The 55,967-nt window shown below is 73.5% G+C and carries 55 protein-coding genes (2 of these 55 running past the window's edge); 25 read left to right on the top strand and 30 right to left on the bottom strand.

What is annotated here, in order from left to right:
* Nucleotides 1-2,326: the 3' portion of a molybdopterin-dependent oxidoreductase gene (locus tag FS825_RS13050; RefSeq protein ID WP_144713677.1), read on the top strand. It extends 458 nt beyond the left edge of the window; the window shows 2,326 of its 2,784 coding nt (coding positions 459-2,784); the start codon falls outside the window, past its left edge; the stop codon is at nt 2,324-2,326.
* Complete coding sequence (locus tag FS825_RS13045; RefSeq protein ID WP_144713675.1) at nt 2,326-3,363, top strand: XdhC family protein; 1,038 nt, start codon at nt 2,326-2,328, stop codon at nt 3,361-3,363. The genes FS825_RS13050 and FS825_RS13045 overlap by 1 nt, the downstream gene beginning before the upstream one ends.
* Here FS825_RS13045 and FS825_RS13040 read toward each other — a convergent pair.
* From FS825_RS13040 to FS825_RS12980, 13 genes are all read right to left on the bottom strand, one after another.
* Nucleotides 3,330-4,163, bottom strand: a complete 834-nt coding sequence (locus FS825_RS13040) for a MurR/RpiR family transcriptional regulator (protein WP_144713673.1) — start codon at nt 4,161-4,163, stop codon at nt 3,330-3,332. The genes FS825_RS13045 and FS825_RS13040 overlap by 34 nt on opposite strands.
* Nucleotides 4,160-5,491 (bottom strand): allantoate amidohydrolase, encoded by a 1,332-nt coding sequence (locus FS825_RS13035; RefSeq protein WP_144713671.1) that lies wholly within the window; start codon nt 5,489-5,491, stop codon nt 4,160-4,162. Before FS825_RS13035 ends, FS825_RS13040 begins: the two co-directional genes overlap by 4 nt.
* Nucleotides 5,488-6,759: a pyridoxal-phosphate-dependent aminotransferase family protein gene (locus FS825_RS13030; protein ID WP_144713669.1), complete on the bottom strand. Its 1,272-nt coding sequence runs from the start codon at nt 6,757-6,759 to the stop codon at nt 5,488-5,490. The genes FS825_RS13035 and FS825_RS13030 overlap by 4 nt, the downstream gene beginning before the upstream one ends.
* A gap of 20 nt (nt 6,760-6,779) precedes the next feature.
* Nucleotides 6,780-8,345, bottom strand: a complete 1,566-nt coding sequence (locus tag FS825_RS13025; RefSeq protein ID WP_144713668.1) for an AtzH-like domain-containing protein — start codon at nt 8,343-8,345, stop codon at nt 6,780-6,782.
* On the bottom strand, nt 8,342-9,406 hold the full coding sequence (locus FS825_RS13020) for an acetamidase/formamidase family protein (RefSeq protein WP_260981164.1): 1,065 nt from the start codon (nt 9,404-9,406) through the stop codon (nt 8,342-8,344). The genes FS825_RS13025 and FS825_RS13020 overlap by 4 nt, the downstream gene beginning before the upstream one ends.
* Nucleotides 9,399-10,736, bottom strand: coding sequence for an allantoinase AllB (allB, locus tag FS825_RS13015; protein WP_395886199.1), 1,338 nt, complete (start codon nt 10,734-10,736; stop codon nt 9,399-9,401). Before allB ends, FS825_RS13020 begins: the two co-directional genes overlap by 8 nt.
* A 318-nt stretch (nt 10,737-11,054) precedes the next feature.
* Nucleotides 11,055-11,669, bottom strand: a complete 615-nt coding sequence (locus FS825_RS13010; RefSeq protein WP_144713663.1) for a pyridoxine/pyridoxamine 5'-phosphate oxidase — start codon at nt 11,667-11,669, stop codon at nt 11,055-11,057.
* On the bottom strand, nt 11,666-12,457 hold the full coding sequence (locus FS825_RS13005; RefSeq protein WP_144713661.1) for a creatininase family protein: 792 nt from the start codon (nt 12,455-12,457) through the stop codon (nt 11,666-11,668). The genes FS825_RS13010 and FS825_RS13005 overlap by 4 nt, the downstream gene beginning before the upstream one ends.
* Nucleotides 12,454-13,830: an FAD-binding oxidoreductase gene (locus FS825_RS13000; RefSeq protein WP_144713659.1), complete on the bottom strand. Its 1,377-nt coding sequence runs from the start codon at nt 13,828-13,830 to the stop codon at nt 12,454-12,456. The genes FS825_RS13005 and FS825_RS13000 overlap by 4 nt, the downstream gene beginning before the upstream one ends.
* 91 nt (nt 13,831-13,921) lie before the next feature.
* On the bottom strand, nt 13,922-15,112 hold the full coding sequence (locus FS825_RS12995) for a substrate-binding domain-containing protein (protein ID WP_144713657.1): 1,191 nt from the start codon (nt 15,110-15,112) through the stop codon (nt 13,922-13,924).
* Between the two features lie 95 nt (nt 15,113-15,207).
* Nucleotides 15,208-16,071, bottom strand: a complete 864-nt coding sequence (locus FS825_RS12990) for an ABC transporter permease (RefSeq protein ID WP_144713656.1) — start codon at nt 16,069-16,071, stop codon at nt 15,208-15,210.
* Nucleotides 16,071-16,838, bottom strand: coding sequence for an ABC transporter ATP-binding protein (locus FS825_RS12985; RefSeq protein WP_260981163.1), 768 nt, complete (start codon nt 16,836-16,838; stop codon nt 16,071-16,073). Before FS825_RS12985 ends, FS825_RS12990 begins: the two co-directional genes overlap by 1 nt.
* 33 nt (nt 16,839-16,871) lie before the next feature.
* Nucleotides 16,872-18,134: an amidohydrolase family protein gene (locus FS825_RS12980; RefSeq protein ID WP_144713654.1), complete on the bottom strand. Its 1,263-nt coding sequence runs from the start codon at nt 18,132-18,134 to the stop codon at nt 16,872-16,874.
* Nucleotides 18,135-18,289: 155 nt separating this feature from the next.
* On the opposite strand from FS825_RS12980, the gene FS825_RS12975 reads away from it, so the two are divergent.
* The gene (locus tag FS825_RS12975) at nt 18,290-18,904 is read left to right on the top strand and encodes a helix-turn-helix domain-containing protein (RefSeq protein WP_144713652.1); all 615 of its coding nucleotides are present in this window, start codon (nt 18,290-18,292) and stop codon (nt 18,902-18,904) included.
* Nucleotides 18,901-19,854 (top strand): PDR/VanB family oxidoreductase, encoded by a 954-nt coding sequence (locus tag FS825_RS12970; RefSeq protein WP_260981162.1) that lies wholly within the window; start codon nt 18,901-18,903, stop codon nt 19,852-19,854. Before FS825_RS12975 ends, FS825_RS12970 begins: the two co-directional genes overlap by 4 nt.
* 36 nt (nt 19,855-19,890) lie before the next feature.
* On the opposite strand, the gene FS825_RS12965 is transcribed toward FS825_RS12970, so the two are convergent.
* Nucleotides 19,891-21,288, bottom strand: coding sequence for an amidohydrolase family protein (locus tag FS825_RS12965; RefSeq protein ID WP_144713650.1), 1,398 nt, complete (start codon nt 21,286-21,288; stop codon nt 19,891-19,893).
* A 121-nt stretch (nt 21,289-21,409) separates the two neighbouring features.
* On the opposite strand from FS825_RS12965, the gene FS825_RS12960 reads away from it, so the two are divergent.
* The 6 genes from FS825_RS12960 (at nt 21,410) to FS825_RS12935 (ending at nt 25,800) form a co-directional block, all read left to right on the top strand.
* Entirely contained in the window at nt 21,410-22,708 is a 1,299-nt protein-coding gene (locus FS825_RS12960; protein WP_144713648.1) for an amidohydrolase family protein, read from the top strand.
* 201 nt (nt 22,709-22,909) lie between these two features.
* Nucleotides 22,910-23,404, top strand: a complete 495-nt coding sequence (gene uraD / locus FS825_RS12955) for a 2-oxo-4-hydroxy-4-carboxy-5-ureidoimidazoline decarboxylase (protein WP_144713646.1) — start codon at nt 22,910-22,912, stop codon at nt 23,402-23,404.
* The gene (gene uraH / locus FS825_RS12950) at nt 23,401-23,733 is read left to right on the top strand and encodes a hydroxyisourate hydrolase (protein ID WP_144713644.1); all 333 of its coding nucleotides are present in this window, start codon (nt 23,401-23,403) and stop codon (nt 23,731-23,733) included. Before uraD ends, uraH begins: the two co-directional genes overlap by 4 nt.
* A gap of 4 nt (nt 23,734-23,737) precedes the next feature.
* Complete coding sequence (pucL, locus tag FS825_RS12945) at nt 23,738-24,676, top strand: factor-independent urate hydroxylase (protein ID WP_144713642.1); 939 nt, start codon at nt 23,738-23,740, stop codon at nt 24,674-24,676.
* A gap of 108 nt (nt 24,677-24,784) precedes the next feature.
* Nucleotides 24,785-25,360: a hypothetical protein gene (locus FS825_RS12940; RefSeq protein ID WP_144713640.1), complete on the top strand. Its 576-nt coding sequence runs from the start codon at nt 24,785-24,787 to the stop codon at nt 25,358-25,360.
* Complete coding sequence (locus tag FS825_RS12935) at nt 25,339-25,800, top strand: hypothetical protein (protein ID WP_144713638.1); 462 nt, start codon at nt 25,339-25,341, stop codon at nt 25,798-25,800. The genes FS825_RS12940 and FS825_RS12935 overlap by 22 nt, the downstream gene beginning before the upstream one ends.
* Here the strand turns inward: FS825_RS12935 and FS825_RS12930 are convergent.
* The 3 genes from FS825_RS12930 to FS825_RS12920 all read right to left on the bottom strand — a co-directional run bounded on the left by FS825_RS12930 (nt 25,754) and on the right by FS825_RS12920 (nt 29,671).
* Nucleotides 25,754-26,200 (bottom strand): VOC family protein, encoded by a 447-nt coding sequence (locus tag FS825_RS12930; RefSeq protein ID WP_144713636.1) that lies wholly within the window; start codon nt 26,198-26,200, stop codon nt 25,754-25,756. The genes FS825_RS12935 and FS825_RS12930 overlap by 47 nt on opposite strands.
* Before the next feature lie 10 nt (nt 26,201-26,210).
* A complete protein-coding gene (locus tag FS825_RS12925; RefSeq protein ID WP_144713634.1) occupies nt 26,211-26,978 on the bottom strand; it encodes an SDR family NAD(P)-dependent oxidoreductase in 768 nt (255 codons plus the stop codon).
* A 296-nt stretch (nt 26,979-27,274) separates the two neighbouring features.
* Nucleotides 27,275-29,671 carry an ATP-binding cassette domain-containing protein gene (locus FS825_RS12920; protein ID WP_186377230.1) on the bottom strand — a complete coding sequence of 799 codons (2,397 nt, stop codon included), beginning with the start codon at nt 29,669-29,671 and terminating at the stop codon, nt 27,275-27,277.
* A 140-nt stretch (nt 29,672-29,811) separates the two neighbouring features.
* Between FS825_RS12920 and FS825_RS12915 the strand changes: the two genes are divergently transcribed.
* Nucleotides 29,812-30,231, top strand: a complete 420-nt coding sequence (locus tag FS825_RS12915) for a VOC family protein (RefSeq protein WP_144713632.1) — start codon at nt 29,812-29,814, stop codon at nt 30,229-30,231.
* On the opposite strand, the gene FS825_RS12910 is transcribed toward FS825_RS12915, so the two are convergent.
* The 3 genes from FS825_RS12910 to FS825_RS12905 form a co-directional block, all read right to left on the bottom strand.
* Nucleotides 30,212-31,159: a methyltransferase family protein gene (locus FS825_RS12910; RefSeq protein WP_144713630.1), complete on the bottom strand. Its 948-nt coding sequence runs from the start codon at nt 31,157-31,159 to the stop codon at nt 30,212-30,214. The genes FS825_RS12915 and FS825_RS12910 overlap by 20 nt on opposite strands.
* Before the next feature lie 95 nt (nt 31,160-31,254).
* Nucleotides 31,255-31,392, bottom strand: coding sequence for a hypothetical protein (locus FS825_RS18675; protein WP_186377229.1), 138 nt, complete (start codon nt 31,390-31,392; stop codon nt 31,255-31,257).
* A gap of 65 nt (nt 31,393-31,457) precedes the next feature.
* Entirely contained in the window at nt 31,458-32,357 is a 900-nt protein-coding gene (locus FS825_RS12905; protein ID WP_144713629.1) for an SDR family oxidoreductase, read from the bottom strand.
* A 92-nt stretch (nt 32,358-32,449) separates the two neighbouring features.
* Between FS825_RS12905 and FS825_RS12900 the strand changes: the two genes are divergently transcribed.
* The 3 genes from FS825_RS12900 to FS825_RS12890 are packed head-to-tail and all read left to right on the top strand — an operon-like array spanning nt 32,450 to nt 33,302.
* Nucleotides 32,450-32,785, top strand: a complete 336-nt coding sequence (locus FS825_RS12900; protein ID WP_144713627.1) for a DUF3140 domain-containing protein — start codon at nt 32,450-32,452, stop codon at nt 32,783-32,785.
* A 2-nt stretch (nt 32,786-32,787) separates the two neighbouring features.
* Nucleotides 32,788-33,042, top strand: a complete 255-nt coding sequence (locus FS825_RS12895; RefSeq protein WP_144713625.1) for a DUF7218 family protein — start codon at nt 32,788-32,790, stop codon at nt 33,040-33,042.
* 41 nt (nt 33,043-33,083) lie between these two features.
* Complete coding sequence (locus tag FS825_RS12890; protein WP_144713623.1) at nt 33,084-33,302, top strand: hypothetical protein; 219 nt, start codon at nt 33,084-33,086, stop codon at nt 33,300-33,302.
* A 69-nt stretch (nt 33,303-33,371) separates the two neighbouring features.
* On the opposite strand, the gene FS825_RS12885 is transcribed toward FS825_RS12890, so the two are convergent.
* From FS825_RS12885 to FS825_RS18670, 3 genes are all read right to left on the bottom strand, one after another.
* The gene (locus tag FS825_RS12885; RefSeq protein WP_144713621.1) at nt 33,372-34,259 is read right to left on the bottom strand and encodes a glycoside hydrolase family 16 protein; all 888 of its coding nucleotides are present in this window, start codon (nt 34,257-34,259) and stop codon (nt 33,372-33,374) included.
* A gap of 111 nt (nt 34,260-34,370) precedes the next feature.
* Entirely contained in the window at nt 34,371-35,681 is a 1,311-nt protein-coding gene (locus tag FS825_RS12880) for a PP2C family protein-serine/threonine phosphatase (protein ID WP_144713619.1), read from the bottom strand.
* Between the two features lie 52 nt (nt 35,682-35,733).
* Complete coding sequence (locus tag FS825_RS18670; RefSeq protein WP_186377228.1) at nt 35,734-35,994, bottom strand: hypothetical protein; 261 nt, start codon at nt 35,992-35,994, stop codon at nt 35,734-35,736.
* A gap of 88 nt (nt 35,995-36,082) precedes the next feature.
* On the opposite strand from FS825_RS18670, the gene FS825_RS12875 reads away from it, so the two are divergent.
* Together FS825_RS12875 and FS825_RS12870 are read left to right on the top strand one after the other, a co-directional pair.
* Complete coding sequence (locus tag FS825_RS12875) at nt 36,083-37,039, top strand: SDR family NAD(P)-dependent oxidoreductase (RefSeq protein ID WP_186377227.1); 957 nt, start codon at nt 36,083-36,085, stop codon at nt 37,037-37,039.
* A 989-nt stretch (nt 37,040-38,028) separates the two neighbouring features.
* On the top strand, nt 38,029-39,063 hold the full coding sequence (locus tag FS825_RS12870; RefSeq protein WP_144713615.1) for a TDT family transporter: 1,035 nt from the start codon (nt 38,029-38,031) through the stop codon (nt 39,061-39,063).
* A 115-nt stretch (nt 39,064-39,178) separates the two neighbouring features.
* On the opposite strand, the gene FS825_RS12865 is transcribed toward FS825_RS12870, so the two are convergent.
* The 5 genes from FS825_RS12865 to FS825_RS12845 are packed head-to-tail and all read right to left on the bottom strand — an operon-like array spanning nt 39,179 to nt 44,618.
* On the bottom strand, nt 39,179-40,201 hold the full coding sequence (locus tag FS825_RS12865; protein WP_144713613.1) for a Gfo/Idh/MocA family protein: 1,023 nt from the start codon (nt 40,199-40,201) through the stop codon (nt 39,179-39,181).
* A 49-nt stretch (nt 40,202-40,250) separates the two neighbouring features.
* Entirely contained in the window at nt 40,251-41,243 is a 993-nt protein-coding gene (locus FS825_RS12860) for a Gfo/Idh/MocA family protein (RefSeq protein WP_222126936.1), read from the bottom strand.
* Between the two features lie 27 nt (nt 41,244-41,270).
* Nucleotides 41,271-42,662: an ABC transporter substrate-binding protein gene (locus tag FS825_RS12855; protein WP_144713611.1), complete on the bottom strand. Its 1,392-nt coding sequence runs from the start codon at nt 42,660-42,662 to the stop codon at nt 41,271-41,273.
* Entirely contained in the window at nt 42,659-43,570 is a 912-nt protein-coding gene (locus tag FS825_RS12850; protein ID WP_144713609.1) for a carbohydrate ABC transporter permease, read from the bottom strand. The genes FS825_RS12855 and FS825_RS12850 overlap by 4 nt, the downstream gene beginning before the upstream one ends.
* 4 nt (nt 43,571-43,574) lie before the next feature.
* Complete coding sequence (locus FS825_RS12845) at nt 43,575-44,618, bottom strand: carbohydrate ABC transporter permease (RefSeq protein WP_260981161.1); 1,044 nt, start codon at nt 44,616-44,618, stop codon at nt 43,575-43,577.
* A gap of 83 nt (nt 44,619-44,701) precedes the next feature.
* Between FS825_RS12845 and FS825_RS12840 the strand changes: the two genes are divergently transcribed.
* Together FS825_RS12840 and FS825_RS12835 are read left to right on the top strand one after the other, a co-directional pair.
* A complete protein-coding gene (locus tag FS825_RS12840; RefSeq protein WP_186377226.1) occupies nt 44,702-45,988 on the top strand; it encodes an ROK family transcriptional regulator in 1,287 nt (428 codons plus the stop codon).
* Between the two features lie 147 nt (nt 45,989-46,135).
* Nucleotides 46,136-46,927, top strand: coding sequence for a DUF1684 domain-containing protein (locus FS825_RS12835; RefSeq protein ID WP_144713605.1), 792 nt, complete (start codon nt 46,136-46,138; stop codon nt 46,925-46,927).
* A gap of 276 nt (nt 46,928-47,203) precedes the next feature.
* Here FS825_RS12835 and FS825_RS12830 read toward each other — a convergent pair whose 3' ends face one another.
* Nucleotides 47,204-47,791, bottom strand: a complete 588-nt coding sequence (locus FS825_RS12830) for a histidine phosphatase family protein (protein ID WP_144713603.1) — start codon at nt 47,789-47,791, stop codon at nt 47,204-47,206.
* A gap of 50 nt (nt 47,792-47,841) precedes the next feature.
* Between FS825_RS12830 and FS825_RS12825 the strand changes: the two genes are divergently transcribed.
* Nucleotides 47,842-49,326, top strand: a complete 1,485-nt coding sequence (locus FS825_RS12825) for a reverse transcriptase family protein (protein ID WP_222126935.1) — start codon at nt 47,842-47,844, stop codon at nt 49,324-49,326.
* Nucleotides 49,327-49,454: 128 nt separating this feature from the next.
* Here FS825_RS12825 and FS825_RS12820 read toward each other — a convergent pair whose 3' ends face one another.
* A complete protein-coding gene (locus FS825_RS12820; protein WP_144713602.1) occupies nt 49,455-50,171 on the bottom strand; it encodes an MgtC/SapB family protein in 717 nt (238 codons plus the stop codon).
* Nucleotides 50,172-50,273: 102 nt separating this feature from the next.
* Here FS825_RS12820 and FS825_RS12815 point away from each other — a divergent pair, with 102 nt between their 5' ends.
* From FS825_RS12815 to FS825_RS12790, 6 genes are all read left to right on the top strand, one after another.
* Nucleotides 50,274-51,497, top strand: a complete 1,224-nt coding sequence (locus FS825_RS12815) for an acyl-CoA dehydrogenase family protein (RefSeq protein ID WP_144713600.1) — start codon at nt 50,274-50,276, stop codon at nt 51,495-51,497.
* Between the two features lie 157 nt (nt 51,498-51,654).
* Entirely contained in the window at nt 51,655-52,461 is an 807-nt protein-coding gene (locus FS825_RS12810; protein ID WP_186377225.1) for an LLM class flavin-dependent oxidoreductase, read from the top strand.
* Nucleotides 52,458-53,750, top strand: a complete 1,293-nt coding sequence (locus tag FS825_RS12805; RefSeq protein ID WP_144713596.1) for an NtaA/DmoA family FMN-dependent monooxygenase — start codon at nt 52,458-52,460, stop codon at nt 53,748-53,750. Before FS825_RS12810 ends, FS825_RS12805 begins: the two co-directional genes overlap by 4 nt.
* Nucleotides 53,751-53,858: 108 nt before the next feature.
* Nucleotides 53,859-54,218: a carboxymuconolactone decarboxylase family protein gene (locus FS825_RS12800; RefSeq protein WP_079235830.1), complete on the top strand. Its 360-nt coding sequence runs from the start codon at nt 53,859-53,861 to the stop codon at nt 54,216-54,218.
* A 31-nt stretch (nt 54,219-54,249) separates the two neighbouring features.
* Entirely contained in the window at nt 54,250-55,446 is a 1,197-nt protein-coding gene (locus FS825_RS12795; RefSeq protein WP_144713594.1) for an LLM class flavin-dependent oxidoreductase, read from the top strand.
* Nucleotides 55,443-55,967: the 5' end (the start) of an NtaA/DmoA family FMN-dependent monooxygenase gene (locus FS825_RS12790; protein WP_144713591.1), read on the top strand. The gene runs 843 nt beyond the window's last position; 525 of the gene's 1,368 nt are visible here — the first part of the coding sequence; its start codon is at nt 55,443-55,445; the stop codon falls past the right edge of the window. The genes FS825_RS12795 and FS825_RS12790 overlap by 4 nt, the downstream gene beginning before the upstream one ends.

Genomic DNA, 55,967 nt, shown 5'->3' with positions numbered 1-55,967 from the left:
CGGCCGGTCCGTGGCGGCTCCCGCGGCGAAGCGGATCGTCACCGGACGCGAGGAGTACACCCTCGACGTCCGCCAGACCGAGGGACTCCTGCACCTCGCGGTCCTCGGCAGCCCGTACCCGCACGCCCGCATCGTGTCGATCGACACCACCGGAGCCGCAGCGCTCCCCGGGGTCCACGCGGTCCTCACGCACGAGGACGACCCCGGCGTGCTGTTCTCCACCGGGCGACACGAGTCCCGCCTGGACGACCCCGACGACACCCGGGTCCTCGACCGGGTCCTCCGGTTCCGCGGACAGCGGGTCGCGGCGGTCGTCGCGGACAGCGTCCGAACGGCCGAGCAGGCCGTGGCGCTCCTCCGCGTCGAGTACGAGGAACTGCCGAGCGTGCACGACGTCGACGCCGCCCGCGCCCCGGGGGCTCCGCTCGTGCACGGCGAGAAGACCACCGCCGAGCACCGGATCGCGGAACCTGACCGGAACGTGGTCGCCAGCCTGCACGGCGAGACCGGCGACGTCGAGGCCGCGCTGGCCACGGCGGACGCCACGGTCGACGGCGTCTGGTCGACCCCGCGCGTCTCGCACGCGGCGCTCGAGACGCACGCCACCCGTGGTTCGATCGACGCCGACGGCCGGCTGCTCCTCCGGACCGCCACCCAGGTGCCGTTCCTCGTCCGCGACGAGATCGCCCACGTCTTCGGCCTCGACCCGGAGCGCGTCCGCGTCGTCGCGAAGCGGGTGGGCGGCGGGTTCGGCGGGAAGCAGGAGCTCCTCACCGAGGACCTCGTGACCCTCGCCGTCCTGCGCACCGGTCGATCGGTGCAGTACGAGTTCAGCCGTCGCGACGAGTTCACGATCGCCCCGACCCGGCACCCGATGCGCGTCCGGGTGCGGCTCGGTGCCACCACGGACGGCACGCTCACCGCGATGCACGTCGACCAGACCATGGACACGGGCGCGTACGGCAACCACGGCATCGGCGTCATGTTCCACTCCGTCAGCGAGTCCGTCGCCGTGTACCGGTGCCCGGTCAAGCGGGTCGACGCCGAGTCCGTGTACACGAACAACCTGCCGTCCGGCGCGTTCCGCGGGTACGGACTCGGCCAGGTCGTGTTCGCGATCGAGTCGGCGATGGACGAGCTCGCTCGCGAGCTCGACATCGACCCGGTGGAACTCCGCCGCCGCAACGTCGTCGTCCCCGGGGACCCGCTGGTCGTCACCGACGTCGACGAGGAGACCGACCTCCGGTGGGAGGGCAGCTACGGCCTGGACCAGTGCCTCGACCTCGTCGAGCAGGCGCTCGCGACCGGACCGGACACCGCCGAGCACGACGCACGCCTGCCCCGGATGGGCGGGCCACCGCTCGACGGCTCCCCGGACTGGGCGTACGGCACCGGGGTCGCCCTCGCGGCCATCGCCACGCTGCCGCCCCGCGGTCACCACGCCCACACCACGGTCGAGCTCCGCCCCGGCGGCCGGTACCGGATCGGCGTGGGCACCGCCGAGTTCGGGAACGGCACCACCACCGTGCACACCCAGCTCGTCGCCACGGCGCTCGGCACCACGCCCGACCGGGTCGACGTGCACCAGTCCGACACCGACGCTGCCCGGCACGACACCGGTGCCTACGGTTCGGCCGGGGTCGTCGTCGCCGGCAAGGCCTTGTACGCGGCCGCGCAGGCCCTCCGCGACGACCTCACCGCCCGGGCGCTCGCGCTCGTCGCCGCACGGACGCCCCGCACCGCTTCCGGCGTGCTCGGGCCTGCCGTGTCGATCGAGCCGGACGGGATCCGGGTCGGCGACGAGACCGTCGGGCTCGACGAGCTCCTCGCCGACGGCCCGATCGTCGCGCACGGCAGCCACGACGGCACACCCCGCTCGCTCGCGTTCACCGTGCACGGCGCCCGCGTGGCGGTGCACCGCCCGACCGGGGAGGTCCGGGTCCTGCAGAGCGTCCAGGCCGTCGACGCGGGCACGGTCCTCAACCCCGAGCAGCTCCGCGGCCAGGTCGAGGGCGGCGCGGCGCAGGCGATCGGATCGAGCCTCTACGAGGAGGTCGTGCTCGACGACACCGGCCGGGTCGTCACCGACGCGTTCCGGTCCTACCGCGTCCCGAAGATCTCCGACGTGCCGAGGACCGAGGTCCTCTTCGCCGCCACCCACGACCCACTCGGACCACTGGGAGCGAAGTCGATGAGCGAAGCCCCGTACAACCCGGTCGCCCCGGCGATCGCGAACGCCGTGCGCGACGCGATCGGCGTCCGGCCGTACCGTCTGCCGATGACCCGGGACCGGGTCTGGGCGCTCGCCACCGACGGAGGTGCCTGATGTTCGAACTGGCACCGCGCCTCCTGGCCGCACTGGACGCCGGCGACGCGATCGCGGTGGCGACCGCGGTCGATGTGCAGGGGAGCGCGCCGAGCGGCACCGGCACGTCGATGGCGCTGCTGCCCGGCGGGCAGGTCGTGGGGACCATCTCGGGCGGGTGCGTCGAGGGGGCGCTGTTCGTCACGGCGGAGGAGGTCCTCGCGACGGGGACACCCGTGCTCGCGGGCTTCGGCATCGACCCGGAGGGCGGAGCAGGGGCCCTGGACGGTGATCAGGAGGACCCGGACGCGACGTGGGCACCGGCGCTCCGCTGCGGTGGCCGCCTCGAGGTGCTCGTGCACCGCGTCACCCCGGACGACCACGCGGTGGTCCGGGCCCTGCGGGACGCCGCGGCGGGCCACGCGACCTCGCTCGGGCTGTCGCTCGACGCGGGCACGCTCGGCGCCGTCGTCCGGCCGGAGGACGGCTGCCGGACCCGCGTGTTCACCGAGTACGCGGGCGGCCGGGCGCGGTGCATCGTCGTCGGTGCGGTCGAGTTCGCGGTCGCCGTCACGAACGCCGCGGCGGTGCTCGGGTACGCGGTGACGGTCGTCGACCCGCGCCCGGTGTTCCTCACCGACGAGCGGTTCCCGGCGGCGCACGACCGGGTCGTCGGGTGGCCGCCGCGGATCCTCGCCGACACCGCGATCGACGAGCGGACCGTCGTGGTCCTGCTGTCGCACGACGACCGGTTCGACGCCGAGGTGCTCGACCTGGCGCTCCGCCGGGGCGCCGGGTACGTCGGGGCGATGGGTTCGCGGGGGACGCACGAGAGCCGCGCGGCGCGACTCCGCGAACTCGGGACGCCGGACACGGACCGGCTGCGGTCGCCGATCGGGCTCGACATCGGGGCGACGACCCCGGCGGAGATGGCGCTCGCGATCATGGCCGAGGTCGTGATGACGCGCACCGGGCGGTCGGGGCGGCCGCTGGTGGGGGAGTCGGGGCCCATCCACGAGCGGGGTCAGAGGTCGGCGAGCTCCCCGAGCGTGTCGTAGGCCGCTGCGACCGCGTCGACCCGGGCGCGCCCCGCCGGGCCGGAGGCCGTGTAGACGTCGTTCGCGATCGCCGCCACCACCGCGAACATCGCCGCCATCGAGTCGAAGGCGGCCGGAGCGTCCACGGGGACCAGGATCGTCGTGTTCGCCGGCGCCGCGATCACGGCCGCGGTGGGGTCGCCGAGCACGACGACGTCGGCTCCGGTCCCGCTGCAGTGCTCGACGAGCCGGGCGACCCCGGCTGCGTGGCGGCGGACGGTCACGATCACGACGAGGTCCCGGCGGTCGAGGTCCGCGACCTCCTCGCCGAGTCGTTGTCCGGGTGCCGGCCCGACCCGGACGTCGGCACGGACCTGGGCGAGCTGGCCGCGGAGCTGCAGGGCGACGGCGTGCGCGGCGCGTTCGCCGATGACGAGGACCCGGCGAGCGCGGACGATCCGGCGCGCCAGGCGGGGGCGGTCGGCTCGGGCGAGGGACGCGAAGCCGGCCGCGAGGTTCCGGGACTCGACGATCCGCTGGTCGACGTGGGCGGCGTCCTCGGCGACCCACGGCAGGCCGCTGCCACGGGCGGCCATGAGTTCCTGCCGGGCCTCGGCGGCGTCCTGGAAGCCGAGGGAGCGGACGAGCCGGGAGACGGTGGCCTTCGAGGTGTCGGACTCGGCGGCGAGGCGCTGGGAGGTGCCGAGGAGCAGGAGTTCCGGGTCGTGGCGGACCACGGCGGCGACCCGGCGTTCCGCCGGTGAGAGGCGGTCCCACACGGCGTCGATCCGCCCGCGGATGTCCGGCTGCGGCCCGGTCACGAGGCACCGCCCGCACCCGTGCCCGCGCCCGAGCCCGTGTCGGCGCTGGTGCTCGTGCCCGTGCCGGTGCGGCCGTCGGTGACCGGCGCGACCAGCGTGTGCACCGCGACGGCCAGGGCGTCGAGCCCGAGGGCGACGTCCGCCGCCGAGACGAACTCGTCCGGGTGGTGGCTGGTGCCGTCCGGGTTCCGCAGGAACAGCATCCCGACGTCGACCACGAGCCCGAGCGACATCGCGTCGTGCCCGGCGCGGGAGAACAGCTCGGGCGGCTGCTCCTCACCGGTCGCGACGATCCCGGCGCGCAGGGCGTCCATGAGCACCGGCGCGCAGAACACCGCCGGGGCACGGTGCACCTCGGTGGGGCGCACGGTCACACCGCGTCGGGTGCCGACCTCGTCGAACGCGGCGGCGATGTCGTCCCAGACGCGGTCACGCCCGTCGTCGAACTCACCGCGGAGGTCGACCGAGAACCGTGCGAGGCCGGGGACGACGTTCACCGCCCCGGGTTCGACCGTCATGGTGCCCACGGTCCCGATGTGCTGCGACGCCCGGCAGATCCGTTCGACCGCGAGCGCGGCCTCGGCGGCGGCGAGCAGCGCGTCGTGCCGGCGTTCGTACGGGGTGCCGCCGGCGTGCCGGGCCTCGCCGACGGCCTCGACGGCGAACCGCCGGGCACTGGCGATGCTCGTGACGACGCCGAGGGCCTTGCCGGCCTCGTCGAGGTACGGACCCTGCTCGATGTGCGCCTCGAGGTACCCGAGCACCGTGGCCGGGTCGATCGCGGCGTCGCCGACGGCGTCCGGGTCCAGCCCGAAGTCGGTGAAGGCCCGGCGGAGGCTGACACCGTCGCCGTCCTCGAGGTCCCACCAGCTGTCGTCCCACACCCCGGCGACGGCGGAGGACCCGAGGAGCGCCTTGCCGAAGCGGGTGCCCTCCTCGTCGGAGAACGCGATGACCTCGAGCGCGACGGGCAGCGGCCCGTCGGCGGAGAGCCGCGCGACGGTGCGGATCGCCATGAGGACGCCGACGATCCCGTCGTAGCGCCCGGCGTCGACGACCGTGTCGAGGTGTGAGCCGAGGAGCAGCGTCGGGGCGTCGGGGGTGGTGCCGTCGGTCCGGCCGTGCAGGTTGCCGGCGGCGTCCTGCCAGGTGCGCAGGCCCGCGTCCCGCATCCACTCGCCGACGACGGCGTTCACACGGGCGTGCTCGGGGGAGAGGTACACGCGGGTGATCCGGCCGGGCTCGGCGGTGATGGCGGCGAGTTCGTCGCACCACCCGACGACGACGGCGGCGTCCGCCGTGCCGAGCGCCGACGCGACGACGGTCACCGCGACGCCCCGGCGACACCAGCGTTCGTCGCGTCCGCCGCGCCCGCGCCAGCGGCCCCGGCGTACACGTCCAGCGCCGCGTCCACCCCGCCACCCTGGGGCACCGCGTGCCCGGCCCGCCGCAGTGCGTTCTCGAGCGCCGCGAGCGTGGTCACGACCGCGTCCTTCCGCGCGTTGTACCCCATCGTCCCGATCCGCCACACCCGTCCGTGCAACGGCCCGAACGAGGTCCCGATCTCGATGCCGTGGTCGGTGAGCATCGCCCCTCGGACGGCGTCGCCCTCGACGTCGGCGGGGATCTCCACGGCGACGACGTTGTGCATGCGGTGCGCGAGGTCCCCGAAGGTCCCGAGCCCGAGCGCCTGCACGCCGGTGAGCATCGCCCGTCCGGCGAGCTCGTGCCGGGCGACGACCTGGTCGCGGCCCTCGTCGAGGAGGATCCGGGCGCACTCGTTGGCGGCGTAGAGCATCGACGCCGCCTCGGTGTGGTGGTTGAGCCGTCGGGGTCCCCAGTAGTCGAGGATCATGGCGAGGTCGAGGTAGTTCGACCGGATCGGGTCGTCGCTGACGTCGTCGCCGGGTTCGCGGATGCCGGCCTCGACGCTCCGCCGGCCGTCGAGGACCGCCACCGCCCGCGGCGACAGGGTCACCGGCGCGCTGCCGGACGGGCCGCCCAGGCACTTCTGCAGCCCGGCGCTCACGGCGTCGATGCCCCACGCGTCGACCTCGAGCGGGTTGCCGCCGACGGTGGCGGTGGCGTCCGTGTAGAGGAGCACACCGTGCCGCTCGCAGATCGCGCCGAGCTCGTCGAGCGGCTGGTTCATGGTGGTGGACGTGTCGCCCTGCACGATCGCGAGGACCTTCGGCTTCGTCGCCACGATGGCCGCCTCGATCGCGGTCGGCGTGAAGACCTGGCCCCAGTCCGTCTCGATGGTGTGCACCTCGGCGCCGGCGCGGGTGGCGATCTCGACGAGCAGGTGCCCGAACCGACCGAACACCGGCACGAGGACCCGGTCACCGGGAGCGAGCAGCGACACCAGGACCGCCTCGATGCCCGCGCGGGACGTCCCGTCGACGAGCACGGTCGCGTCGTTCCGGGTGCCGAACACGTCGCGGTACAGCGCCTGCGTGGCGGTCATCGTGCCGGTCATCCACGGGTCGTACTGCCCGACGAGCGGCGTCGAGAGCGCCCGGAGCACGCGCGGGTCCGCATCGATCGGCCCCGGGCCCATGAGGAGCCGGGCGGGTGGGTTGACGGGGTGGGACATGGTGGCCTTCCGGGTGGAGCTCAGCGGGGCTGGTGGGACGAGTGGGTCGGACGGGTCGTGGCGGCTGCGCGGGCGACGAGGGCACGGTCCGTGCCGGCCGCGCCGACGAAGCAGACGCCGACGGGCGCGCCGTCGACGCGCAGCAGCGGTGCGCTCACGGCGGGCAGGCCGCCCACGCCCGCCACGGCGGTCATCCGGAGCGTCGCCCGGCGGGTGGCCAGGACGTCGGGACCGGTGGCCGTTCGTGACGGGGCCGGTCCGGGCACGGTCGGGAGGCACAGCACGCCTCCGCCGATCGCCTCACGGATGCGGCGGCGCAGTTCCGGCAACCGGGCGCGCGCCGCGGCTTCGTCGTCCGGGGTCACCGTGGCGGCGAGGGCGAACCGTTCGGCGACGTCGGCGCCGAGTGCGCCCGGGTGCGCGGTGACCCAGGTGCCGTGGTTCCGCCAGGCCTCTGCGGCCTGGACGACCCGGAGCGTCTCGGCGAGGTCGTCGAGGTCGGGCAGGACGACCCGGCGCACGTCGCGCCCGCTCGCCTCGAGCCAGACGTCGAACGCCCGGACGGTGGCCGGCTCGGCGGCGTCGAGGAGGGCGTCGGCGACGAGGAGCGTGCCGCCGTCCACCGTGCCGCCGTCCACCGTGCCGTCGGCCTCCGGCAGGGCCACCGCGACCGCGGCGGCGAGGACGTCGGGGGTCCGGGCGAGCCACCCGACCGTGTCGAAGGACTGCGCGAGCGGGAGGAGCCCCTGCCGGGACACCGCGCCGTGCGTCGTCCGGATGCCCCAGAGCCCCTGGTACGAGGCGGGGACGCGCAGGCTGCCGGCGGTGTCCGTGCCGAGGCCGAGGTCCGCCTGGCCGAGTGCGACCGCGGACGCCGGCCCGGACGTCGAGCCGCCCCCGATGCGGGTGGGGTCGGCGCCGTTCGGCGTGGTGCCGGAGTGGGCGTTCCGACCGGCCAGCGAGTACGCGAACTCGTCGGTGCGCGCGATCCCGGTGACGTCGGCGCCGGCGTCGAGCAGGGCCTGCACGGCCGGGGCGTGGGCGGTGGCGACCGGTGCCGAACGCTCCCGCTCGGGGTTGCCCGCACCGACCACCTGGCCGGCGACGTCGAACAGGTCCTTCACGGCGACCCTGATCCTCGCGAGCGAGCGGTCGGCGCCGGTGCTGCGCCCGTGCACGAGCGGGTCGCCGACGACCCGCCAGACCGAGCGGTCGAACGCCTTCGGACGGCCGGTGACGTGGGCGACGGCGATCCGCCAGTCGCCCTCGGTCCGCCGCCAGAGCTGCGTCTGCAGACCGCGGCCGCCACCGTCGAACGCGGACACCCCGACCACGAGCACGGTGTCGTCGGTCAGGGTGCGGAGCTCCACGGACTCGATGGTGCGACGTGCGATCCCGCCGCGGGCCGACCGGAAGGCGCTGATCGCGTCGTGCCCGCGGAGGAGCCCGGCGTCGTCGCCGCGGAGCGTTCCCTCGCCGGGCTCGAACAGGGCGTCGAGCACCGCGGTGTCGTCACGGGCCAGGGCGTCCTCGTACGCGGTGAACGCCGCCTCGAGCCCCTCCGGCCACGACGTGCCGCCGGTCACGGGCCCACCTCGGCGAAGTCGGCCTTGCGGATCGTGGCGTGCGAGCCGCACACGAGGTCGACCACCTGCGAGATCCGGAAGTCCGTCGCGGCGCTGAGGTACGCGTACGCCAGGTGCTCCTCGACGCCCCACCGTGCCCGGAGCAGTGCGATGGCGGCCCGGACGCAGCGACGGACGGCCTCGTCGAGGTCCCGGTCGAGTCCGGTCGGCACGAGGTACTCGGTGGTCTCGGCGAGCGGCCCGACGAGCTCGCCGAACCGGCGGAGCGCCTCGGCCCGCGGCACCAGGTCGAGCCGGAGCGTCAGGCGGAGCGAGGCCTCCATCGCGGTCAGCGCGACCTCGCCGTCGCCCTGCGCGAAGTGCGGGTCGCCGACGTAGACGCCGGCGCCCGGGACGAACACGGGTAGGTGCAGCGTCGACCCGGCGGTGAGGAGCGCGATGTCGAGGTTCCCGCCGTGCGGCCCCGGCGGGACGGAGTGCGCGCGTTCGTCGGCGTCGGGCGTGACCCCGACGATGCCGGGGAACGGGCGGAGCGGGAACGTCACCACGCGCGGGCCGCCCTCGACGGCGGGGAGCCTGCCGTGGTCGGTGCCGTCGCGGGTCACCACGTCGGCGAACACCGACACGGACTCCTCGGCGCGGGGGAGCTCGCCGGGCAGCGCGCCCCGGCCGTGCCGGTTCGAGATGACGCCGTACGGCACGCGGGGGTCGGCGCGGAGGATCGTCACCGAGACGACGTCGCCCGGCTCGGCGCGGTCGACCGCGATCGGGCGGGACACGACGTGCGGTCCGTCGCCCGCGCCGCGTTCGAGCGACCGGGTGACGTCGACGGCGTCGTCGAGCACGTCCGCACGGGAGACGCCGTGACGGCCGAAGAACGCGACCGGGTCGGAGCCCTGGTCGTCGAGGATGCCCTCGTGGCTCAGCGTGTCGACGGACACCACGGTGCCGGGCCGGACGCGCAGGGCCGGTTCGTCGGTGCGGGACGGCAGGCGCCCCCAGAGGACGTCGGACGGGGTCGAGCCGAGGTGCACGTCGGTCTCGGCGAGCGGCTCAGCCACGGTCCACCAACGCACCCTCGACGGCGGTGACGCCCTCCGCACTGGAGGCGACCCGACGACCGCGGAGGAACGTCTCGGTGACGCGGCCCCGCGCCTCCAGGCCGGCGAACGCGGAGACCGGGTTGCGGTGCGCCAGGCCGGCCACGTCGATGACCGCCGTGGCGGACGGGTCGAACACCGCGAGGTGGGCGAGGGCGCCGGGGGCGATGCGCCCGCGGTCCGCGGTACGGACGAGGTCCGCCGGACCGGTCGTGAAGAACGGGAGGATGCGCTCGAGGGGCAGGCCGCGACGGTGCGCCTCGGTCCAGACCGCCCGGAAACCGACCTGCAGCCCGGCGATCCCGCCCCACGCGAGGCCCCAGTCGTCGACCTTGAGGTCGGCGGTCGAGGGGGAGTGGTCGGACACCACGAGGTCGATCGTCCCGTCGAGGAGGCCCTGCCAGAGGGCGTCACGGTTCGCGTCGTCACGGATCGGCGGGCAGCACTTGAACTCGGTCGCGCCGTCCGGGATCGAGCCGGCCTCGAACGCGAGGTAGTGCGGGCAGGTCTCGACCGTGATGCGCACGCCGTCGTCCTTCGCGGCGCGGATCATCGGCAGCGCCGAGGCGTCGGAGAGGTGCAGCACGTGCACGCGCGCACCGGTCGCCCGCGCCCCGTCGATCACCCGAGCGATGGCGGACCGTTCGGCCTCGGGCGGACGGGTGCCGAGGAAGTCGTCGTAGTGCACACCGAGGGCTTCGTGGGGGACGAGGAGGGCCGGGTCCTCCGCGTGCACGATGAGGAGCGCGTCGATCCGGGCCACTTCCTCGATCGCGGCCCGCAGCTGCACGGGGTCGAGGTGCGGGAACTCGTCGACGCCGGACGGGGCCGTGAAGCACTTGAAGCCGAACACCCCGGCGTCGTGCAGGGCGTCGAGCGAGCCGAGGCTCGCCGGGACGGCCCCGCCCCAGAACCCGACGTCGACCGCGACCCGGCCCTCGGCGCTCGCGCGCTTGACGGCGAGGGCGTCGACCGTGGTCGTGGCGGGGATCGAGTTGAGCGGCATGTCGATGATCGTGGTGACGCCGCCGAGGGCCGCGGCACGGGTGGCGGACGCGAAGCCCTCCCACTCGGTGCGACCGGGTTCGTTCACGTGCACGTGGGTGTCGACGAGGCCGGGGAGGAGCACGTGGCCGGCCGGGACGACGTGCTCGGTGGCGGCCTGGGCGGTGCCGGCCGCTGCGGTGCCGGTCTCGGCGGTGCCGGTCTCGACGACCGCGTCGATCGGGAGGACCGCGGTGATGCGGCCGTCGCGGACGACGACGGTGGCGGGCCGGAACGCGCCGTCCACCCAGGCCCGCTCGGCGCGGAAGACGGCGTCGGCCGGCCCGGTGCCGGCCGGCGCGGCGTCGTCGGGCGCGGCGTCGTCGGGCGCGACGCCGGCCCGGTCACTGGCGGTCGGCCGGGTGTCGGCGGGCGCGGCGTCGTTCGGCCCGGTGGTCGTGGGTGGTGGAGCCAAGGGCGGGCCTTCCGGTGGAACGGTGAGCAACGAGCGGGGAGGGGTGAGCACGGGTGCCCGGCTCCCCTCCGACGCTACGGAGCGCCGTCGGCCGAGCCGTTTCCGCCGTGTAACGGTCGTGTGACGGATGCCCCTGCTGGAACGAGCGTTTCAACCAGGCCAGTGTTGCAGAGACCAGCGGTCGCCGTCCCGCTCGTACGCCCGTCGGTTGCTCGGACCCTCGCTGTCCCCCTGCCAGAACAGCATCCGGACCGGGGTGATGGCGTACCCCCGCCAGTCCTCCGGCGGCTCCAGCGCGGAGTCGTTCGCGCGCTCGAACGCGGCCCACCGCTCGCGCCGCAGCTCCTCGGGTTGCCCGGCGAGCTCGTGGTCGTTGATCCACGCGAGCACCTGCAGGTACCGGGACCGGGCAGCGTAGGCGGCCTGCGCTTCCTCCGGGGTCACCGGTTCGACGTCGCCGGTCACGACGAGCTGCCTCGACGCGTGGGGCTGCACGATGGTGACGGTGGCGCGCGGGACCGCGGCGAGCTCGGCGGCCTTCCGGCTCCGGGCGTCGGTGTGGAAGTGGAACCGCGCACCGTCGAACGCGGACAGCAGGACCGTCCTGGCTGACGGGTAGCCGTCCAGGCCGATGGTGGAGAGGGTCATGGTCGGGGTCGGATCCGTGTCCGGTGCCGACAACCAGGACCCGGCGAGGGCGAGCGGGTCGGGCGACGCGCCGACGCCGGCCGCGCCCGCGCCGGCCGCACCCGGGTCCTCGCTCACGCCGGGGGTGCCGGGTCGAACCGGGCGATCTCGTGCAGGGACGCGACCGCCTCGTCCAGGGAGTGCTCCCAGAGCGCCGCGCCGTACGACGCGCTCGCCCGGCTGGCGTCTCCCACGACTCCAGGGGTGCCGAAGTCGTTCGACAGCCACCCGAACGAGACCGGTCCGCTGTTGAACGCGATCTTCTCGAAGCCCGCGATGTGCTCCGGCACCCATCGTTCGGCACGGGACATGTCGACGAGGTCCGGCCGGAGGTGCAGGATCATCGACGTCTCGGCCGCGCCGCCGTGGATCCCGAGCCCGAACTCGTCCGCGTCCTCGCCGTCGGGCCCGGGGAGCCGGGCGAGCGTCGGCATGAGGAACGTCTTCAGTCCGTACCGCTTCCGGATCTCGCGGAGCGCGACCTGCAGCAGCGCCACGTTGCCGCCGTGTCCGTTGGCGAAGACGAGCGTGCCGGCGCCGGTGAGGGCGACGGCGCGGCCGATCTGCACGACGGTGTCGAACATGGTGTCCGCGTCGAGCCACACCGTGCCCGGCGCCCAGCTGTGCTCGTCGGACTTCGTGAACGCGAGCGTCGGGAGCTTCCAGACGTCGAGTCCCTCGGCGGCGGCACGGTCCACCGCAGCACCGCCGATGTGGTCGGCGAGCAGGAAGTCCGTCAGCAGGGGCAGGTGCGGGCCGTGGTGCTCGACGGCGCCGGTCGGCTGCACCACGATCGTGTCCGCCGTGAAGTGCGCGGCGACGTCGGGCCCGGACCGCTCGGCGAGGTTGCGGGAGCCGGTGCTCACTTGCCGAACCCCGGCACGACGGGCTGCGCCGACGCGGTCGAGCCGCCGGACACGACGAGGGCCGGGTCGATGACGTGCCCGGGGTTGAGCAGCCCGTCCGGGTCGGTGCGCTGCTTCAGCGCGACGAGTTCCTCGACGCCGTGGTCGACGTAGTACTGGTGCGGGCTGTGCACCCGCACGCCGAGGTCCCGGAGGACGGGGTAGCCGGCGTAGACGTCGTCCGCGCCGGTGTACGGCGCGGTGAGCATCCCGATCGGACCGGCGTGCGCCGCCTCGATGTGGAGCATGCCGCCGGGGTAGACCGCTTCGACCTCGGCGATCCGGTCGATGAGCGCTTCGCCGCCGACCTCGACGTGGAAGTACACGGTGCCGGGGGTGTTCCGCTTCAGCCACCAGATCGGGTGGTTGTAGGACAGCATCGACACCTTGGTGGTCTGCTGCAGGCCCTCGCGGACGTCCTCGACCGCGCCGCCGGCGAGCTCGATGAGCGTGCGCGACTCGTCGAGCGCCTCGGCGTCGATGATGCCGCGCAGGCTCGCGCGCTCCGGGGAGATCGCGTCGTCCTTCGGCAGCGTCGCCGCGATCTCGGCGCGGTCCGCGCTGACGAGCCGCGGCGCCGGTGTCGTGCCGCGGAGCGTCCGCACCGCGGTGAGCGCCTGCTCGAACGTCGGGAACGTCGCGTACACGGCGCGCCAGTCCTGCAACGGCTCGAGCCGCACCGTGGCGCGGGCGATCACCCCGGCCGTGCCGTACGTGTGCACGAACGGCTGGGCGTCATCGCCCTCGACGTGCACGAGCTCGGTCTCGCCGGGGAGCGCGATGTCGAGCGCGGTGACGAAGCCCTCCCAGTTCGACCCGTGCGAGATCGACCCGGTCCCGCCGGACCCGCCGGACAGGAAGCCGCCGATCGTCGACTGCGCGGTCGACGGGTACATCCAGAGCTGCTGACCGGCCGCTGCGGCCGCCTGCTCGAGCGCGACCATCGAGGTCCCGGCCTCGGCGGTGATCCACCCGTCACCGACCTCGACCACGGCGCGCGCCCGGGACGTGTCGAGCACGAGACCGCCGTGCAGCGGGATCCCCTGCCCGTAGTTGCCGGTGCCCTTCCCGCGGGTCGTCACCGGGACACCGTGCCGCACCGCGGCAGCGAGCGTGGCCGCGATCTCGTCGGCGCTCGCCGGGTAGGCGACGAGGTCGGCGACCCCGAGGGGGAGCTGCTCGGTGAGGATCGGGCTCATGGTGGCCTCGTCGACCGAGGACCGCTCGCGGGTGCGGGGGTCGTCGCTGACGCCGCGCTCACCGAGCAGGTCGGCGAGCTCGGCGCGGAGCGCGCCGAGCGCGTCCGTGACGGGTGCGGGGGCTGGGGTGGTCATGCTGGCTCCTGTGGGGTGCGAGGTGCGTCGACGGCGGACGGGAGGCGCGACACGGGCTGGTGCCGCGCCTCCCGTCCGCCGTTTGGTCGGCTCAGTAGCCGAGCGAGATCTTCTTGTCGAGGAACTCGTTGGTGTAGAGGTCACTGGCCGTCAGGCCGGACGCCACGTGGCCGCCGGACCCGTCGAAGATCGGCGTGGCCTTCTTGATGAAGTCGGTGACGCGGGCGTCGTCGAGGTCGCCGACGTAGCCGTTGTCGCCGTCGGTCGCGATACCGAGGTCCTTCATCTGCTTCGCGGCGAACGCGCCGACCTTGGAGTCGTACGCCCAGCCGTTGTTGTACTGCTGCACGAGCTTCGTGATGAGGTCGTTCGTCGCCGACGGGGACTTGAGGTAGTCGACGTCCGCCTGCTGCATCACGGGGACGAGCTTCTTGAGGCAGGGCGTCAGCTTCGTCAGGTCGCCGGAGCGCACCGACATCGTCTCGGGGTACGGGTTCCAGCCGGTGCTCGAGATGAGCTTGTAGTCGACCTTCTTGCCCCAGGCCGCGACCTGGTTCTGGTAGATGTACGGCTCGGCGGTCGCGAAGCCCTGCTGGGCGTCCTTGCCGCCCGCGGCGACGAACTTCGACGGGGTGCCGTCGTAGCTGCCGTCGAGGACGCTCTTCGGCAGCGTGCCGCTCTCCTGGAGGTACGTCATGTACGCGGCGCCGTTGAAGTAGCGGACCACGCCGCCGTCGGCCTTGAGATCCTTGCCGAGCGCCTTGATGCTGCTGACGTCCTTGTACTTCGACGGGTCGTACATGATGACCATCGGCGACTTGTCGTTCTCGGCGAACACCGCGGTGGTCGGGAGGTTGCCGGAGAACTGGACGGCCTCGTCGGTGGACACGTAGCCGAGGGTGATCGACTTGTCCTGGTACATCTGCGAGCTGACGGTCGAGTAGCCGATCGCCGGGCCACCGGCGCGGATCTCGAGCTTGACGCCGGTGGACTTGCCGTTCGCGTAGAGGTCGCCGGTGACGGTCTTGCCGGAGGCGTCGATCGTCGGGTTCGGGCCGAGCATCTGGTACAGGTGGCCGTGGTCGCCCTCGGGGTTCCAGTCGGTCTGGACGACGACGGTGGCCGGGCAGGCGCTCGACAGGTCGATCGCCGGGCCGGAGGCGCTGCTCGCCGCGGCGGTGGTGCTCGTGTCGCTGGACGAGCCGCTCGCACATCCGGCGAGGGCGAGTGCGGTGACGCTGAGCGCTGCGGTGGCGACGCCGATCCGGGTCGTGAGGCGCATGGGTGCTCCGTTCGTGGTGCGGGTCTCGTGGTGCTGGGGGTCGGGTGAGGGGAGTGCTGGTGCTGTGGGAGGTGGAGCTGGTCTGGGGGTCGTGCTCAGCCGAAGTCGTGCCAGCGCCCGACGGCGAGGCGACCGATGAGGCCGAAGACGAGGAACACGGCGACGCCGTAGAGCGAGGCGATGATGATCGTCGCGTAGAGCTCCGGACCCATCAGCCGGGACGCCGTCACCTGGATGAGGACGCCGAGGCCGGGGTTGCCGCGCTGGAAGAACTGGTCGCCGACGATCGCGCCGATCACCGAGAGGCCGGCCGAGGTGCGCAGGCCGACGAAGATCGACGGCAGTGCCGAGGGGATCTGGAGCTTCACGAGCTGGGCCCCGCGGCCGGCGCGCTGGAGCCGGAAGAGCTCGCGCTGCGCCCGGTCGGACGACTGCAGGCCGAACAGGGTGTTCGACACCATCGGGAACAGGGCGATCATCACCGTGACGATGACGCGGCTGACGAACTCGTACCCGAACAGTGCGCCGATGAGCGGCACGAGTGCGAGGATCGGCACGCACTGCAGGATCACGGCGTACGGGTAGAGCGAGTTCTCGAGCCACTTCGCCTGCGCCATGAGCATCGCCCAGGCGACGCCGATGACGATCGCGAAGCCGAGCCCGGTCAGCGACACGACGGAGGTGCGTCCGAGCGCCGTCCAGAGGTCGTGGCCGAAGGTGGTGACGGTGCCGCTCGGGTCCGTGTCCCACACGATCGCCTTGAGCACGAGGTGCGGGTACGGCACGAGGAACGCCAGGCTCCGGACGTGGTCGTAGTAGGCGGCGGCCGCGTACCAGACGCCGACGAGCACGGCGAGGACGACGAGCGGCTGCCACCACGTCACCGTGCGGCGGGTCCGGCCGCGGCGGGCCGCGACGCGTGCGGTGCGCGCCTGGGTGGCTTCCTGCACGGTGACCATCAGCGGTGCCCCTCTCGGAGTGCGTGCGAGACCTTCCCGACGAGTTCGGCGAACTCCGGGGTGAAGCGGATGTCGGGGTCGCGGGGCATCGGGAACGGCACCTCGAACCGGCCGACCACGCCGCCGGGACGACCGGACATGACGATGACCTCGGTCGACAGGTACACGGCCTCGGAGACCGAGTGCGTGATGAAGAGCCCGGCGAAGCGCTGCTCGACGAAGAGCCGGAGGAGCTCGTCGTTGAGGCGCTCGCGGGTGATCTCGTCGAGGGCGCCGAACGGCTCGTCGAACAGGAACAACTCGGGATCGAGCGTGAGCGACCGGGCGAGCGACACGCGCATCCGCATGCCGCCGGAGAGCTGCTTCGGCAGGTTCGTCTCGAAGCCGTTCAGGCCGACGAGGTCGATCGCCTGCTTCGCCTTCGCGGCGCGTTCGGCCTTGGGCACCCCGCCGAGCTCGGCGAGGAGCTCGACGTTGCCCTGCACGGTGCGCCAGGGCAGGAGCGTGGCGTCCTGGAAGACGTACCCGATCCGGTCGGCGGCGACGCCGGCCGATCCGTCGGAGGCGGTCTCGAGCCCGGACGCGATCCGGAGCAGGGTCGACTTGCCGCAGCCGGAGGGACCGACGACGGACACGAACTGTCCGCGGTCGACGGTCAGGTCGACGCCCTGCAGGGCGATCGTGCCGTTCGGGAACGTCATCTCCACGTTCCGGAAGTCGAGCAGCGTGTCCGTCGCGGTGACGGGGGCTGGTGCGGTGGTGGTCACGGCTACCTCGTGTTCTGGTGGGCGTCGGGGTGGTCAGGCGACGGGTTGGACGACCCGGGCCGCGGCGACGGTGCGCCGTACTTCGGTCCGGGCGACGAGGCGACCGCGGGCGAGCACGATGCGGTCGGCGGGAGCGTTGGCCACGGCGTCGGTGACGGTCGAGGCCGACAGGGCGAGCAGGTCGGCGCGTGCGCCGGGGAACACGCCGGCGGGCGGGAGGCCCATCACGCTCCGGGCGCCGTCGCTCACCATCGCGTACGCCTCGTCCGGCGTGAGGTGGGCGGCCGACACGAGGAGGGACGCGGTCTCGAGGGCGTCGCTCCGACCGACGGGGTTGAACGGGTCGCGGACGTTGTCGGCGCCGGCGGCGACCCGGACGCCGGCGTCGAGCAGCGCCCGGATCGCGGTGAGGCCGCGCGGCGTCGACACCGGGTGCTGCCAGCCCTGCAGGTACAGGTTCGTGATCGGCAGCGTGATGACGCCGATGTCCGCCGCGGCGACGTCCGCGACGACCTCCGCGAGCCGCTCGGCGCCGAGGGTGCCGAGCCGGACGCAGTGCCCCGCGGAGTACTGCCGGTCCCGCGGCCAGTCCCGGACGGAGCGGGCGTAGTGGTCGAGGGTGACCGGGCCGTCGAGGCTCTCGTCTGCGTGCAGGTCCACGCCGAGGCCGCGCCGCTCGGCGATGGCGAGCAGGCGGTCGACGTCGGCGTGCGGGTCGTCCGCGAGGTGCGGGGCGCCGCCGACCAGGTCCACGCCGAGGTCGAGCACGGCCTCGACGTGCTCGTCGGGGGCGAGCGGTCCGGCGAGCGCGACGAGCTCGATGTCCATGAGGTCGGCGAGCTCGTCCCGCACCCGCACGAGAGCCCGTGCTCCGCGGACGGCGTCGGCGACGCTCGCGCTCCCGCCGTCGCTGAGCACGTCGACGTGGGTGCGGACGGCGGTGGTGCCGGTGGCGAGCATCGCGAGCGCCTGGGTCCGGGCACGGTCGGCGATCTCGTCGACCGTCATGGTCGTGGCGTACTCGGTCCAGGCCGCGATCGCGGAGCCGAGGTCGCCGAGCGGCGGTCGGATGCGGTCGGCGCTGAGGGCCTTGTCGAGGTGCGCGTGCGGCTCGGCCGGGGCGGGGAGGAGGAGTCGTCCCTCGAGGTCGAGGGTCCGCTCGGGAGCTGCGGTGCGGCGGCCGGCGGGCGCGACCTCGGTGACGGTGCCGCCGTCGATCGCGACGTCGACGAGGCCGCCGTCGGGCAGCAGCGCGTTCCGCAGGAGGGCGATCGGGCGGGGCGATGACGAGTCCATGGGGCCCTCTCGATCGTGTGTGAGAATGTTGATCGCATCAACATCCACGATGCTAAGTGGGCTGTGTTTCCCGCTCGTTTCGCTCCGGTTGCCGGATGTGACGAACCCCGGAGCACGGAACGACCAGCCCCTCCCTGACCCCCGATCGGAGCGCGATGCCCACCGAGATGATCGAGACCGACCGGATCGTCGACGACCAGGCACGACGGGTCGGCGAGCACATCCGGGCCCTCCGACGCGCTGCGCGGATGACGCTCGTGCAGCTCGCCGCCGGCACCGGCCTGTCCCACCCGTTCCTCAGCCAGGTCGAACGCGGGCACTCCCGCGCGAGCATGGTGTCGCTCGAGAAGATCGCGGCCGCGCTCGGCACCAGCCAGGTCGAACTCCTCGCCGCCGGCGCCCCCGCCGGCCGGGAACCCGACGACCGGCGGCCCGAGGTCGTCCGAGCCGACGAGGGCGCACGCGGGCCGTTCTCCAGCGGCGAGGCCCGGCTCCTCGTGCCCGCCGGCCCGCACGCGTTCGAGCCGCTCGAGTGGAAGGGCGACAACACCGACCTCGGGGAGTACTTCGAGCACCGGGAGGACGAATTCCTCACCGTGCTCGCCGGCGACGTCGTGCTCGACCTCCGCGGCCAGGACCTGCTGCGGCTCGGACCGGGGGACTCCGCGTACTACCGGGGCGGCACCGGGCACCGGTGGTGCAGCGCCGACGGCAGCGCGTTCCACCTCGTCGTCGTCAAGGAGACCCCGCGGGCCGGAGCCGCCTCGTGAGCGCGGTGCCGAACCGGTTCCGGGTCCGGATCGCCGGCCGGGAGGCGGTGGCCGAGGACGTCGTCACGCTCGACCTCGCACCCGTCGGACCCGGTGCGCTGCCCGCGTGGGAGGCGGGCGCCCACATCGACCTCGAGGTCGCGGACGGCACCGAGCGGCAGTACTCGCTCGTGACCACGACCAACGCCGGGCACTGGCGCGTGGCGGTGCTGCGCGAGGCATCGGGGCGCGGCGGTTCGCTCGCCGTGCACGAGGCGCTGCGCGTCGGCGACGAGGTGACCGTCGGCGGACCGCGGAACCACTTCGGGTTCGACCCCCAGCGACCGGCGGTCTTCGTCGCCGGCGGCATCGGCATCACCCCGATCCGCGCCATGATCGCCGCAGCCGAGGCGGCCGGCACGCCGTGGGAGCTGCACTACGCCGGCCGGAGTCGCGCGCGGATGCCGTTCGCCGCGGAACTCGTCGCGGAACACCCGGACCGCGTCGAGATCGCGGTCGCCGACGAGGGCACCCGGCTCGACGTCGACGCGCTGCTCGCCGACCCCCGCGACGCGGTCGTGTACTGCTGCGGCCCGCGGCGGCTGATGGACGCCGTCGAGGCCGCTGCGGCGCACTGGCCGACCGGCAGCGTCCGCGTCGAGCGGTTCGAACCCGCGGCCGACGCGGACGCCCCGGGGGAGGCGTTCGAGGTCGAGCTCGCCGTCACCGGCGTGACCGTCACCGTGCCTGCGGACCGCACGGTGCTCGAGGTCGCCGAGGAAGCCGGCGCCTTCGTGCTGTCGTCCTGCCGGGAGGGCACGTGCGGCACGTGCGAGACCCCCGTGCTCGAGGGAGCCGTCGAGCACCGCGACACCGTGCTCAGCCCGGCGGAGCAGGCCGACGACCGCACGATGATGGTCTGCGTCTCCCGCGCCCGTCGGGGCTGCCCGCGCCTGGTGCTCGAGCTGTAGCGGGTCGGCCGGCAGTGCCGACCGACCCGCTCGGGGCTACGGCTGCTCGGTGTCGTCGAGCGGGGCGCCGGTCAGTGCGGACAGGCGCTCCAGCCCGGCCTCGGCGACGAGCTGCCGGGCGAGCGGCCGGGCCCGTGCCACGGCCTCCCGGACGTCGACGCGGGTGACCTCGAAGTCGGCCAGGCTCAGCTCGCCGTCCACCCAGACGTCCTTCACCTCGCGGCTCCCCGCGACGAACACCACCGCCTGGTACGGGTCGTGGACGTTCGCGAGCGTGGGGCTCTCGCCGTCGAACACGACCAGGTCCGCACGCTTCCCGGGCTCGAGCGACCCGATCTCGTCGTCCATCCGGAGCGCCGCGGCGCCGCCGATCGTGCCCATCTCGAATGCCTCCCGAGCGCTCATCGCGGTGGCCTGCAGGTCCCGCACCCGGGCCAGGATCGCCGCGGTCTTCATCGCCTGCAGGAAGTCCTGCGAGTCGTTCGACGCCGGACCGTCCACGCCGATGCCGACCGGGATCCCGAGCGCGCGGAGCTCGGCGACCGGGGCGATGCCGCTCGCCAGGATGCCGTTCGCGACCGGGTTGTGCGCGACGCCGACGCCGTTCGCCGCGTAGCGCTCGCGGTCGTCGCGGTCCACCCAGACGCTGTGCGCGGCGATCACCGGGACGCGGAACATACCCGTCGCCTCGGCGTGCCCGACGACCGTCTTCCCGGTGCGCTGCCGTGCCGCGGTGACCTCCTCGCGGACCTCCTGGATGTGCACGTGGATGCCATGGCCGCCGTCGACCGCGTAGCCGATGTGCTCCTCCCACGCGGCGTCGGTGTACCGGCCGATCGAGGACATCCCGACCCGGAACGAGCTGTACCGGCTGGCGTCGGCTGCCTCACGCAGGGCATCGAACTCCTCGAGGATCGGCGTCGGACCGAAGCCGCGGTCGACGTCGCCCGACCCGAACGAGACCACGCCGCGCAGCCCGAGCTCCTCGAGCGCCTGCACGACCCCCGGCGTCGCCGGCTCGCCCGGGATCGGGTCGGAGCAGAACATGTCGTTGGCGGTGGTCACGCCACTCCGGAGCATCTGGATGCCCTGCAGCATCGTGCCCGCGTACGCCTTGTCCCGGGTCATCACGGGGTTCACCCGTCCGACGAGGGCGTTCAGCCACTCCCAGAGCGTGTACTGCGAGCCGATGCCGGTGATGAGGCCCTCGCTGAAGTGCCCGTGCGTGTTCACGAAGCCCGGTGTCACGACGTCGTGCGCCCCGCCCCGGACGACCGCGTCGGGGTGCTCGGCGTGCAGCTCGGCGTACGTGCCCACGGCAGCGACCCGGTCCCCGTCGAGGAGGACGGCCCCGTCGCGGATCGCGGCGGGGGTGGCGGAGGACTCCGGCGCGGCGGTGAGCACCCAGCCGGCTCTGATCAGGGTTCGTGACATGGGGCGAACCTAGGGTCCGCGTGTTCCGCGGGTGTTTCCGCGGCGTTACCCGCGTGCGCCCGCCGCCCCGGTCGGCACGCTCGTCACGGGCCGGAAACAGCCGGGTGCTACAAACGCACCCATGCTGACCGTCACCGGCGCCCGCCGCGTCCTCGTCGACCCCCGCACCGAACGCGACGGCGACGTCGTCGTCGACGACGGGAACGACGTCCCCACCACCCTCGACGCGACCGGCTGCGTCGTGACGGCCGGCCTCGTCAACGCGCACCACCACCTCCTGCAGACCGCGTTCCGGACGCTCCCCGGCACCCGCGGCGTCCCGATGGCCGACTGGCTGCCCGTGATGGCCGGCGCGTACGGGCGGGTCGGACACGATCCCGAGCTCTACGGACTGGCCGCTGCCGTCGGAGCCGCGGAGGGCCTCCTGTCCGGGGTGACGACGATCGCCGACCACCACCTCAACTGGCCCGCGGACGCTGCAGCCGACGACACCGTCGCGCTCGCGGCGGCGACCGTGGACGCGGTCCGCGGACTCGGCGGGCGGCTCGTGTTCGTGCGCGGCTCGGCGCGGGACGACCCGGACCGCGCAGCGGAGTCGGCGTCGGCGATCGTGACCGGGCTCCTCGGGGACGGTGCGGTCGGGGGAGTCGACCCCGACGGCCGACTCCAGGTCGCCGTCGGGCCCGCGGGCGTGCACTCCGACGGCGAGGCGACGTTCCGGGCGCTCGGCGAGGTCGCGGCCCGGCACGGCCTCCGCCGCCGGACCCAGGCGAACGAGCAGGTCGACACCGCGATCGCGCTCGAGCGGTACGGGCGCCGGCCGCTCGACCTCCTCGAGGAGTGGGGCTGGCTCGCCCCGGACGTCACCGTCGCGCACCTCTGCGACGTCACCGACGACGAGATCGCGCGCCTCGCCGCGGCCGGCGTCACGGCGACGCACGCGCCCGGGTGCGACGTGCCGATGGGGTGGGGCGTCGCACCGGTCGCCCGGCTCGCCGAGGCCGGCGTGACCGTCGGCCTCGGCACGAGCGGCGGCGGCAGCAACGACGCCGGGCACCTGCTCGCGGACGCCCGGCTCGCGATGCAGGTCTCCGCGCTCGTCGGCCCGCAGCTCCCGGCGCGCCAGGTGCTCGGCATGGCCACCGAGGGGTCGGCGCTCGGGCTCGGTCGCCCCGAGCTCGGGCACCTCGGCGCCGGGAGTGCCGGGGACCTGTGCGTCTGGGACGTGTCCGGGGTCGCGGACGCGGGCGTCGACGACCCGGTCGCGGGGCTCCTCTGGGCGTCGCCGGGGCGCCGCCCGAAGCACGTCGTCGTCGGGGGCCGGGTCGTGGTCCGGGACGGTCGGCTCGTGTCGGCCGACGAGCGCGAGCTGGCGGCCCGCCTCGGCGAGCGGCTGCGGCGGACGCCCGCGGGGGCCTGAGCGCGCGCCCGCCGCGCCCGCGCCTGCCTGGGCGAATCGGGCGTACCTGGTCGATTCGGGCGTACCTGGTCGAAAGTTTCGACCAGGTACGCCCGTTTCCGCCTGGTACGCCCGGAACCGCCCGGCACGACGAGCGCCCCGTGCGACCGCCCGTCACCCGCCGGAGACACGGCCGAAACACGCGGCTGCCATCCTCCGGACATGGACCTCTCCGACCTCGACCGGCTCGACGTCGCCGACGCCCGCGCCCTCGCCATGACGTGGGCCGCCGTGCCGCGCTGGGCGGACACCCTCGTCGCGGGACGGCCGTACGACTCGGTCGACGCCCTCGTGGCGACTGCCGATCGCCTCGCACGCTCCTGGACGGACGACGAGGTCGCAGCCGCACTGGCGGACCACCCGCGCATCGGCGACCGCCCGACCGGCTCCGGAGCCTCGGCCGCGGCGTCCCGGACGGAACAGTCGTCCTCCGCCGACGCCGACCCCGAGACGGCCGCAGCGATCCGTGAGGGGAACGCCGCCTACGAGGCACGGTTCGACCGGGTGTTCCTCGTCCGCGCCGCCGGTCGCTCGGCCGCCGAGATCCTCGTCGAACTCCGCCGCCGGCTCGCGAACGACGACGCCGCCGAACGCGCCGAGGTCGCCGACGAGCTCCGCGCGATCGCCCTGCTCCGGATCGAGAGGACCCTCGCGTGAGCCACTGCACCACCCACGTGCTCGACACCACCCACGGCCGGCCGGCGGCGGGCATCGCCGTGACGCTGAGCGACCGCGACGGGGTGATCGTCGCCCGCGGCACCACGGACGACGACGGCCGGATCGGCGACCTCGGCCCGGATCGCCTCGCCCCCGGGGCCTGGACGCTGTCGTTCGCCACCGAGCCGTACTGGTCCGCGCTCGGCACCACCGCCTTCCACCCGCGCGTCGACGTCACCTTCCACGTCACCACCGAGGACGCGGACCGGCACCTGCACGTCCCGCTGCTCCTCAGTCCGTTCGCCTACTCCACCTACCGAGGGAGCTGACCCCATGTCCGCCACGTCCACCGCCACCACGACCTCCACCGTGCACCTCGGCGCGAACCAGTACGGCAAGGCCGAGGTCCGCCTGGTCCGCGTCACCCGGGACACTCCTCGGCACGAGATCGAGGACCTCACCGTCACGACGCAGCTCCGCGGTGCCGCCCTCGCCGACTCGTACACCGACGGCGACAACGCCAAGGTCGTCGCCACCGACACCCAGAAGAACGTCGTCTACGCCTTCGCCCGGGAGCACGGCGTGCACACCCCGGAGGAGTTCCTGCTCCGCGTCGGCCGTCACTTCACCACCGCGTTCGACTGGTACGACGGAGCGACGCTGTCGGCCGAGCAGCACGCCTGGGAGCGCATCGCCGTCGACGGCCAGGAGCACGACCACGCGTTCGTGCGCGCCGGACGGGGGACGCGCACCGCGGTCGTCCAGCTCGACGGCGACGACGTGCACGTCGTGGCCGGCGTGACCGACCTCACCGTGCTCAAGTCGACCGGGAGCGAGTTCCACGGCTTCCCGCGCGACGGCTACACGACGCTCGGTGAGACGGACGACCGGATCCTCGCGACCTCGGTGACCGCCCGGTGGCGCTACCTGCCGTCGGCCGTCGAGGCGGGCATCGACTACGACGCCGTGTACGCCGGGGTACTCGACACGATGCTCGCGACGTTCGCGGACCTCCACTCGCTCGCACTGCAGCAGACGCTGTTCGCGATGGGCCGGACCGCGATCGAGGCCTTCCCCGAGATCGCCGAGGTCCGGTTCGCGATGCCGAACAAGCACCACTTCCTGGTCGACCTGTCCCCGTTCGGACTCGACAACCCGGGCGAGGTCTTCTACGCCGCGGACCGGCCGTACGGGCTCATCGCCGGGACGGTCGTCCGGGACGGGGTCGAGGACGCACCAGCAGCCTGGGTGTCACTGCCCGGCTTCGTCTGACGTCGGGGCCGTCGCACCCATCGGTGTTGCGGGGAACCGCACGGTTCGGGCGGAGGGCGGACGCGCAGCGCCAGGATGGGGTCGTCGACGACGCCCCGGAGGAGCCCCATGCGCGTGCTTGCCTACCTGCTCACCATCATCACGAGCACCGCGCTGTCCCTGGGGGCTGGCCTCCTGGTGGGCCTCACCTTCCAGGACGTGCCGCGCGGGTTGCTGCTCGCGACGGCGTTCACCTCGCCGTTCCTCGTGGTGGGACCACTCGTCATCGGGTCCTTCGCGGCGTACTTCGACCACCGGACGTCGGCGGGCAGCCGGCAGTACCTGCGGTGGTGGCTCGTCGGCGTCGTGGCGCTCGACGTCGTCGCGGCCGTGTTCGTCGTCCTCGCGGCGATCTCCGCGGGGGCGCCGCTGTGGGCGCCCGCGGTGCTGGTGCTCGGCGCCGCGGTGCTCCTCGTCGTCGCGCGACCCCTCGGGGCGCTGTTCCGCCGCACCGAGCGGCCGATCGAGGTCGACCCGGACCCCTCGCTCCCGGACGCCGCGGTCGTCCGGCGCAAGATCGTCAAGATCGGGGTGACCTTCGTCGTCGCAGCCGTCCTGGCGTCGATCGGCGCCGCCCTCCTGGCCGCGCTGGGCGACCACGGGGGACCGGGCTCACCGAGGCCGTGCTGGTCGCCGGGCAGCTGACGTTCACCGCGACGGCGCTCGCGACGGTCATCGTCGCGCTGCCGTTCAACCGTGCACTCCGGGATGCCGGCGGTCGCGACCTCGGGCGCCTCCGCCGGTTCGCGAAGGTCGTGCTGCGGGGCAAGGACCTCCCGCTCGACGAGGTCGAAGCGCGCGGCGCCGTCCGGTACGCCCGGATCCTGCCCGTCGCCATGCAGTTCCAGCTCGCCTTCACCGGCCTGCTGTACGTCGGGATCGCGTTCCAGTTCGTGTCGGCGGCGATCCGCGGAGACCTCGGCGTGTTCCCCGAGGTGTTCCTCGCGGCGATGGTCGTCCTGCTCGTGTGGGCGGTCCCGTTGACCGTCCGGCGGATCCGCCGAGCACGGCGCTACGTCGACCTGCACGCCCCCGCGATCACTGACCGTTCGGCCGACGGAGGTCTTCCGCGAGCATCACGATGATCCCGCTCGGCCCGCGCACGTACGCCAGCCGGTAGACGCCCTGGTGGTCGGCGACCCCGCGGAGCGGCCCGTAGCCGTGTCGCGCGACGACGGCGAGCGCTGCGTCGATGTCGTCGACCGAGAACGCGACGCGGTGCATCCCGATCTCGTTGGGCAGCGTCGGTGCGGTCTCGATCGCGTCCGGGTGGATGTACTCGAAGAGCTCGATCTGCCCGTGTCCGTCGGGCGTCCGGAGCATCGCGATCCGGGCGTGGTTGCCGTCGAGGCCGACCGCGGTGTCCGCCCACGAACCGCTGACCTCGTCCCGTCCCACCACCTCGAGGCCGAGGTCCGTGAAGAACGCGATGGTCGCGTCGAGGTCCCGGACGGCGATGCCGACGTTCTCCAGCGAGATGCCCATGCGCTGCACGCTAGCGCGCGGTCCACCCGCCGTCGATCGGCAGCGCGGTCCCGGTGATGAGCGACGCGCCCTCGCCCGCCAGGAACGTCACGGCGGCTGCGACCTCGCGCGGCTGGCCGATCCGGTGCAGCGCCGCGATCCGCTCGACCGTGTCCGCTCGGAAGGCATCGTCGGACAGTGCAGGCTCGGTGCCGTCGGTCTCGATGAAGGTCGGCGCGACGGCGTTCACCCGGATCCCGTACTGCCCCCACTCGACGGCCAGGCACTTCGTCAGGTGGATCACCGCGGCCTTGCTCGTGCAGTAGGCGGACTCACCGGGGAGTGCGACGAGGCCGGCCTGCGAGGCGATGTTCACGATCGAGCCGCCCCCGGCGCTCCGCATGTGCTTCGCGACGTGCTGCGAGATGAAGAACGCCGACTTCGTGGTGAGCGCCCAGACGGCGTCGAAGTGCTCCTCGGTCACGTCGAGGGCGTCCTCGACGATGCCACCGCCGGCGTTGTTGACGAGCACGTCGATGGTGCCGAGTTCGTCGACGACGGCGTCGATCGCCACCCGGCACGCGGCGAGGTCGGTCACGTCCATCGGGACGACGGTCACCCGCCGGCCGAGCGCACGGACCTCGTCGGCGAGTGCGATGGTCGGCGCAGCGTCCGGGTCGCGCACGCCGAGGGCGACGTCGGCCCCGTGCTCGGCGAGGTCGAGGGCGATCGCACGCCCGATCCCACGGGAGGCGGCGGTCACCAGGGCGACGGATCCGGACAGGGTGGTGCTCGACATCGGCGGTCCTTCGGTCACGGCGGCCACGCCGTGTGCGTCGTCGCCGGTGCCATCCTGCCGCACGCGGTCAGGGCGCCGCGGACCGGTGACGGTCCGACCGGCGCGTCGCGACCGCGGCCCCCACGACCGCGGTCGCGGACGACCGGACTCCCCGCACACCACCACTCTCGCGCCGGAGCCGGCCCGCGCGCATCCACCGGAGGGATGAAAGGTGATGGCCACTCAGCCGAGTGGGCGACGGACGGGAGGCGCGGGGCGGGCCCGCACCGCGCCTCCAGTCCGACGCACGGTCCGGTTCAGGTCCCCAGCTGCGCCCGCAGGTAGGGAGCGGTCCGGCTCGTGGCGGACGCCGCCACCTCGGCCGGCGTGCCGGCGGCGACCACCCGGCCACCTTCGTCCCCGCCGGCCGGACCCATGTCGATCACGTGGTCGGCGGCGGCGACCACGTCCATCGCGTGCTCGACGACCACGACCGTGTTGCCCGCGTCGGTGAGTCGCGCGAGCTGCTCGGCCAGGAGCTCGACGTCGGCCGGGTGGAGCCCGGTGGTGGGCTCGTCGAGCAGGTACACGGTGTGCCCGGACCGTGCCCGCTGGAGTTCGGTCGCGAGCTTGATGCGCTGCGCCTCGCCGCCGGACAGCTCGGGGGCGGGCTGGCCGAGTCGGAGGTAGCCGAGGCCGACCTGTCGCAGGGTCTCGAGGCCCCTGGCGGCGGCGGGGAGCTCGGCGAGGAAGGGCGCGGCCTCGTCGACCGTCATCGCCAGGACGTCGGCGATCGACGCACCGTTCCAGTGCACCTCGAGCGTCTCGGCGGTGTAACGCGAGCCGTGGCACTCCGGGCAGGGCGCCCAGCTGCCGGGCAGGAACAGGAGCTCGACGGAGACCGAGCCCTCGCCCTGGCAGACCTCGCAGCGACCGCCGGCGACGTTGAACGAGAACCGGCCGGCGGACCAGCCGCGCTCCCGGGCGGCGTCGGTCGCGGCGAAGGCCTGCCGGACGGCGTCGAACAGCCCGGTGTACGTCGCGAGGTTCGACCGCGGCGTGCGCCCGATCGGCTTCTGGTCGACCTGGACGACCCGGGTCACGAGCGGGTGCGCGGCGGCCTCGGCGGCGAGGACCCCGCCGACGAGCGACGACTTGCCGGACCCGCTCACCCCGGTGACGGCGGTGAGCACCCCGAGCGGCACGTCGACGTCGAGCCCGCGGAGGTTGTGCCGCGTCACGTCGCGGAGCCGGAGCGTGTCGACGGGGACCCGGGGCTCGCGACGCTCGGCCGGGGCTGTCGGGTGCAGGTAGCGGCGGGTGACGGACGCCTCCACGTCGGCGAGCCCGTCCACCGGTCCGCTGTAGAGGACGGTGCCGCCGCCCGACCCGGCACCGGGGCCCACGTCGACGATCCAGTCGGCCCGCCGGACGATGCTCATGTCGTGCTCGACCACGAACACGCTGTTGCCGCCCGCGCGGAGGTCGTCGAGCACCTGCACGAGCGACTCCGCGTCGGCGGGGTGCAGCCCGGCGCTCGGTTCGTCGAGCACGTAGACCACGCCGAACAGCCCCGAGCGGAGCTGCGTCGCGATCCGGAGCCGCTGCGTCTCGCCGGGGGAGAGCGTCGGCGTCGACCGGTCGAGCGAGAGGTACCCGAGCCCGAGACCGACGAGGACGTCCACGCGGGCGACGAGGTCCCCGGCGATCGCGACCGCCACCTCGGTGTGCTCCCCGGAGGACGCGCGCGAGGTGGCCGCCGACGGGTCGGTGATCGCGGCGATCGGGCGGAGAACGTCGGCGAGGGCCGTGAGCGGCAGGGCGTTGAGGTCGGCGATGCCGTGCCCGCCGATCGTCACCGCGAGGGCGGGCCGGGTGAGCCCGGTGCCCCCGCAGAGCCCGCACGGCCCGGACTCGACGTACTGCAGCGCCTTCGTGCGCTGCGCCTCGCTCTGGGAGTCCGCGAGCGTGTGCATGACGTACTGCCGGGCGCTCCAGAACCGGCCGCGGTACGGCTTCGCCACGCGGTCCCGCTTCGGGTGCACCTCGACCACCGGCTGCTCCTCGGTGAACAGCAGCCAGTCGCGGTCCGCCCGGGGGAGTTCGCGCCACGGCCGTTCGATGTCGTAGCCGAGCACGGCGGTGACGTCGCGGAGGTTCTTGCCCTGCCAGGCACCGGGCCACGCGGTGATCGCGCCGTCGCGGATGCTCAACGTGTCGTCGTGCACGGCGGACGCCTCGGTGACCTCGTGAGCGGTCCCGAGCCCGTGGCAGCGCGGGCACGCCCCGGCCGCGGTGTTCGGCGAGAACGAGTCGGACTCGAGCCGCTCGGCCCCGGCGGGGTAGGTGCCCGCGCGGGAGAACAGCATGCGCATCGAGTTCGACAGGGTCGTGAGGGTGCCGACCGTAGAGCGGGCGCTCGGTGCGCCGCGACGCTGCTGGAGGGCGACCGCTGGCGGGAGCCCGGTGATGGAGTCGACGTGCGGGGTGGAGCCCTGCGCGATGAGCCGTCGGGCGTACGGGGCGACGGACTCGAGGAAGCGGCGTTGCGCCTCGGCGAAGACGGTGCCGAACGCGAGCGAGGACTTGCCCGAGCCGGAGACGCCGGTGAAGGCGACGATGCGGTCGCGGGGGATGTCGACGTCGACGCCCCGCAGGTTGTGCTCGTGGGCGCCGCGGACGCGGATGAACTCGTCGGGACGTGGGGCGGGCATCCTCCCGATGCTAGGCGGGGGCGCCTGGACGCCGCCGCGCCGCCGCTGCCCCGTCATGGTCTTCCGCACCACCGCCTGCTCTGGGACGATGGGCGCGACACGGACGACGACGCCCGTGCACCACCACCGAGGAGCGCACCATGACCGTCCGCCTCAACCCCTACATCGGCTTCCGCGACCAGGCTCGCGCGGCCCTCGACTTCTACCACGCGGTGTTCCGCGGCGACGTGACGATCAGCACGTTCGGCGAGGCCGGCATGGCCCAGGACCCGGCCGACGCCGACAAGGTCATGCACGGGCAGCTCGAGGGCGAGAACGGCCTGCTGCTCATGGCCTCCGACGCCCCGACGGGGATGGAGGGCCCCGACGTCAGCAACATCTCGGTGTCCCTCAGCGGCGACGACGAGGAAGCCCTCACCCGCTACTGGAACGGCCTCGCGGACGACGCGAAGACCGTCATCGAGCCGCTCACGAAGGCACCGTGGGGGGACACGTTCGGCATGGTCACCGACCGCTTCGGTGTGACGTGGCTCGTCAACATCAGCGGCGCGGGGGACTGAGGGCCTCGACGGGCGCACTCGCCGGGATCGGCCACCGCGGCACCCAGCACCGCACCCGTTCGGCGTAGCGGCGGAAGTCGTCGCCGAAGCGGTGCTCGAGGTCCGCTTCCTCGAGCGGCCGGACGACGCAGTTCCACACGATGGACCCGGCGAGGGCGTAGACGACGATCATCCACGACGTCAGGAGCAGTCCGACGGCGACGCCCTGGGTGATCCCGGCGAGCGCCATCGGGTTCCGCACGGACCGGTACGGCCCGGCGACGACGAGCCGGTTCGGCATCGCGGACGGCAGCGGTGTCCCGGCGCCCTGGGTGCTCATGGCAGCCGCGGACGCGATGCCGAGCGCGCTGGCGGCGACGAGGACGACGGCGCCGGTCACGACGGACGCCACGGACACCGGTCCGGGGAGGTCGGGGTGCAGCTGCCACCGGCGCTCGGCGAACGCGATGACGAGCGGGAACACCCCGAGGAACAGTCCCCAGAACACGACGATCTGCACGACGGTGCCGAGCACGTGGCGTCGGCGTGCGGCTTCCGGGTCGGCCGTCCGGAAGCGCAGCGGTCCGCTCGCCACCCACTCGGTTGGCACCCGGCCGAGCAGGACCAGGGAGAGCGCGAGCACGGACCCGACGGCGGCGCCGGTCATGATGAGCACGCCGATCCCCGCCTCGGTCGTGACGGTCGCCCACGTCGCGAGGGCCACGGCCACCGCGGCCGTCCAGATCGTGGTCACGACCGCAGCGGCTCGGACCCCGGCGGCGGCGAGGGCGGAGGCCACGACGAACAGCGGGACGTCCGCCAGGGCGACGAGGAACGGCTGCAGGGACCCGAGCGTCGCGGTCTGCACCGCGGGGATCGTGAAGACCGCGATCCACGAGGCTGCTCCGCCGACGGCCTGGAGCGCGAAGTACCAGCGGCCCCACGACATGGCTGCACGCTAGCAGCGTGGTGACGCTGTGACGGACGGGAGGCGCGGTGCCAGCTGGCACCGCGCCTCCAGTCCGTCATCCAGGAACGTCCAGATCAGTCCTGACGGTTGATCTGGCCGAGCCAGCGTCCGAAGGACGGCTTGCGCTCGTCGTGCAGGACCGAGACGGTGGTCGTCGGCAGGCAGGTGCGCTCGTCGTCGATGGCGGCGCTCTTGTGGAGGTCGAGGCTCATGGTGTGCTCCTTCGCGATCGGTGATCAGTTCGACACCCGACGGGGCCGTTCCATTCCCACATCGGTCACGGGGTGACCATCCCGCCGTTCACGTTGAGGGTCTCGCCGACGACGTAGCTGGACTCGTGGGACGCGAGGAACACGTAGGCGGGCGCGAGCTCGGCGGGCTGCGCGGCACGGCCCATCGGCGACTCGCTGGAGCCGAACTCCGGCAGGGACTCCGGGTCGACGCCGCCGCTCGGCTGCAGGACGGTCCAGGTCGGCCCCGGTGCGACGATGTTGACGCGGATGCCGCGCTCGACCAGCGCCTGCGAGAGACCCTTGGACAGGTTGTTGATCGCGCCCTTCGACGCCGCGTAGTCGAGGCGGTCGGGTGCGGGCTGGTACGCCTCCATCGACGCCGTCGTGGTGATCGTCGAGCCGGGCTGCAGGTGCGGCAGCGCGGCCTTCACGAGCCGGAACAGCCCGAATACGTTGACGTCGAAGGTGGCCTCGAACTGCTCGTCGGTGAGGTCCTCCACCTCGGGCTGCCACCGCTGCTTGCCGGCGACGCTGACGAGGGCGTCCAGCCCACCGAGGCCGGCGACCGCCTGCTCGACGAGCGTCGTCGCGTAGGAGCGGTCGCGCAGGTCGCCGGGGATCGCCACCGCGGTCCGGCCGGCGGCGCGGATCTCGGCGATGACGTGGTCGGCGTCGGATTGCTCCTCGGGCAGGTAGGCGAGCGCGACGTCGGCGCCCTCACGCGCGAACGCGATCGCGACGGCGCCGCCGATCCCGGAGTCCGCGCCGGTGATGAGCGCCTTGCGTCCGGCGAGGCGACCGGTGCCCCGGTAGGTGGACTCGCCCAGGTCCGGCACGGGGCGCATCTCGGACTGGAGGCCCGGCTCGGCTTGCGTCTGCGGCTCCGGCTGGACGTCGGGGTAGCGGGTGCGCGGGTCGGCGGGCTCGTACTGGTCGGTGGGCATGCGGGTCGTCCTCGTCCTTCGTTCGGTGGTCCGTTCCCAGCGAACCCGGCCGGTCGTCCGCTGTTCCCAGGAGTGCGGTGTTCGGTGATGGCATGAGCGACGACGAGCAGCAGACCCGGGCGGACTTCGACGGTGCGGTGAACATGACCGCGTCGGAGCTCCGGCACTGGCTCGACACGGACGAGTCGAAGTCCGTCGGCCAGAAGCCCGACGGCGGTGGCGAGTCCACCGGGCACGAGAGCGGGCGGCACATCGTCCGGATCCTCGAGAAGAAGCAGGGCGACTACACCGACGACGACTACGCCCACATGCGGAAGGTCGTGGGGTACGTCGCCCGGCACTCGGAGCAGCGGCCGAGCGGCGACGTGCACGACACCCCGTGGCGGTACTCGCTGATGAACTGGGGCAACGACCCCGAGAAGGGCTGACCATGCCGGACCAGCTGAAGAAGCCGGACATGTACGAGGCACTCCGCGAGGAGGGCAACTCGAAGGAGAAGGCGGCGCGGATCAGCAACGCCGCTGCGGCGCGGGGGAAGTCCGCGGTCGGCCGGAAGGGTGGCGAGTCCGGCTCGTACGACGACTGGACCGTCGCGGACCTCAAGCGGCGTGCGAAGGAGCTCGGGTTGACCGGGTACTCGTCGAAGCGGAAGGCCGAGCTCATCGAGGCGCTGCGGGATCACTGACCACGGTGTCCGGCCCCGACCGGATGCGACACAATGGGGACGTGAGCATGACCGGGATGCCTCGTTTCCGCAAGATCTGGTCGACCGTGCAGGTCGGCGTGCTCGCCGTGGCCGTCGTCTTCTGCATCGTGATGCTCGTGATCGGGCAGGGCAAGCTCGACCGGGTCTACGCCGTCGCCGCGGTGTTCTTCGGGCTTGCCCTCATCGGGCACAGCACGTACCTGTGGCTCATCGCTCGGGGCGACCGCAGCCGGTCCTGACCGCCCTGGCCGTAGTCGCGACCGCGGTTGCCGCTGGCGCAACGCGTCGCGGCGCGCCGCGGCCGTTGCTCAGGAGTTCGCGACGACCCGGACCCAGTCGACCGTCATGGTCTGCGGGAACCGCGTCGAAGCGTCCGGTGCACCCGGCCACGTCCCGCCGACCGCCACGTTGAGCACGACGAAGAACGGCTTGTCGAACACCCACGGGTTCCCTCCGACGTCCGCCCGGGTCATCGTCCGGTAGGCGGTCCCGTCCACGGACCACGTGATCGCGTCCGGCCGCCAGTCGACGGCGAAGACGTGGAAGTCGTCGGCGAAGGCCGCCCCGGAGGGGTTCGTGAACGCCGCGGAGATGCCCTGCGTGCCCGAGTAGCCGGGGCCGTGCACCGTGCCGTGGACGACCGACGGCTCGTACCCGACGTTCTCCATGATGTCGATCTCGCCGCACGCCGGCCAGCCGACCGTGCCGATGTCCGCGCCGAGCATCCAGAACGCCGGCCAGATGCCCTGCCCGCGCGGGATCTTGATGCGCGCGGCGACCTGGCCGTACTGCGCGGTGTATGTCCCCTCGGACTTCAGCCGTGCCGACGTGAACGTGCCGTCGGCTTCGCGCCGGGCGGTGATCACGAGGTTGCCGGACCCGTCGAGCGCGGCGTTCCGTCGAGCGTCGGTGTAGGTCTCCAGCTCGTTGTTGCCCCAGCCGCCGGCACCGAGGTCGTACCGCCAGATCGACCGGTTCGGGGCGCTGCCGGCGGGACCGTCGAACTCGTCCGCCGCGAGGAGCGTCCCGACAGCCGCCGCGGCGGGCGCTGCCCGGCTCGTGGTCGTCGCGCCGAGCGCTGCCGCAGCGGTGCCAGCGAGGCCGAGCGTCACGAACCGTCGTCGGTCGAAGCCGGCCGTTCGTTCGGTGCCGCTCGGGCGGTCGCTGCCGGCCGTGCGGTCGGGGGTGTTGTCCATGTCGTGCTCCCTGCAGCGCGATGTGGTGTGTGGTCGTCGGATCATGCCGCATGCGTCCGGCCCGCGCCAGGGCGAGCGGGCCGCGTCATCCGCGACGCGCAGGTGTGGGCCTCAGGGCCGGTAGGCGATGCAGAGCACGGTGACGTCGTCCGGGTGCTCGCCACGAGCCGCCATCTCCGCGATGCCGTCCGCGACCAGCTGCGGGTCCGCCCGGTTCGCGAGCCACGCCGCGAACCGGTCGAGCGCGTCGAGGCGCCCGCCGAACAGGTCGAGCACCCCGTCGCTCACACTGACGATCGCGTCGCCGGCGCCCAGTTCCGTCACCTGGCTGGTCCACTCGGTCCCCACGCCGATCGGCAGGTGGGTCGAACGCAGCGGCGTGACGGAGCCGTCGGCGGAGCGGAGGAGGGTCAGGCCGTGGCCCGCGTCCACCCACGTCACTCGACCCGCGCGGTCGCCCCGGGCGTGGAAGCACGTCGTGAACGAACCGCTCGTGAGGTCGGAGGAGCCGGTCGCGAGGCCCGCGGCGGCACGGCGGACCGCGGCGGCTGCGTCCGCGTCGTCGATCGTGCTGCGGAGGACCGAACGCACGGCAGCGGCGATCATCCCGGCGCCGACGCCCTTGCCCATCACGTCGCCGAGGGTGAAGGCCGCGCCCTCCGGCGTCGGGTACCAGTCGTAGAAGTCGCCGCCGACCGACCGCGCCGGGATGCACACGCCGATCGCGCGGAGCTCCGGCGGCAGTTCGGCGGTCGAGGTGGGCAGGAGCGACTGCTGCACGAGGGCGGCCCGGTCGATCTCGCCCTCGGCCACACGTCGGCGTCGTTGCGCGTCGTCGAGCTGACGACCAGCCTGGCGGGCGAGCTCGTTGGTGACGGCTGCGGTCGCGCCGAACACGAACACCACGATGACCAGGCGGACGAGTTCGCTCGGCTGGGGCTCGGTCGGCGCCAGGAGGTACGAGAGCAACAGCGTCCCCGTCGTCCCGACGATCGGCCACACCACGTGTCGTCGGCCGGGGTTCGCCGCGACCCAGATGACCGGGAGGACCACGATCGCCGTGAACACCGAGCTGCCGTCCCCCGTGCCGAACCGCAGCAGCCCGACCGCGAGGAAGTCCAGCGCCGGCACGAGCAGCTCGACGCGGCCCACGGCGGGCCAGCGTGCCATCAGCCCGGCGACGGCCAGGCACACGACGGCGATCCCGACGCCCGACCACATCGAGACCGCGGAGCTGACGATGAGCCACGGCGAGAGCGCGCTCGCGACGGCCGCTCCGACCACCAGTGCGGCGATCACGGACTGCTTGGCCAGCGGTGCCCACGAGGCTCGCAGACCGGCGAGCACGATGGGTCCGGTGTCGTCCCGGACGGAGACCGTCCAGGTCGCGGTCCGCGCGGTCGGTTCGGCAGCGCTCGTCATCGGGACCAGTCAACCGGTCCGGGGCGGTGCGGGCAACCCGACGGCGAGTCGGTCAGCCGAGCCGGATAGCGAGGGGCACGAGGAGCCCGGCGACCCACACGAGCACCATCACGAGCGCACCGATCGCGATGAGGCGGCGACGGCGACGGAGCTTCGGGCTCCGCTCCTCGCCCCACATCTGCGCGCGCACGAGCACACGGTTCGCCTGCTCGACGACCTTCCGCACCTCGGGGTCGTCGAGTTCGAGCACCCCGTCGCGGGCGTGCTGGGCGATGACGGTCGCCTCGTCGACGGTGAGGTCGTCCTTGCGCATGCGCTCATGGTCGCACGGTGCACCCGCCGCCGACAGGGGTACGCCGTGCTGGGCGCCGACGGAGCGGCCGGGGCGTACCAACGAGTGCATGGCACATCGGTTCCGCGGGAAGATCGTCGTCGTCACCGGAGCATCGAGCGGCATCGGGAGGGCCGCGGCGCACGAGTTCGCCCGGCAGGGCGCGACGCTCGTGCTCGCCGCCAGGAGCCACGACTCGCTCGAGGCCGCCGCCGCCGAGTGCCGGAAGCTCGGCGCCGAGGCGATCGCGATCCCCACCGACGTCTCGGACGAGCACCAGGTGAAGGACCTCATCGCCACCACGACGAGTCGGTTCGGCCGGATCGACGTCTTCGTCGGCAACGCCGCCCTGTTCGTCTACGGACTCTTCGAGCAGACCCCGACGGAGGCGTTCAAGCGCGTCGTCGACACCAACCTCTACGGGCACCTCAACGCCATCACGCACCTGCTCCCGCACTGGAAGCAGCGCGGGTCGGGCACCTACGTACTCGTCGGTTCGATCCAGTCGCTGCTGTCCGCGCCGTACCAGTCCGCCTACGTGACGAGCAAGCACGCGGCGCTCGGGCTCGTCGATGTCCTCGGCGACGAGTTCGTTGGCACGGGCATCCGGTTCACGGCGCTCCTGCCGTCGACGATCGACACCCCGATCTACCAGAACGGCGCCAACTACACCGAGAAGCGCTCGCACCCGCTGCCGCCGACGGTGTCGGTCGAACGGGCCGGTCGGGCGGTCGTGCACGCCGCGCTGCACCCGAAGCGCTACCGGTTCGTCGGACGGATCCAGGCGTCCCTCGTGCCGCTGCAGTACGTCTTCCCGGGGCTGTTCCACAAGATCACGAAGCCGATGGTGCAGACGTTCGCGCTCCGGGGGAAGCAGGCGCCCACCGACGGGAACCTCTACACCCCCGCCGACGCGGGCAACGCCACGGACGGCGGCTGGGTCGCGATGCGTCGGCGCGTCACGCGTCCCCTGGTGTGGGCGGGCGCCGCGGCGGCCGTCGTCGTCCTGGGCCGCCCCCGCCGCTGACCCGCCCCCCGCCCCTCCCACCCCCGAGCGGGCACTTTCCGTCCCGCTCGGCGCGCGCAGCCGGCACTTCGTGCCCGCTCGGCGCGCAGCGCGCGGCGTGTTGCACCCGCTCGGCGGGCCCTGGGCCCGGCCCGGGGGGGGCGGACGGGAGGCGCGGTGCCAGCCCGCCCCGCGCCTCCTGGCCGGCGCCGAACGGGCACGTTCCGTCCCGCTCGGCGCCCGCAGCCGGCACTTCGTGCCCGCTCGGCGGGCAGCGTGCGGCGTGTTCTGCCCGCTCGGCGGGCCCTGGGCGCGGCCCTGGGGGGCGGACGGGAGGCGCGGGGCCAGCCCGCCCCGCGCCTCCTGGCCGGCGCCGAGCGGGCACGTTCTGTCCCGCTCGGGGCGCGCGGGCGGCAGGTCGTGCCCGCTCGGCGGCCGGCGCGCGGAGTGTTGCGCCCGCTCGGCGGGCCCTGGGCGCGGCCCGGCGGCGGACGGGAGGCGCGGTGCCAGTCCGCCCCGCCTCCCGTCGGGCCGGCGCCGAGCGGGCGCTTTCTGTCGCGCTCGGCGCGCGCGGGCGGCACTTCGTGCCCGTGCGGCGGGCGGCGCGCGGCGTGTTGTGCCCGCTCGGCGGGTCCTGGGCGCGCCCCAGGGGCGGACGGGAGGCGCGGGGCCAGCCCGCCCCGCGCCTCCTGGCCGGCGCGAGCGGGCACTTTCGGTCGCGCTCGGGGCGTGCTGGCGGCACTTCGTGCCCGCTCGGCGGGTGGTGCGCGGCGTGTTGTGCCCGCTCGGCGGGTGCTGGGACCGGCCCGGGGGCGGACGGGAGGCGCGGTGCCAGCCCGCCCCGCGCCTCCCGGCCGGCGCCGAGCGGGCACGTTCTGTCCCGCTCGGCGCGTGCTGGCGGCACGTTGTGCCCGCTCGGCGGGTCGCGTGCGGCGTGTTGCGCCCGCTCGGCGCCGCGGCGCGCGCGGGGCGCGCGGCGCGCGGCGCGACTCCGCGAGAATGGTCCGGACATGCCACGCCCACGCCCACGCACCCGCATCCCGCTCAACACCTTCGCCGTGCCGTTCGGCCTCGCCGGGTTCGCCGAGACCTGGTCGTACGCGGCCCCGGTCCTGCACCTGCCGCCCGTCCTCCCGCAGGTCTTCTGGGTGCTCGCGGCCGTCGCCTGGCTCGGGATGCTCGGCGCGCACGTCCTCCGCGGCGTCCGGGTCCGAGGCCGGGACCGCCTCGTCGACCAACTCCGACACCCGGCGCAGGGGCCGCTCGCCGCGCTGGTCCCCGCGACCGCGATGCTGCTCGGGGTCGACCTCGCCCGCGTCTGGCCGACCGGGGGCCTGGCGCTCGTCCTGGCGGCGGTCGCGGTGGCCGCGGGGTTCGCGGCGTGGCTCCTGGCGACGTGGTTCGAGGGCCGGCTCGCGCTCGAGTCCGTGCACGGCGGGTACCTGCTGCCGACCGTGGCCGCGGCCCTCGTCGGGTCGGTCGCGACGCACGAGGTCGGCGCGACCTGGCTGTCCTGGGCGTGCTTCGGCGTCGGGGTCTTCTTCTGGGGCGTGATGACGGGCCTGCTCCTGCTCCGGCTGGCCTTCCGCCCGGAGCTGCCGGGGCCGCTCGTGCCGACGATGGCCATCCTCGTCGCACCACCGTCCGTCGCCACCGTGTCGTTGTTCGCCCTCACCGACGACGCCCTCACGCTCCCCGTCCAGGCGGTCACGGGCCTCGGCGTCCTGCTCCTCCTGGTGCAGCTCGCACTCCTGCCGCGGTACGTCCGGCTGCCGTTCTCGCTCGGCTTCTGGTCGTTCGTGTTCCCGGCGGCCGCGGTCGCGACGGCGGCGATCGACTGGGTCCGCGTGCTCGACCTGCCCGGGGCGTGGATCCCCACGGCGGCGGTGCTCGCCCTGCTGTGCGTACTGGTCGCCGTCGTGGGCGCGCGGTCGATCGGACTCGCGCTGCACCACCTGCTCGGCCAGGCCGAGGACGAGCTCCACGCCGCCGACGACGAGGACGCCGAGCCGGGCCCGGTTACGGGCGCCACACGGACGGCCTGACGCGACCCGTCACGTGACCGGGGTGGTCCGGACGTGACCACGGACGGGAGGCGCGGCGCGCGTCCGACGCGCACCGCGCCTCCCGTCCGCTCCCGCGGTCCAGGGCCGTCGCCGGTCAGGCCGACACGGCCTGTCCGACCGTCAGGACCGGCGCGATCGTGCCGGTGCGGGCGCCCTCGTACGCGGCGAGGATCATGCCGAGCACCGCGATGCCCTCGCGCTCGGTGTGGATCGGCCGGGTACGGTCGCGGAGGCACCGGCCGAACGCCTCGATCTCGGCGGCGAAGGTGTCGACCTCCTCGAAGGTCACGGTCTCGCTGGTGCCGTCGAGCAGGTCCCACCGCAGGGTCGTGCCGTCGCTGGTGAGCGAACCGAGCTCCCCGACGACGCTGAACCGCTCCGTTCCGCGGGCCGGCTCGTACGCCCAGCTGGTCACGAGCTGCCCGACCGAGCCGTTGTCGAACCGGAACAGGGCCTGCGCGGAGTCCTCGCCCTCCATGAACGCCAACCGGTGGGTGGAGAGCATCGCCGTGGCCTGGACCGGGACGCCGCCGGCGAGGTGCATGAGCAGGTAGCTCGGGTGGTAGCCGGTGTCGATCAGCTCACCGCCGCCGCTCTGCGACGCGTGTGCGCGCCAGCCCATGTTCGACGGGTCGAAGTCGTTCCGGAACGAGTCGGTGGTCCGGACCTCGTACACGGTGCCGAGGGCGCCGGAGTCGATGAGTTCCTTCGCCTTGGCCACCGCGGGCATGAACAGCTGGTTGTGGGCGCACATCAGCGTGACGCCCGCTTCGGTGACGGCGGCCTGGACGTCCCTGGCCTCGTCCGGGGTGAGGCAGAGCGGCTTCTCGCAGAGCACGTGCTTGCCGGCCCGGGCGGCGGCGACGATCGCGTCGCGGTGCAGGTGGTGCGGCAGGCAGATGTCAACGGCGTCGATGTCGGCGTGTTCGAGCATGTCGACGTAGTCCGTGAAGGACGGGACGCCGAGTTCGGTGCCGCGGGCCTCGGCCGTGGCCGGGACGGCGTCGGCGACGGCGGTGATGCGGACGAGGTCGGGGTGCTGGGCGTAGCCGTTGATGTGGAAGGTGGCGATCCCGCCGCCCCCGATGAGGCCGACGCGGATGGTGTCGGTGGGCATGGTTGGTCCTCCTGGCGTGCTGGTTCTGGTGCTGGTGGTCGTCGCCGGGTCAGGCCGTGACGGGGACCTGGGCGGCCTGGTCGGCGGCCTGGTTCGCGGCCACCACGAGGCGGGTGAGTTCGACGGCCCTCGTGGTGTTGTCGTCCGCGCGTGTGCCGGCGGTGATGTGGTCCACCCACTGGCCGAACGCGTCCTGGGCGTCCTCCGGGATGGGGAGGGTGACCGGCTCGTCGCCGTAGGCCGGTCCGCCGGCGGTGAGCCGCGCCTCCTGGTCGGAGTACCGGAGCCAGCCGCGGGTCCCGGCGACGTCGATGGTGAACGGGGTGCCGGCGACGAAGCCGGCCTCGATCACCCCGATCGCCTGCGAGGGGTAGCCGACCGTGACGACGGCGTGGTCCTCGACCGCGCGACCGGTGACGGACCGGTACACGGCCTGCACGGTGTCGGGGCGGGCGCCGAGGAAGAGCTGCGTCAGGTAGACGGGGTGGCAGCCGAGGTCGGTGAGGGCGCCGCCGATCGCGGTCTCGGGGTCGAAGAAGCGCTCGGGCAGCCACGGTGCGATCGCGCCGTCGTGCGACAACCGGACGCGGGCGTGGTCCACGTCGCCGAGCCGACCGGCGTCGAGCTCCCGCTGGATGGCGGCGGTGTAGCCGTGGTACAGCCGGGGGAGCGAGACGACGAGGGCGACGCCGGCGGCATCGCAGGTGGCGACGAGGTCCTCGCACTCCTCGACCGTGGGCGCGAGGAGCTTCTCGGTGAAGACGTGCTTGCCGGCGCGGGCGGCTCGGGTGATGACGTCGTGGTGGACGTTCGTCGAGGTGGTGATGGTCACCGCGTCGACGTCGTCGCGGGCGAGCAGGGCGTCGAGGTCGTCGGTGTACTCGACACCGAAGCGGTCGGCGCCCTCGCGGCCGCGCTCGGGGTCGTCGTCCCAGGCGGCGACGAGCTCGGTGCCGGGGTGCTCGACGGCCTGGCGGGCGTAGTCGCCGGCGTGGACGTGCCAGAAGCCGAGCACGGCGACGCGGAGGGGGGTGGTGGGCACGGTGGTGGTCCTTTCGTCGGGCCCGGATCAGATCCGGACCTTGTCGTAGTCCTTGGGCAGCTTGAAGGGGGAGTAGGTCTGCATCATCGGGTCGACCCGGTTCTGGGCACGCTCGACGGCCTCTTGCGGGCTGGCGGTGCCGAGCAGGACGCTCGACCGCGCGTCGGCGAGCGAGTCCCACCACGCGCCACCGACCGGCAGCGGCGGACGGCAGGTGGAGGCGCCCATCGACTCGACGAAGAACCGGATCGACTTCGCGGAGCTCTTCGGGTCCTTGAGCGCGGAGATGTTCGAGGGCACGCTCGTCGCGGGGACCATGTAGGTCTCCTGGCCGCGCTTGCTCGTGAAGTACTTCATGAGCTCCCACACGGCCCGGTTCTTCTTCGACCCCTTCGGCATGCAGAGCGCGAAGCCGCCAGACCACGTGTACTTGGGGTCCTCGGCCGCCTGCACGGGCAGGTACGCGGTTCCCCAGTCGAGGTCCTTCGGGCCGTAGTTGTCGAACGTCTGGATCGTCGAGGGCACGCTGACCATGAACGCCATCCGGTCGGCCATGAACGCGGTCTGCCCCGGCGGGTGCCCGGTCGGCTCGTAGGTGGCGATGAAGGTGTCGGCGGCCTTGTAGCCGTACCGGTGCGCCCAGTCCTCGTAGAACTCGAAGATGCTCCGGACGCGCTTCGAGTCCATCGTCATCTTCGAGTCCTGCTGGTCGAAGTACGACGCCCCGAGACCGAGGCCCCAGGTGAACGGCCACCCCTCGCCGTACCAGGGGAGCAGGCCAGTGTGGGTGTAGTTGCCGCCGGACTTCTTCGTGAGCTTCTCGCTGACCTCCCACACGCGGTCGAACGTCGCCGGACCGTTGTGCTCCCAGTCGAACTCGTCCGGGTCGATCCCGGCACCCTTGAGCATCTTCCGGTTCACGAACATCCCGCGGGCATCGGTGTCGTGGGGGAGCCCGTACGTCTTGCCCTCGTAGGTGACCTCGCCGACGGTGAACCCGAGCCACTGCGCGAGGAACTCGTCCTTCGGCTGGTCCTCGAACTCCTCGATGAGGTCGTCGAGCGGTTCGATGAGCCCGATCGCCGCGTACTGCGCCGCACTGAACCGGTCGAGGAGCCACAGGTCGGGGGCCGTCCCGCCGCGCACCGCGGTGATGATGCTCGTCGCGTCACCGGTCCCCTGCGACGGGACCTCGTTGACCTTGACGTCGATCTCCGGGTGGAGGGCGGTGAACTGCTTGATGACCTTCGTCTGGAAGGGCACGAACGTCCCGGTGACGCCCCAGATGGTGACCTGGTTCGGGTTGCCGCTGCCCGAGGAACCCGAGGCGCACGACGAGGCGAGGAGCGCGAGGGCTCCGGCGCCACCCGCGGCCGCGGCGCTGCGGAGGAAGGTCCGTCGGTCGAATGCGCTGGTCACTTGAAGCTCCCGATCTGGACGCCCTTGATGAACGTCCGCTGGAACACGAAGAACAGGACCACCAGCGGCAGGATGATGAGCACCGACGCCGCCATGAGCTGGTTGAACTGGAAGTCCTGCGAGTTGTTGAGTCGGAACACCTGCAGTCCGATCGAGAGCGTCTGCACGTTCTGGTCCTGCAGGTAGATGAGCGGCCCGAGGAAGTCGTTCCAGGCGCCCACCGCCGCGAAGATGCCGACCGTGACGAGTGCGGCGCGCGCCTGCGGGAACACGATGCGCCACAGGATCCGCCACTCGGTCGCGCCGTCCATGCGCGCGGCGTCGAGCAGGTCCTTCGGGATCTGCAGGAGGAACTGCCGGAGCAGGAACACGTAGAACGCCGACCCGAACAGCGACGGCACGATGAGGGGCAGGAACGTGTTGATCCACCCGAGTCGCGCGTACAGGTCGAACATCGGGATGAGGGTCACCGGGAACGGGATGAACAGCGTCGCCAGGACGACGTAGAACAGCCGGTCGCGGCCGCGCCACTCGATGCACGCGAACCCGTACGCGATGACGAGGTTCGACACCATCGAGAACAGCGTCACGCAGACGGTGATGACGAGCGTGTTCCGGAAGAACGTGAAGAACGGCATCGCGTTCACGGCCTTGCCGAAGTTCGACCAGTCGAGCCACTGGGGGAACCACGTCGGCGGGAAGGCGCCGAGCTCCGAGTTGCCCTTCAGTGCCGAGATGACCATCCAGTAGATGGGCACGAGGAAGAGCAGGCTCATCGCGACGAGCACCACGCGGGCGAGGACGGACGACCACGGCGAACGAGCGGAGCCGTCGGCGTTGCGGGAACCCTCACGGTGGTCCTTCGGACGGACCGCTTCGATCGAGGAGGTCTTGGTGGCGGTGCTCATCGGTTCACTCCCCGGTCACGTCGTAGTTCACGAACCGCTTGGACAGCCAGTACACGAGCCCGGACAGCACCACGCCGGCCAGGAACAGCAGCACCGCCATCGCGCTCGCGAACCCGAGCTGCGCGTAGCTGAACGCGTTCTTGTAGAGGTAGAGCATGTAGAACAGCGTCCCGTTGTCCGGACTGCCGAGCCCCCCGGTGCCGGACGAGATGACGTACGCCTCGGTGAAGACCTGCAGGCCGTTGCTGATCCCGGTGATGAGGTTGAACAGGATCACCGGCGACAGCAGGGGCAGCGTCAGCGCGAAGAACTGCCGGACCGGGCCGGCCCCGTCCACACGGGCGGCCTCGTACAGGGTCTTCGGGATCCCGCGCATGCCGGCGAGGAAGATGAGCGCCGCGTTCCCCGCACCCATCTGCGCCAGCGCGACGATGACGAGCTTCGCCGTCGTCGGGTCGCCGAGCAGGTTCGTCGCCGGGATGCCGACGAGCTTCATGACCTGGTTCACGATGCCGGTCTGCGGGTTGACCAGCACCACGAAGATGAACGCCAGCGCGAACGTCGGGATGAGCGACGGGATGTACAGCGCCGTCCGGTACCAGCCGATCTCACGGACGTCCTGGTTCATCGCGAGGGCGATCACGATGGCCACCACGATCCCGACCGGCACGGCGATCACGGCGAAGAAGACCGTGTTGCCGACCGCGGTGTGCACGAGGGGGTCGATGAACGCCGCGACGTAGTTGCCGAACCCGACCCACGTCGCACCGTTCATGCCCGAGTACCGCGTGAGGCTGATCGCGAACGAGTACACGAGCGGGTAGCCGATGAACACCAGGACCCCGATGATCCACGGGGAGATGAAGGCGATGCCGATGCGGAGCCGGCGCTTCTCGGCGACCGTCCACGGGTGCTTCTCACGTGGTCGCCGCCGTGGCTTCGGAGCGATCGCGGTGTCCCGCGATGGGAGGGGTGGTGCTGCGGTACCGGATCGTGTCGTCGTCGTCACGAGCGTCCCTTCGTCGTGGTCACGTCGGTGTGACCGCACGATTCAATCCAATTGATTGACGAAATCGAGATGGTGCGATGCTAGGGACCATGGACGAGCCGCGTCAACCACCGAGGCACCCCGTGCTGCACCGCGGAACGAACAGCGCGCGGGTCGGCACGCTCAACCGCGCCCTCGTCCTCGACGTCGTGCGACGCCACGGTCCCGTCAGCCGATCCGGGGTCGCCGCGGCCACCGGACTGACCGCCCAGACCGTCTCGAACATCGCGACACGCCTGCTCCGCGAGGGCCTGCTCCGCGAGGGGCAACGACACGACGGCTCCGTCGACGCCCCGCCCGGCGGCGTCGCGCCCGCCGACGCGCCGCCCGGCGACGCCCCGCCCGGCGACCAGGGGCGCCTGCTCCGCATCGCCGCCGACGCCCGCTCCGCCGTCGGCCTCCACCTCGACCCCGCCCACCTCGTCGCCGTGCTCGTCGACCTCGCCGGCACCGTCCTCGCCACCGAACACCGCGACACCGACCCGCTGCACGGGCCCGCCGAGGTCCTCGACGCCATGGCAGCGATGACCGCCCGACTCACCCGCGAGCGACCGGGCGCCGGGGCGCTCGCCGGCATCGGACTCGCCGCCCCTGGGCCCCTCGACCCCGCACGGGCGGCGCTCGCCGACCCCGTGCAGCTCCCCGGGTGGGCCGGCCTCCCCGTCGCGGACGAACTCCGCCGCCGCACCGGCGTGCCCGTGGTGCTCGAGAAGGACGGCGTCGCCGCGGGCATCGGCGAGGCGTGGACGACCACGAACGCGACCGGACTCGTCACCGTCACGCTCGGCCACGGGATCAGCGCGACCGTCGTCGCGGGCGGCGAGGTCGTCCGCGGGGCCACCGGCAACGCCGGCGAGTTCGGCGGCATGCCCGTGCGCGCGCACGGACGCTGGACCGCCGTCTGGGAGGCATGCCAACCGCTCCAGCAGGTCGAGCGCGCGATCGCCGCCGGGACCCTGCCCGCCGACACCCCGACCGCCCTGCCCGGAGACGTCCGCAGCGCCTACGAGGCACTCTGCGCCGCCCCGGACGGCCGCGGCCTCGTCACGGCCGGCGGCGCCGCGCTCGGGGAAGCGCTCGCGCACGTCGTCGAGCTCCTCGACGTGACCGAGGTCGTCCTCGGCGGGAGCGCGGCCATCGCCGGCGGCCCGGTGTTCCTCCAGGCGGTCCGGGCCGGGCTCGTCGAACGGCTCCCCGGCGCGCCTCGCGTCACCGTCGAGCCGACCGCGCACGGTGAGGCCGCCGTCGCCCGGGGCGCCGCCTGCGCCGTGCTCGCGACGGCGCTGGACAGTACGCCCGTCACGCCGCTCCCGGCGCGCAGCGCCGTGGGACGCGGACCCCGCGCCCGCAGCATCGCCCACCCCTGGTGAGCGAACGGTGGGCCCGCACCGGTCGGGAGGCGCGGTGCACGTCGGACCCGCACCGCGCCTCCCGAGCGGGTCGCCGCCACCGCACCGCGTGACGAACCGAGACGGGTCGCGTCGCGACCTCCGTGCCGGAGGTCGTACGGTCGAGGGATGAGCACCGACTTCCGCGACGCCTGGGCCACGTGGCACCACGAGCACGAGCGCGCCCGGGCCGACGAGCACGGCTTCCTGGCGATCACGAGCATCCGCTGGCTGACCGGGACGCCCGACCGGTTCGACGACGCTCCCGGTTCGTGGTCGACCTCCGAGGACGGCCCCGTCGTCGTGCTCGACGACGGGGAGTCGATCGAGGTCGACGGCGTCCGCGTCACCGGCACGCACCGCTTCGGTCCACTGCCGGAGCGCTCGAGCACGGCGGTGCTGTGGCAGGACGGCGACGAGACGGTGGTCGTCGAGGTCGCCCGGCGCGGCGGCAACGACGTGATCCGGCCGCGGCACCCGTCGAACCCGACGCGGGTCTCCTACCCGGGGACGCCCTCCTACGCACCCGACCCGGCGTTCGTCGTCGACGCGCACTTCGAGCCGTTCGACACGCCGCGGTCGGTCACGGTGGGGTCGGTCGTCGACGGGCTGCAGCACGTGTACGAGGCGCCGGGCGTGCTGACGTTCGACCTCGACGGGCCGCAGTCGCTCCTGGCGTTCAACGGGCACGGGGACGGGTTGCACGTGCTGTTCACGGACCGAACGAGCGGGGTGACGACGTACGCGGCGAACCGGAGTCTGGACGTGCCGGCGCCGGACGCCTCCGGCGCGACGACGATCGACTTCAACCGGGCGACGAACCTGCCGTGCGCGTACACCGTGCACGCGACGTGCCCGTTGCCGCCGGCGGAGAACCGGCTCGACGTGGCCGTCGAGGCGGGGGAGTTGCTGCCGGCCTGAGGCGCGGGGGGCGGGGGCGCGGCACGCGGCGGGCGGGCGGGGCGCGGGGGCGACCGGCGCGGGGCGCGGCGGGCGCGGCGATGCGTGTGCATCGTGCGACATCCCACGCGTCGATCGCCGGGTGCGGTGTCGGAACTTGCGCGTGCACCGGGTGCGTGTGCATCGTGCGACGTGCCACGCGTCGATCGACCGGTGCGGTGTCGCTGCATGCGCACGTGCCCGGCGGCCGGGCACGCCGGGCCGCCGGGCACGCCGGGGCCGAGGCCGCGCGGGGCGTCAGCGCGCCGGCACCCGCCGCCAGCGGGTCGTCGCACGCCAGGCCACCGGGTCGAACGCGAACACGCTGCCCATGCCCGGCTGGTCGAGCGCGCGGGACACCGGCTCGCCGCACAGGTCCGCGAGCAGCAGCGCCCCGACGGCCCCGTGCGACACGAACGTCACGTCACCACCGACAGCGCCGCCGCCACCACCGCCCGACCCCACGATCCGCCGGACGGCCGCCACGATCCGCTCCTGGGCGTCGACCGCGCGCTCCCACCCCCGCACGGACTCCGCGGGCGAGGCGAAGAAGCGGTCGACGACGCCCTCGAACTCGTCGAACGGCAGGTACCCCGTGGCACTCCGGTCGATCTCGCCCAGCTCGGCATCCGTCGCGGGGACGATGCCGGTCGCGGCACCGAGCACGGCAGCGGTCTCGACGGCCTTGTGCTCCGTGCTCGACGCGATGCGCCGCACGCCCGGGTGCCAGGCGACGTCGACCGCCCGCGCGGCCCGGGCCCGACCGTCGTCGGACAGCCCCCACGAGTCGATGGCACGCGCCGGGTCCACGACGACCTCGGCGTGGGTCAGGAAGTAGGAGACCATCCGCCCACCCTAGGGTGCCGCCCGTCGGCAGGTCGCCGTAGGGTGAGCGCGTGGAGTTCCCGGGGGAGGCGGACGGCGCGCGTGGCGCGCCGACCTCTCCGGGGTCACCCCGGGGCACGCAGTACCAGCAGGACGACACGCCCCGAGCGGGACGGCGCGCTCCGCGCGCGCTGCCGCACGGAGGCACCGACAGGTCCCCCGGGAACCCCACGCCCCTCGGCGTCGTCGCCGGAGCCCTCGCCGATGCCTTCCTGACCGCCGAGCAGTGGGCAGCGGACGACCTCACCGCGGCGGGGTGGGCCGTGGTCGGGATCGAACGCGCCTACGTGGGCCTGGCGGTAGCGGCCGCGCTCGAGGCGTACCCGCGGCCCCCGGTCGATGCCCCTCGGCAGCTCGCGGCCGTGCTGACGTCGTCGCCGCGACTCGCCGAACTGCACCGCTCTCGGCAGGCCCACCGTCCGGTGCGGGTGCTGGCACGACGGGCCACGGCCGTCCGCGCCCGCCCGGAGACCACGAGCCGGCTACTCGTCGACACGCTGCCGGAGCTGGCCAGGGAGCTCGACCTCACCCTCGGCCGGTTGCTCTGGCTCGCGGACACGCGTGGGTGGAACCGCCGGCCCGGTCCGTCGAGCCCGCTGCACCACCACCGGTACGAGTGGGTCCGACGTCCGGGACGCACACCGCGCCTCCTCGAGAAGCCCATGGACATGCTGCGCCGCACCCAGCGGACGATCCTCGACGAGCTCCTCGCCGCGCTGCCGGTGCACGACGCCGCGCACGGGTTCGTCGCAGGCCGCGGCGTCGTCACGAGCGCAGCCCTCCACACCGGGCAGCAGGTCGTCCTGTCCGCTGACTTCACGTCGTTCTTCGCGAGCGTCACCGCTCCGCGGGTCTACGGCGTGTTCCGGGCAGCCGGGTTCGCGGAGCCCCTCGCGCACGTCCTCACCGGGGTCTGCACGCACCGGGTCCCACCGCACGTCCTCACCGCGATGCCCGATGGCGGCTCGCCCGAGGACCGGGCCGCCCTCCGCCGGATGCTCGCCACGGCGCACCTCCCGCAGGGTGCACCGACCTCGCCGGCGCTCGCGAACACGGCGCTCCGCCACCTCGACGCCCGACTCGCGGGGTGGGCCGGGGCGGTCGGTGCGGTGTACACGCGGTACGCCGATGACCTGACGTTCAGCGGTGACGATCGGCTCGCGTCCCGTACCGGCGCGTTCCTCCGGGGCGTGGACCGGATCGTCACGGAGCAGGGCCACCGGCTGAACCCCGGGAAGACCCGCGTGCGGCGTCGCGGCGTGCGGCAGTCCGTCACCGGCGTCGTCGTGAACGACCGGCCCTCGCCCGGGCGTCGCGAGGTCGACCGGCTGCACGCGCTGCTGCACAACGCGGCGGAGCACGGAGCGGCGTCGCAGAACCGCTCCGGTCACCCGGACTTCCGGGCGCACCTGCTCGGGCGGATCGGGTGGGTCGAGCAAGTGCACCCCGGGCGAGCGCGACGCCTCCGTGCGGAGTTCGCGCGCATCGTCTGGTGACCGCGGACCCCCGACCGCGGACCCCCGACCGCCGACCGCCGACCGTCGTCGGACAGCCTCCGGACTCGATCCCACGCGCCGGGTCGACGACGACCTCGGCGTGGATCAGGAAGGACGAGGCCCCGGCGTCACTCCAGGTCGTCGGCGGCCGAGGGGTCGACGATCCGCACGCCGTCTACCTCGCCGATCCGGGCGATGAGCAGTGCGCCCTCGGAACGACCGGCGACGTCGATGCGGACCGCGGTGGCATCGGCCCGGTCGGTCTCCTGCTTGACGAGCCGGGCGACCCGCCAGCCAGCGGCGGTCACGAGGGCGAGGACGTCGGGCAGCACCCCGCGGCCGGCGTCGTAGACCACGTCGAACGTCATCGACTGCTCCGCGGAACGGGACAGCGCGCGGATGAGGGCGGTGTAGCCGAACACCACGACGAAGTGCAGTGCGGTGACGACGAGGGCGAGCAACCACAGCCCGGCGCCGGCGGCCATGCCGATCGCCGCTGTCTCCCACACGGCGGCAGCGGTCGTCAGGCCACGGACGGCTCCGCGTCGGGTGAGGATGAGCCCGGCGCCGAGGAACCCGACGCCGGAGACGACCTGCGCGGCGACGCGCGAGGGATCGAGCACGACGTGGCCGGGCACGAGGACGTCGCCGAACCCGTACTTGCTCACGAGCAGCATCAGGGCCGACGCCGTGCCGACGATGGCCTGGGTGCGGATGCCGGCGCTCTTCGAGCGGAGCTGCCGCTCGAGGCCGATGAGCGACGCGAGGGCGAACGCGAGCAGGACCTCGCCGATCTGCACCCACCCCTGGCCGGCGAGCGGTTCGGTCAGGTCGTCGATCGTCACGCCGACTGACGCTACCCCGCTCTGTGACGTCGGGTTGCGCCGGGTTTCGCGTCGTTGCGACCGACGGCCGCCGCCGCGGCCCTCCGCCGGTAGCGTGCCGCCATGTGTCCGAGTGAGATCCCGGCCGACGACCGTTACGAGGAACTGATCGCGCCGATCCGGCCCGTGATCGCCCGGATCGCCGTCGACGCCCGGCAGCGCGAGCGTGAGGAACGGCTCGCCACCGAGCAGCTCGGCTGGCTCGTCGACGCCGGGTTCGCCCGGTGGCGGACCCCGGTCGGGTGGGGCGGGGTGGATGCCCGGCTGTCGGACGTGTTCCGCGCGATCGCGGAGATCGCCGAGGTCGACCCGAACCTGGCGCACGTGTGGCGGAACCACTTCTCGTTCGTCGAGGACCGGGTGCACGCCGAGGGGAGCCCGTTCGACCGGCAGATCGTGGAGCGGCTCGGCACCGGTGAGTTCGTCGGCGGCGGATGGAGCGAGTCGCCGAACACCACGGGCGTGGACACCACCACCCGGCTCGCCCGTGACCCCGACGGCGGTTGGCGTGTGACCGGTCGGAAGTTCTACTCGACGGGCAGCGTCTACGCGCGGTGGATCACCGTGCTGGCGCTCGACGACGCCGGGACCCGGTTCGTCGCGCTCGTGGACGCCACGGACCCCGGCGTGACGGTCGGCGACGACTGGGACGGCTTCGGGCAGCGGATCACCGGCAGCGGGAGCGTGACCTACGCCGACGTGCACGTCCCGGACGAGCGGGTCCTGCCGTACGCGACCCGGTACCCGTACCAGGAGCAGTACTACCAGACGGTCATGCACGCGATCCTCGTCGGCATCGGGCGTGCGGCGCTCCGGGAGGGGGTGGAGGCGCTGCGCTCCCGGGCGCGCGGGCACCACAACGGCACGGCCGCGGACCCGACGCAGGACCCGGAGCTGCTCGGCGTGATCGGCACCGTTGCCGCGCGGGTGTACGCCGCTGATGCCGCGTTCACCGCGAGCCTCGGACCGGTGGACGCCGCCGTCGACCGGCACACCGAACTCCGGGCGACCGGCGCGGACCCGTCGACGGACCCCGCCCTCCGGCAGGCCCTCGAGCGGTGCTGGATCGCCGTCGCCCAGGCGCAGACCGTCGTGACCGACGCCGTGCTCGACGCGACGACGCTCGTGTTCGACGCCCTCGGGTCCTCGGGGACCTTCCGCTCCCTCGGCCTCGACCGGCACTGGCGGAACGCCCGCACGCTCTCGTCGCACAACCCGCGCGTGCACAAACGGCGCATCGTCGGTGACCTGCTCGTGAACGGCGCGAGCCCGCTCGACCGCACGTAACCCGCCGTCACGAGGCGCAACCCGACGACACCTCCGCCCGCCGGGCACCGCTCGGCCCGTACGGTCGTCCCAACGGCCCGCCACGGACGCAGGGGAGGCGATGGTGGCGGGCCGCTCTGCGCACAGCGCGGGGGTGGGGACGCACTGGAGGAACGACATGCCGAGTACGACAGCTCCCGTGACCGGGACACCAGCACCGACGACCGTGGCCGTGCCCGACGCCGACCTCGCTGCCGCCGTCGCGCGGCCCGGCGGGATCGCCGAGCTCGCTGACCGCGTCCGCGCCTCCGGCGCGGCCGTCGTCGCGCTCGGTACCGACCGGTTCGACCCGGTCCGCGGCCGCGGGCACCGGCTCGACCCGACGACCGCGGCGCTCGCCCTCGGTCGGGCGCTGCCCACGCACGGGCTCCTCGTCGCCGCTGCCCCGACCCGGGAGCACCCGTACAACGTCGCACGTCGCGTGCTCTCGCTCGACCACGTGCTCGACGGCCGGGTGGGGCTCGTCGTCGGTGCGCACGACCACGGGCTGCCCGCGACCGGAGCGCACCACGACCCCGTCGAGTTCGCCGAGGTCGTCCGCGGGCTCTGGCGCACGTGGCCGCTCGACAGCATCATCGGCGACCGGGCCACCGGGCGCTTCGCGGACGCGGACCGGATCCGCCCGCTCGACCACGACGGGGGACCGGACGGCTACCGCGTCCGGGGGCCGCTCACCACGCCGTCGAGTCGGCAGGGCGAACCCGTCCTCGCGGTCTGGCACGACGTCGTCCACCCGGCGGCCGATCTCGTCCTCGGTGGCGCGGCGCACCCGCTGGTGGTGCTGCTGGCCGCGGCCGGCGGACCGGAGCCGAGCCGCGCCTCCAGGCCGACGGCCACACCGACGGCCGGCACCGGCCCGGTGACCGACCGCCGGACGCTCCGCGACCTGCTCGGCCTGCCCGTCCCCGGGACGGTGAGCGCGTGACGGCGGCAGCCGACGCCGACGCCGGCCTCGTCCTCGGCGTCAACCTGCAGGGGTTCGGCCAACGGCCGGCGGCCTGGCGCACGCAGGACGTCGAGCCGACCGACCTGCTCACCGCGCGGTTCTGGGAGGACCTCGGCCGCACGGCCGAGCGCGGACTCCTCGACATGGTCTTCCTCGCCGACCACCCGGCGCTCTCCGACCCGAACGTCCGTGCGTACGGGCTGCTGGAGCCCTTCGTCGCCCTCGGCGTGATGGCCGGAGCGACGACCCACCTCGGGCTCGTCGGCACCGCGTCGACCACCTACAACGACCCGGTCGACCTCGCCGAGCGGCTGCTGTCGCTCGACACCCTGTCCGGCGGACGCGTGGCATGGAACGCGGTCACGACCTACGACCGGTCCGTGTCGGCGAACTTCGGGGTGGAGACGAACCCGGAGCGGCCCGAACGGTACGCCCGAGCGGGGGAGGTGGTCGACCTCGTCCAGGCGCTCTGGCGGTCGGCCGCGACCGGAGAACCCGTGGACCACCACGGCGAGTTCACCGGGTTCCGGGGAGCGATCGCCGTCCCGCCGTCCGCACAGGGCCACCCCGTCGTGTTCCAGGCGGGTGGGTCGCCGCACGGCCGGGACCTCGCCGCTCGCGTCGCCGAGGGGGTCTTCGCGGTCGAGCTCACGCCCGAGCCCGCCCGGGAGCACTACCGTGCCGTCAAGCAGGCGGCGGCCACGTACGGCCGGGACCCGGCGGACGTGACGATCGTCCCGGGCCTGTCGCTCGTGCTCGGGAGCACCGAGGCCGAGGCGCAGCGTCGGTTCGACGAACTCGAGGCCCTCGCGCCGGACGGGTACTCGCTGCGGGCGCTCGGGACGCACCTCGACGCCGACCTCGGCGGCCTCGACCCGGACGCGCCGATCCCGACGGCGATCCTCGACCGCGAGGTCAATCCGGTCACCTACGGCCCCTCGCTCGGGTACCACGAGACCGTCGTCCGGTGGGTCCGGTCGCACAACACGTCCCTCCGGGAGGTCCTGCGCGGCTTCGGCGGGTACGGCGCGCGCATCGTGGTGGGGACGCCGGAGCAGGCGGCCGACACGATCGAGGAGTGGTACCGGACCGGCGCGGCCGACGGGTTCAACCTGATGATCGACGAGTTCCCGCGGGGCCTCGAGACGGTGGTCGACGAGCTCGTGCCGATCCTGCAGCGCCGCGGTGTCTTCCACCGCGAGTACGAGGACGTGACGCTGCGCGGCCGCCTCGCCGCGCGTCGACGAGGACTCCCACCCGCTCCGTGACGCCGCGTGACGTCACGGGACAGAGACTCCTCGTCACACGGCGCAACGCCCGTTCACGCTCCGCAACACCCGTCGCCCCGGGGCCCGACCGGTCATAGCGTCGCCGTCATGACCGACTACCTCGACCGCGAGCACGACAAGACCTTCACGAAGGTCTACAAGCAGCAGACCCCGGACATCCTCAAGGCGTTCGTGCAGTTCGACGAGTCGGTGTTCCAGGCCGAGGGGCGCGAGATCCCGCTGAAGTACCGGGAGCTCATCGCCCTCGCCGTCGGCATCACCACGCAGTGCGTCTACTGCATCGACGGCCACAGCCAGCGCGCGGTCAAGGCCGGCGCGAACGAGGCCGAGCTCGCCGAGGCCGCCTGGGTCGCCACGGCGATCCGCGCCGGCGGCGGGTTCGCCCACGGCCGCCTCGGCTTCAAGTTCGGCGCCGACGCCGCCGCCCCCGCCCCGCACGAGCACTGACCACCGCACACCCACGACGGAGAGCGCACCCATGCCCGACCGCACCACCCTCGTCACCGCCCTGCAGGGCGCTGGCTGGCACCCCGCCGGCTGGCGCACCGCCGGCCCCGCGGCGCAGCGACTCACCAGCCTCCGGCACTGGCGCGACGTCGTCGTCGAGCAGGACCGTCTCGGCGTCGACGCCGTCACGATCGAGGACTCCTTCACCGCCGGCCCGGTGGATTCGTCCGGCGACCTCGACACGACCACCGTCGTCGGCCGCCTCGACGCCCTCCTCGTCGCGAACGCGGTCGCCCCCGCGACCCGCGCGCTCGGTCTGGTCCCGACCGTCTCGGTGACGCACACCGAACCGTTCCACGTCGCCACGGGCCTCCAGACCCTCGACCACGTCTCGCTCGGCCGGGCCGGCTGGCGGATCCAGGTGAGCCCGACGACCCGCGAGGCCGCGCTCTTCGGCCGCCGCCCCGGCGGCGACGACGTGTCGACCCTCTTCGCGGAGGCGCGGGAGGTCGCCGAGGTCGTCTCCCGCCTCTGGGACAGCTGGGACGACGACGCGATCATCCGCGACGTCACGACCGGCCGCTTCATCGACCGGGACCGGATCCACAACGCCGAGTTCGTCGGCGAGCACGTCTCGGTACACGGCGCGTCGATCGTGCCGCGATCGCCGCAGGGCCGGCCGCCGGTCTTCTCGCTGGCGCACCGGTCGGACGCGGCCGCGTTCGCCGTCGACACCGCGGACGTCGTGCTGGTCACGCCCGGCTTCGACGGCCGGGAGGCGCGGGAGCTGCTGTCGGAGATCCGGCACCTCGAGCAGGCGGCCGGCTCCGACGTCCGTCGCCCGGTCCTCGCCGACCTCGCGGTGCTCATCGGATCGTCGCCCGCTGCCGCGGCCGACGAGCTCGCCGCCCTCGACGAGGCCGCCGGCACGCCGTACGCGGACGTCTCCGACACGTCCGTCCTCGCGACCACCGTCCCGGAACTCGTGTCGCTGATCGGCGACCTCCGAGGCCTCGGCTTCGCCGGCGTCCGCCTCCGTCCCCTCCGCATCCCCGTGGACAGCACCGCGATCGCGCGGCAGCTCGTCCCCGCGCTCGTCACGGCCGGCCTCCGCGCCGACGTGGCCTCGCGTCCCACCGCCGACCTGCGCACGCGGCTCGGCATCGCCCCGGCGGTCAGCCGGTACGCGTCCGTCTCCGGTCCCGCTCCCGTGGAGGTCTCAGCATGAGCACCAAGCGTCAGGTCCACCTCGCCGCCCACTTCCCTGGCGTCAACAACACGACCATCTGGAGCGACGACCGGGCCGAGAGCCAGATCGCGTTCTCGTCGTTCGAGCACTTCGCCCGGAACGCCGAGCGCGGGTTCTTCGACTACCTGTTCCTCGCCGAGGGCCTGCGGCTGCGCGAGCAGAAGGGCCGCATCCACGACCTCGACGTCGTCGGGCGCCCGAACACGCTCGCGATCCTGGCCGCCCTCGCCGGGGCCACCGAGCACATCGGGCTCGTCGGCACCCTGCAGACGACGTTCAACGAGCCGCTCGAGCTCGCGAAGCAGCTCGCGACGCTCGACCACCTCACCGACGGCCGCGCCGGCTGGAACGTGGTGACGAGCTCGGACGCCTTCCACGGTGCGAACTTCCGCCGTGGCGGGTTCCTCGAACACGCCGAGCGCTACACCCGGGCCGCGGAGTTCATCGAGCTGTCCCGTGAGCTCTGGGACTCGTGGGAGTCTGACGCCGTCGTGGCGAAC

The sequence above is a fragment of the Curtobacterium pusillum genome (assembly GCF_007680845.1).
In the GTDB taxonomy this organism is placed as follows: domain Bacteria; phylum Actinomycetota; class Actinomycetes; order Actinomycetales; family Microbacteriaceae; genus Curtobacterium; species Curtobacterium pusillum_B.
The sequence above is the reverse complement of the archived record's forward strand: the minus strand, read 5'-3'. Positions and strand labels throughout refer to the sequence as shown.

What these genes read in the sequence shown, in the direction of transcription:
- FS825_RS13045 (WP_144713675.1), top strand. Translation starts at nt 2,326, where the DNA reads ATGTTCGAACTGGCACCGCGCCTCCTGGCCGCACTGGACGCCGGCGAC.
- FS825_RS13030 (WP_144713669.1), bottom strand. Translation starts at nt 6,759, where the DNA reads ATGTCCCACCCCGTCAACCCACCCGCCCGGCTCCTCATGGGCCCGGGG.
- FS825_RS13000 (WP_144713659.1), bottom strand. Translation starts at nt 13,830, where the DNA reads ATGACCACCCCAGCCCCCGCACCCGTCACGGACGCGCTCGGCGCGCTC.
- FS825_RS12995 (WP_144713657.1), bottom strand. Translation starts at nt 15,112, where the DNA reads ATGCGCCTCACGACCCGGATCGGCGTCGCCACCGCAGCGCTCAGCGTC.
- FS825_RS12990 (WP_144713656.1), bottom strand. Translation starts at nt 16,071, where the DNA reads ATGGTCACCGTGCAGGAAGCCACCCAGGCGCGCACCGCACGCGTCGCG.
- FS825_RS12980 (WP_144713654.1), bottom strand. Translation starts at nt 18,134, where the DNA reads ATGGACTCGTCATCGCCCCGCCCGATCGCCCTCCTGCGGAACGCGCTG.
- FS825_RS12975 (WP_144713652.1), top strand. Translation starts at nt 18,290, where the DNA reads ATGCCCACCGAGATGATCGAGACCGACCGGATCGTCGACGACCAGGCA.
- FS825_RS12965 (WP_144713650.1), bottom strand. Translation starts at nt 21,288, where the DNA reads ATGTCACGAACCCTGATCAGAGCCGGCTGGGTGCTCACCGCCGCGCCG.
- FS825_RS12960 (WP_144713648.1), top strand. Translation starts at nt 21,410, where the DNA reads ATGCTGACCGTCACCGGCGCCCGCCGCGTCCTCGTCGACCCCCGCACC.
- uraD (WP_144713646.1), top strand. Translation starts at nt 22,910, where the DNA reads ATGGACCTCTCCGACCTCGACCGGCTCGACGTCGCCGACGCCCGCGCC.
- pucL (WP_144713642.1), top strand. Translation starts at nt 23,738, where the DNA reads ATGTCCGCCACGTCCACCGCCACCACGACCTCCACCGTGCACCTCGGC.
- FS825_RS12940 (WP_144713640.1), top strand. Translation starts at nt 24,785, where the DNA reads ATGCGCGTGCTTGCCTACCTGCTCACCATCATCACGAGCACCGCGCTG.
- FS825_RS12930 (WP_144713636.1), bottom strand. Translation starts at nt 26,200, where the DNA reads ATGGGCATCTCGCTGGAGAACGTCGGCATCGCCGTCCGGGACCTCGAC.
- FS825_RS12925 (WP_144713634.1), bottom strand. Translation starts at nt 26,978, where the DNA reads ATGTCGAGCACCACCCTGTCCGGATCCGTCGCCCTGGTGACCGCCGCC.
- FS825_RS12920 (WP_186377230.1), bottom strand. Translation starts at nt 29,671, where the DNA reads ATGCCCGCCCCACGTCCCGACGAGTTCATCCGCGTCCGCGGCGCCCAC.
- FS825_RS12915 (WP_144713632.1), top strand. Translation starts at nt 29,812, where the DNA reads ATGACCGTCCGCCTCAACCCCTACATCGGCTTCCGCGACCAGGCTCGC.
- FS825_RS12910 (WP_144713630.1), bottom strand. Translation starts at nt 31,159, where the DNA reads ATGTCGTGGGGCCGCTGGTACTTCGCGCTCCAGGCCGTCGGCGGAGCA.
- FS825_RS18675 (WP_186377229.1), bottom strand. Translation starts at nt 31,392, where the DNA reads ATGAGCCTCGACCTCCACAAGAGCGCCGCCATCGACGACGAGCGCACC.
- FS825_RS12905 (WP_144713629.1), bottom strand. Translation starts at nt 32,357, where the DNA reads ATGCCCACCGACCAGTACGAGCCCGCCGACCCGCGCACCCGCTACCCC.
- FS825_RS12900 (WP_144713627.1), top strand. Translation starts at nt 32,450, where the DNA reads ATGAGCGACGACGAGCAGCAGACCCGGGCGGACTTCGACGGTGCGGTG.
- FS825_RS12895 (WP_144713625.1), top strand. Translation starts at nt 32,788, where the DNA reads ATGCCGGACCAGCTGAAGAAGCCGGACATGTACGAGGCACTCCGCGAG.
- FS825_RS12885 (WP_144713621.1), bottom strand. Translation starts at nt 34,259, where the DNA reads ATGGACAACACCCCCGACCGCACGGCCGGCAGCGACCGCCCGAGCGGC.
- FS825_RS12880 (WP_144713619.1), bottom strand. Translation starts at nt 35,681, where the DNA reads ATGACGAGCGCTGCCGAACCGACCGCGCGGACCGCGACCTGGACGGTC.
- FS825_RS18670 (WP_186377228.1), bottom strand. Translation starts at nt 35,994, where the DNA reads ATGCGCAAGGACGACCTCACCGTCGACGAGGCGACCGTCATCGCCCAG.
- FS825_RS12875 (WP_186377227.1), top strand. Translation starts at nt 36,083, where the DNA reads ATGGCACATCGGTTCCGCGGGAAGATCGTCGTCGTCACCGGAGCATCG.
- FS825_RS12870 (WP_144713615.1), top strand. Translation starts at nt 38,029, where the DNA reads ATGCCACGCCCACGCCCACGCACCCGCATCCCGCTCAACACCTTCGCC.
- FS825_RS12865 (WP_144713613.1), bottom strand. Translation starts at nt 40,201, where the DNA reads ATGCCCACCGACACCATCCGCGTCGGCCTCATCGGGGGCGGCGGGATC.
- FS825_RS12850 (WP_144713609.1), bottom strand. Translation starts at nt 43,570, where the DNA reads ATGAGCACCGCCACCAAGACCTCCTCGATCGAAGCGGTCCGTCCGAAG.
- FS825_RS12835 (WP_144713605.1), top strand. Translation starts at nt 46,136, where the DNA reads ATGAGCACCGACTTCCGCGACGCCTGGGCCACGTGGCACCACGAGCAC.
- FS825_RS12830 (WP_144713603.1), bottom strand. Translation starts at nt 47,791, where the DNA reads ATGGTCTCCTACTTCCTGACCCACGCCGAGGTCGTCGTGGACCCGGCG.
- FS825_RS12815 (WP_144713600.1), top strand. Translation starts at nt 50,274, where the DNA reads ATGTGTCCGAGTGAGATCCCGGCCGACGACCGTTACGAGGAACTGATC.
- FS825_RS12810 (WP_186377225.1), top strand. Translation starts at nt 51,655, where the DNA reads ATGCCGAGTACGACAGCTCCCGTGACCGGGACACCAGCACCGACGACC.
- FS825_RS12800 (WP_079235830.1), top strand. Translation starts at nt 53,859, where the DNA reads ATGACCGACTACCTCGACCGCGAGCACGACAAGACCTTCACGAAGGTC.
- FS825_RS12795 (WP_144713594.1), top strand. Translation starts at nt 54,250, where the DNA reads ATGCCCGACCGCACCACCCTCGTCACCGCCCTGCAGGGCGCTGGCTGG.